Source organism: Novosphingobium sp. 63-713 (genome assembly GCF_001898925.1).
Lineage (GTDB): Bacteria > Pseudomonadota > Alphaproteobacteria > Sphingomonadales > Sphingomonadaceae > Novosphingobium.
The window spans coordinates 1-49,465 of sequence record NZ_MKVS01000028.1; the positions used below are offsets into that span (position 1 = coordinate 1).

At 61.1% G+C, this 49,465-nt stretch carries 55 protein-coding genes and 1 pseudogene; 39 read left to right on the plus strand and 17 right to left on the minus strand.

What is annotated here, in order from left to right:
• The 5 genes from BGP00_RS15515 to BGP00_RS15535 form a co-directional block, all read left to right on the plus strand.
• Positions 1-331 (plus strand): zincin-like metallopeptidase domain-containing protein (locus BGP00_RS15515; protein ID WP_292925766.1); only part of this gene is annotated, 331 nt, incomplete at its 5' end.
• A complete protein-coding gene (locus BGP00_RS15520; RefSeq protein WP_292690826.1) occupies positions 328-729 on the plus strand; it encodes a DUF2958 domain-containing protein in 402 nt (133 codons plus the stop codon). The genes BGP00_RS15515 and BGP00_RS15520, both read left to right, overlap by 4 nt.
• Positions 730-888: 159 nt before the next feature.
• A complete protein-coding gene (locus BGP00_RS15525; RefSeq protein ID WP_292690828.1) occupies positions 889-2,754 on the plus strand; it encodes a ParB/RepB/Spo0J family partition protein in 1,866 nt (621 codons plus the stop codon).
• Positions 2,755-2,872: 118 nt separating this feature from the next.
• Positions 2,873-3,337, plus strand: a complete 465-nt coding sequence (locus tag BGP00_RS15530; RefSeq protein ID WP_292690829.1) for a hypothetical protein — start codon at positions 2,873-2,875, stop codon at positions 3,335-3,337.
• A 259-nt stretch (positions 3,338-3,596) separates the two neighbouring features.
• Positions 3,597-4,106 (plus strand): MucR family transcriptional regulator, encoded by a 510-nt coding sequence (locus BGP00_RS15535; RefSeq protein WP_292690831.1) that lies wholly within the window; start codon positions 3,597-3,599, stop codon positions 4,104-4,106.
• A gap of 2 nt (positions 4,107-4,108) precedes the next feature.
• On the opposite strand, the gene BGP00_RS15540 is transcribed toward BGP00_RS15535, so the two are convergent.
• The 4 genes from BGP00_RS15540 to BGP00_RS15555 form a co-directional block, all read right to left on the minus strand.
• A complete protein-coding gene (locus tag BGP00_RS15540; RefSeq protein WP_292690834.1) occupies positions 4,109-4,330 on the minus strand; it encodes a hypothetical protein in 222 nt (73 codons plus the stop codon).
• Entirely contained in the window at positions 4,330-5,958 is a 1,629-nt protein-coding gene (locus BGP00_RS15545) for an IS66 family transposase (RefSeq protein ID WP_292690836.1), read from the minus strand. The genes BGP00_RS15540 and BGP00_RS15545 overlap by 1 nt, the downstream gene beginning before the upstream one ends.
• A 98-nt stretch (positions 5,959-6,056) precedes the next feature.
• Positions 6,057-6,404, minus strand: coding sequence for an IS66 family insertion sequence element accessory protein TnpB (tnpB, locus tag BGP00_RS15550; RefSeq protein ID WP_273617544.1), 348 nt, complete (start codon positions 6,402-6,404; stop codon positions 6,057-6,059).
• The gene (locus BGP00_RS15555; RefSeq protein WP_273617543.1) at positions 6,401-6,748 is read right to left on the minus strand and encodes a transposase; all 348 of its coding nucleotides are present in this window, start codon (positions 6,746-6,748) and stop codon (positions 6,401-6,403) included. The genes tnpB and BGP00_RS15555 overlap by 4 nt, the downstream gene beginning before the upstream one ends.
• A 239-nt stretch (positions 6,749-6,987) precedes the next feature.
• Here BGP00_RS15555 and BGP00_RS15560 point away from each other — a divergent pair, with 239 nt between their 5' ends.
• The 6 genes from BGP00_RS15560 to rlxS all read left to right on the plus strand — a co-directional run bounded on the left by BGP00_RS15560 (position 6,988) and on the right by rlxS (position 12,683).
• Positions 6,988-7,458, plus strand: a complete 471-nt coding sequence (locus BGP00_RS15560) for a hypothetical protein (RefSeq protein WP_292690841.1) — start codon at positions 6,988-6,990, stop codon at positions 7,456-7,458.
• A 786-nt stretch (positions 7,459-8,244) separates the two neighbouring features.
• The gene (locus BGP00_RS15565) at positions 8,245-8,565 is read left to right on the plus strand and encodes a DUF736 family protein (RefSeq protein ID WP_292690843.1); all 321 of its coding nucleotides are present in this window, start codon (positions 8,245-8,247) and stop codon (positions 8,563-8,565) included.
• A 197-nt stretch (positions 8,566-8,762) separates the two neighbouring features.
• A complete protein-coding gene (locus tag BGP00_RS15570) occupies positions 8,763-9,032 on the plus strand; it encodes a helix-turn-helix domain-containing protein (protein WP_292690845.1) in 270 nt (89 codons plus the stop codon).
• Positions 9,025-9,645, plus strand: coding sequence for a S26 family signal peptidase (locus tag BGP00_RS15575; RefSeq protein WP_292690847.1), 621 nt, complete (start codon positions 9,025-9,027; stop codon positions 9,643-9,645). Before BGP00_RS15570 ends, BGP00_RS15575 begins: the two co-directional genes overlap by 8 nt.
• 125 nt (positions 9,646-9,770) lie before the next feature.
• Positions 9,771-10,331, plus strand: a complete 561-nt coding sequence (locus BGP00_RS15580) for a lytic transglycosylase domain-containing protein (RefSeq protein ID WP_292691266.1) — start codon at positions 9,771-9,773, stop codon at positions 10,329-10,331.
• 342 nt (positions 10,332-10,673) lie between these two features.
• A complete protein-coding gene (gene rlxS, locus BGP00_RS15585) occupies positions 10,674-12,683 on the plus strand; it encodes a relaxase/mobilization nuclease RlxS (protein WP_292690849.1) in 2,010 nt (669 codons plus the stop codon).
• A 346-nt stretch (positions 12,684-13,029) separates the two neighbouring features.
• On the opposite strand, the gene BGP00_RS15590 is transcribed toward rlxS, so the two are convergent.
• From BGP00_RS15590 to BGP00_RS15600, 3 genes are all read right to left on the minus strand, one after another.
• Entirely contained in the window at positions 13,030-14,304 is a 1,275-nt protein-coding gene (locus BGP00_RS15590) for a glycosyltransferase (protein WP_292690851.1), read from the minus strand.
• A gap of 1 nt (position 14,305) precedes the next feature.
• A complete protein-coding gene (locus BGP00_RS15595) occupies positions 14,306-14,827 on the minus strand; it encodes a DUF2141 domain-containing protein (RefSeq protein WP_292691268.1) in 522 nt (173 codons plus the stop codon).
• Positions 14,828-15,070: 243 nt separating this feature from the next.
• On the minus strand, positions 15,071-15,418 hold the full coding sequence (locus BGP00_RS15600; RefSeq protein ID WP_292925767.1) for a hypothetical protein: 348 nt from the start codon (positions 15,416-15,418) through the stop codon (positions 15,071-15,073).
• On the opposite strand from BGP00_RS15600, the gene BGP00_RS15605 reads away from it, so the two are divergent.
• Together BGP00_RS15605 and BGP00_RS15610 are read left to right on the plus strand one after the other, a co-directional pair.
• Positions 15,401-15,838 (plus strand): hypothetical protein, encoded by a 438-nt coding sequence (locus BGP00_RS15605; RefSeq protein WP_292690853.1) that lies wholly within the window; start codon positions 15,401-15,403, stop codon positions 15,836-15,838. The genes BGP00_RS15600 and BGP00_RS15605 overlap by 18 nt on opposite strands.
• Before the next feature lie 145 nt (positions 15,839-15,983).
• Positions 15,984-17,918, plus strand: coding sequence for a hypothetical protein (locus BGP00_RS15610; protein ID WP_292690854.1), 1,935 nt, complete (start codon positions 15,984-15,986; stop codon positions 17,916-17,918).
• Between the two features lie 29 nt (positions 17,919-17,947).
• Here the strand turns inward: BGP00_RS15610 and BGP00_RS15615 are convergent, their stop codons facing one another.
• Positions 17,948-18,832, minus strand: coding sequence for a 3'-5' exonuclease (locus BGP00_RS15615; RefSeq protein WP_292925768.1), 885 nt, complete (start codon positions 18,830-18,832; stop codon positions 17,948-17,950).
• The gene (locus BGP00_RS15620; protein WP_292924382.1) at positions 18,832-18,987 is read right to left on the minus strand and encodes a hypothetical protein; all 156 of its coding nucleotides are present in this window, start codon (positions 18,985-18,987) and stop codon (positions 18,832-18,834) included. Before BGP00_RS15620 ends, BGP00_RS15615 begins: the two co-directional genes overlap by 1 nt.
• 23 nt (positions 18,988-19,010) lie before the next feature.
• Between BGP00_RS15620 and BGP00_RS15625 the strand changes: the two genes are divergently transcribed.
• From BGP00_RS15625 to BGP00_RS15685, 13 genes are all read left to right on the plus strand, one after another.
• Positions 19,011-19,928: a HEPN domain-containing protein gene (locus BGP00_RS15625; protein WP_292690856.1), complete on the plus strand. Its 918-nt coding sequence runs from the start codon at positions 19,011-19,013 to the stop codon at positions 19,926-19,928.
• A 164-nt stretch (positions 19,929-20,092) separates the two neighbouring features.
• Positions 20,093-22,114 (plus strand): conjugal transfer protein TraG, encoded by a 2,022-nt coding sequence (locus tag BGP00_RS15630; protein ID WP_292690858.1) that lies wholly within the window; start codon positions 20,093-20,095, stop codon positions 22,112-22,114.
• Positions 22,111-22,542: a CopG family transcriptional regulator gene (locus BGP00_RS15635; protein ID WP_292690860.1), complete on the plus strand. Its 432-nt coding sequence runs from the start codon at positions 22,111-22,113 to the stop codon at positions 22,540-22,542. Before BGP00_RS15630 ends, BGP00_RS15635 begins: the two co-directional genes overlap by 4 nt.
• The gene (trbB, locus tag BGP00_RS15640; protein ID WP_292690862.1) at positions 22,539-23,579 is read left to right on the plus strand and encodes a P-type conjugative transfer ATPase TrbB; all 1,041 of its coding nucleotides are present in this window, start codon (positions 22,539-22,541) and stop codon (positions 23,577-23,579) included. The genes BGP00_RS15635 and trbB overlap by 4 nt, the downstream gene beginning before the upstream one ends.
• Positions 23,576-23,911 carry a TrbC/VirB2 family protein gene (locus BGP00_RS15645; protein WP_292690864.1) on the plus strand — a complete coding sequence of 112 codons (336 nt, stop codon included), beginning with the start codon at positions 23,576-23,578 and terminating at the stop codon, positions 23,909-23,911. Before trbB ends, BGP00_RS15645 begins: the two co-directional genes overlap by 4 nt.
• Positions 23,908-24,180: a VirB3 family type IV secretion system protein gene (locus tag BGP00_RS15650; RefSeq protein ID WP_292690866.1), complete on the plus strand. Its 273-nt coding sequence runs from the start codon at positions 23,908-23,910 to the stop codon at positions 24,178-24,180. Before BGP00_RS15645 ends, BGP00_RS15650 begins: the two co-directional genes overlap by 4 nt.
• The gene (trbE, locus tag BGP00_RS15655) at positions 24,174-26,618 is read left to right on the plus strand and encodes a conjugal transfer protein TrbE (RefSeq protein WP_292690868.1); all 2,445 of its coding nucleotides are present in this window, start codon (positions 24,174-24,176) and stop codon (positions 26,616-26,618) included. Before BGP00_RS15650 ends, trbE begins: the two co-directional genes overlap by 7 nt.
• A 41-nt stretch (positions 26,619-26,659) precedes the next feature.
• Complete coding sequence (trbJ, locus tag BGP00_RS15660) at positions 26,660-27,436, plus strand: P-type conjugative transfer protein TrbJ (protein WP_366522365.1); 777 nt, start codon at positions 26,660-26,662, stop codon at positions 27,434-27,436.
• Between the two features lie 182 nt (positions 27,437-27,618).
• Positions 27,619-28,941 (plus strand): P-type conjugative transfer protein TrbL, encoded by a 1,323-nt coding sequence (trbL, locus tag BGP00_RS15665; protein WP_292690870.1) that lies wholly within the window; start codon positions 27,619-27,621, stop codon positions 28,939-28,941.
• A gap of 4 nt (positions 28,942-28,945) precedes the next feature.
• Complete coding sequence (gene trbF / locus BGP00_RS15670; RefSeq protein WP_292691273.1) at positions 28,946-29,758, plus strand: conjugal transfer protein TrbF; 813 nt, start codon at positions 28,946-28,948, stop codon at positions 29,756-29,758.
• Positions 29,759-29,952: 194 nt separating this feature from the next.
• Positions 29,953-30,783, plus strand: coding sequence for a P-type conjugative transfer protein TrbG (trbG, locus tag BGP00_RS15675; RefSeq protein WP_366522366.1), 831 nt, complete (start codon positions 29,953-29,955; stop codon positions 30,781-30,783).
• A complete protein-coding gene (locus BGP00_RS15680) occupies positions 30,780-32,069 on the plus strand; it encodes a TrbI/VirB10 family protein (protein WP_292690874.1) in 1,290 nt (429 codons plus the stop codon). The genes trbG and BGP00_RS15680 overlap by 4 nt, the downstream gene beginning before the upstream one ends.
• Positions 32,070-32,071: 2 nt before the next feature.
• A complete protein-coding gene (locus BGP00_RS15685; RefSeq protein ID WP_292690876.1) occupies positions 32,072-32,284 on the plus strand; it encodes a DUF2274 domain-containing protein in 213 nt (70 codons plus the stop codon).
• A gap of 315 nt (positions 32,285-32,599) precedes the next feature.
• Here BGP00_RS15685 and BGP00_RS15690 read toward each other — a convergent pair.
• Positions 32,600-32,764: pseudogene (locus BGP00_RS15690) on the minus strand (integrase core domain-containing protein); the annotation flags it as partial.
• Between the two features lie 93 nt (positions 32,765-32,857).
• Here BGP00_RS15690 and BGP00_RS15695 point away from each other — a divergent pair.
• The 3 genes from BGP00_RS15695 to BGP00_RS15705 are packed head-to-tail and all read left to right on the plus strand — an operon-like array spanning position 32,858 to position 37,022.
• Positions 32,858-33,148, plus strand: coding sequence for an XRE family transcriptional regulator (locus tag BGP00_RS15695; RefSeq protein WP_292690878.1), 291 nt, complete (start codon positions 32,858-32,860; stop codon positions 33,146-33,148).
• Positions 33,145-36,336: an N-6 DNA methylase gene (locus BGP00_RS15700; protein ID WP_292690879.1), complete on the plus strand. Its 3,192-nt coding sequence runs from the start codon at positions 33,145-33,147 to the stop codon at positions 36,334-36,336. Before BGP00_RS15695 ends, BGP00_RS15700 begins: the two co-directional genes overlap by 4 nt.
• Positions 36,333-37,022, plus strand: coding sequence for a hypothetical protein (locus BGP00_RS15705; RefSeq protein ID WP_292690880.1), 690 nt, complete (start codon positions 36,333-36,335; stop codon positions 37,020-37,022). The genes BGP00_RS15700 and BGP00_RS15705 overlap by 4 nt, the downstream gene beginning before the upstream one ends.
• A 247-nt stretch (positions 37,023-37,269) precedes the next feature.
• Here BGP00_RS15705 and BGP00_RS15710 read toward each other — a convergent pair whose 3' ends face one another.
• Both BGP00_RS15710 and BGP00_RS15715 read right to left on the minus strand, forming a co-directional pair.
• Positions 37,270-37,590, minus strand: a complete 321-nt coding sequence (locus tag BGP00_RS15710; RefSeq protein WP_292690882.1) for a hypothetical protein — start codon at positions 37,588-37,590, stop codon at positions 37,270-37,272.
• Positions 37,591-37,786: 196 nt separating this feature from the next.
• Positions 37,787-37,945: a hypothetical protein gene (locus tag BGP00_RS15715; RefSeq protein WP_292690883.1), complete on the minus strand. Its 159-nt coding sequence runs from the start codon at positions 37,943-37,945 to the stop codon at positions 37,787-37,789.
• A gap of 108 nt (positions 37,946-38,053) precedes the next feature.
• Here BGP00_RS15715 and BGP00_RS15720 point away from each other — a divergent pair, with 108 nt between their 5' ends.
• The 3 genes from BGP00_RS15720 (at position 38,054) to BGP00_RS15730 (ending at position 40,870) form a co-directional block, all read left to right on the plus strand.
• Positions 38,054-38,350, plus strand: coding sequence for a hypothetical protein (locus BGP00_RS15720; protein ID WP_292691275.1), 297 nt, complete (start codon positions 38,054-38,056; stop codon positions 38,348-38,350).
• A gap of 5 nt (positions 38,351-38,355) precedes the next feature.
• Entirely contained in the window at positions 38,356-39,381 is a 1,026-nt protein-coding gene (locus tag BGP00_RS15725) for a TonB-dependent receptor (protein WP_292690884.1), read from the plus strand.
• Positions 39,382-39,448: 67 nt separating this feature from the next.
• On the plus strand, positions 39,449-40,870 hold the full coding sequence (locus BGP00_RS15730) for a sulfatase-like hydrolase/transferase (protein WP_292690885.1): 1,422 nt from the start codon (positions 39,449-39,451) through the stop codon (positions 40,868-40,870).
• Positions 40,871-41,117: 247 nt separating this feature from the next.
• On the opposite strand, the gene BGP00_RS15735 is transcribed toward BGP00_RS15730, so the two are convergent.
• Positions 41,118-42,008 carry a LysR family transcriptional regulator gene (locus BGP00_RS15735; RefSeq protein ID WP_168604100.1) on the minus strand — a complete coding sequence of 297 codons (891 nt, stop codon included), beginning with the start codon at positions 42,006-42,008 and terminating at the stop codon, positions 41,118-41,120.
• A 97-nt stretch (positions 42,009-42,105) separates the two neighbouring features.
• On the opposite strand from BGP00_RS15735, the gene bla reads away from it, so the two are divergent.
• The 3 genes from bla to BGP00_RS15750 all read left to right on the plus strand — a co-directional run bounded on the left by bla (position 42,106) and on the right by BGP00_RS15750 (position 44,426).
• Complete coding sequence (bla, locus tag BGP00_RS15740) at positions 42,106-42,987, plus strand: subclass B3 metallo-beta-lactamase (RefSeq protein ID WP_292690886.1); 882 nt, start codon at positions 42,106-42,108, stop codon at positions 42,985-42,987.
• 163 nt (positions 42,988-43,150) lie between these two features.
• Positions 43,151-43,885 (plus strand): hypothetical protein, encoded by a 735-nt coding sequence (locus BGP00_RS15745; RefSeq protein WP_292690887.1) that lies wholly within the window; start codon positions 43,151-43,153, stop codon positions 43,883-43,885.
• 148 nt (positions 43,886-44,033) lie between these two features.
• The gene (locus tag BGP00_RS15750; RefSeq protein ID WP_292690888.1) at positions 44,034-44,426 is read left to right on the plus strand and encodes a hypothetical protein; all 393 of its coding nucleotides are present in this window, start codon (positions 44,034-44,036) and stop codon (positions 44,424-44,426) included.
• 70 nt (positions 44,427-44,496) lie between these two features.
• Here BGP00_RS15750 and BGP00_RS15755 read toward each other — a convergent pair whose 3' ends face one another.
• Both BGP00_RS15755 and BGP00_RS15760 read right to left on the minus strand, forming a co-directional pair.
• The gene (locus tag BGP00_RS15755; protein WP_292690889.1) at positions 44,497-44,706 is read right to left on the minus strand and encodes a hypothetical protein; all 210 of its coding nucleotides are present in this window, start codon (positions 44,704-44,706) and stop codon (positions 44,497-44,499) included.
• Between the two features lie 2 nt (positions 44,707-44,708).
• A complete protein-coding gene (locus tag BGP00_RS15760; protein ID WP_292690891.1) occupies positions 44,709-45,491 on the minus strand; it encodes an NAD(P)H-dependent oxidoreductase in 783 nt (260 codons plus the stop codon).
• Between the two features lie 35 nt (positions 45,492-45,526).
• Between BGP00_RS15760 and BGP00_RS15765 the strand changes: the two genes are divergently transcribed.
• The 4 genes from BGP00_RS15765 to BGP00_RS15780 all read left to right on the plus strand — a co-directional run bounded on the left by BGP00_RS15765 (position 45,527) and on the right by BGP00_RS15780 (position 47,881).
• Positions 45,527-45,778, plus strand: a complete 252-nt coding sequence (locus BGP00_RS15765; protein ID WP_292690893.1) for a hypothetical protein — start codon at positions 45,527-45,529, stop codon at positions 45,776-45,778.
• A gap of 56 nt (positions 45,779-45,834) precedes the next feature.
• Positions 45,835-46,065, plus strand: coding sequence for a hypothetical protein (locus tag BGP00_RS15770; RefSeq protein ID WP_292690895.1), 231 nt, complete (start codon positions 45,835-45,837; stop codon positions 46,063-46,065).
• A 20-nt stretch (positions 46,066-46,085) separates the two neighbouring features.
• A complete protein-coding gene (locus BGP00_RS15775) occupies positions 46,086-46,925 on the plus strand; it encodes an alpha/beta fold hydrolase (RefSeq protein ID WP_292925769.1) in 840 nt (279 codons plus the stop codon).
• 302 nt (positions 46,926-47,227) lie between these two features.
• Positions 47,228-47,881, plus strand: coding sequence for a glutathione S-transferase family protein (locus BGP00_RS15780; protein ID WP_292690898.1), 654 nt, complete (start codon positions 47,228-47,230; stop codon positions 47,879-47,881).
• A 191-nt stretch (positions 47,882-48,072) separates the two neighbouring features.
• Here BGP00_RS15780 and BGP00_RS15785 read toward each other — a convergent pair whose 3' ends face one another.
• Both BGP00_RS15785 and BGP00_RS15790 read right to left on the minus strand, forming a co-directional pair.
• Positions 48,073-48,780, minus strand: a complete 708-nt coding sequence (locus BGP00_RS15785) for an MnmC family methyltransferase (protein ID WP_292690899.1) — start codon at positions 48,778-48,780, stop codon at positions 48,073-48,075.
• 294 nt (positions 48,781-49,074) lie between these two features.
• Positions 49,075-49,465, minus strand: a 391-nt coding sequence (locus tag BGP00_RS15790; RefSeq protein WP_292925770.1) for a LysR substrate-binding domain-containing protein, incomplete at its 5' end; no start/stop codon positions are given.

The following is a 49,465-nucleotide window of genomic DNA, read 5'->3' on the forward strand; positions in this document are numbered from 1 at the left end:
CGCCTCGGGGGAGCCTTGGGGTTTTGGGTGGGGCTGGAGGCTACCGATGATTTTGATCCCCCAACCGCCGTTTTTCGCTGGACTGTCAGGATATGTGGCCGAAATGGGTTCGGCCTTTCTTTGCGCCGCCTTGGGCATCGTGCCGACGGTGCGCCATGCCGATTATCTCGGCTCATGGCTGGAGGTGCTGCGCGAGGACAATCGGGCGATTTTTCGCGCCGCCAGTCAGGCCAGCAAGGCCGCCGAATGGCTGCTGACGCGGCATGCCGAATATAAGGCGGGCAAGAATGCGGGCGAAAACGCGACGGGCGAGGGGAGGGCGGCGGCATGAACCTCCTGCCCGAGAAAATCCGCGTGGCGCTGGCGGTCAATGCCGCCCGCCATATTATGGCGCGCCATCGCATCGAACAGGGCGAGGATCAGTCCGAACCTGACCCGGTGCCCCTGCTCAAACTGTTCAACCCTTGCGGCGCGGCGACATGGCTGGCCAGTGAACTGGCCGAGGATGGCGATACTTTGTTCGGGCTGGCCGATCTTGGCTTCGGATGCCCGGAACTGGGCTATTTCTCCTTGCGGGAAATTGCCGCCGTGCGCCTGCCTTTCGGGCTGCGGATCGAGCGCGACGAGACCTTTGCCAGCCGCCATCCGCTTTCGCTCTGGGCGCAGACCGCCCGTCATCTGGGTTCGATCACGCAGGCCGAAATCGCGCTGCATCTCATCGGGTTTTGACCTGAATTCATGCCGCCCGGCGCGGCGGCAATGAGCTTGTCGTGATCCCGATTGGAAGCGGGCACGACCGGACGCGGGCGGGCGTTTCCCGCTTCATCAAAACCGGTCCGCCACTCTTGGAAGGAACAGGCGGACCGGTACTCGCTTGGAGTAAAAGTCATGAAACTCGACTTTATCGAACTTGGCAAGCTTTGTGTCAGCAGGACCAATATGCGCTTTTCAAAGAAAGCGCCTGATGTGACCGACATCCTGCCGACCATGCGCCGCCATGGCGTCATCGTGCCGGTGCTGGTGCGCCAAAATGGTAGCCCCGAAACCTTCGAGATCGTCGCGGGCGCGCGGCGGTTCCATGCGGCCAGCCTGCTGGCCGAGGAACGCCGCGCGGCGGGGCAGGAGGTCGATGCCATGCCCTGCGCCATCCTCGAAAGCGGCGACAATGCCGATGCCATCGAGGCCTCGCTGATCGAGAACAGCGCGCGGCTCGATCCCGATGAAGTGACCCGCTGGGAATGCTTCACCCGTCTGGTGCGCGAGGGGCGCTGCGTGGAGGAACTTTCCACCACGTTCGGTCTGCCTGACCTTGCCGTACGGCGCATTCTCGCGCTGGGAAATCTGCTCCCGCGCATCCGCGAGGCCTATCGCCGCAAGGAGGTGGATGCGACCACCATTCGCCATCTGACCATGGCCAGCAAGAGCCAACAGAAGGCTTGGCTGGCGCTCTATGACGATCCCGAGGCCTATTGCCCGACCGGTTATCAGTTGAAGCAATGGCTGTTCGGCGGGCAGTCGATCCCGGTCACCCATGCCCTGTTCGACACGGCGGATATGAAGGGCATCGTCTCCGATCTCTTCGGCGAAGACAGCTATTTTGCCGATGCCGAAACCTTCTGGACCGCGCAGAATGCGGCCATCGCGGATCGCCGCGCGGCCTATCTGGACGAAGGCTGGTCTGATGTGGTGATCGTCCCGCCCGCCGAACATTTCCACACATGGGAGCATGAAAAAGCGCCCAAGCGCAAGGGCGGGCGCGTCTATATCGATGTACGCGCCAATGGCGAGGTGACGTTCCATGAAGGCTATGTCACGGCCAAGGAAGCCCGCCGCATCGAGCGCGGCGAGACGGTCAGTCCGGTGGCCAAAGCCCCGAGGCCGGAAATGACCGGGCCGATGCAAGCCTATATCGACCTGCACCGCCATGCCGCCTTGCGCGCGGCGCTGATCGATCATGGCGCGCTGGCTTTGCGCCTGATGGTCGCTCATGCCATCGCCGGTTCCTCGCTCTGGCATGTCAGCATCGAAAAGCAGGCGACCCGCAATGACGCGATTGCCCAGAGCGTCGAGAACAGCCGGGGCGAGGCGGATTTCGATGCGGCGCGGCGCAAGGTGCTGGCCCTGCTGGCGCTCGATCCTGACGAACCGACTGTTGCCGATTTGGGCAATGGTATGGGAAGTGATCTGGTCGTCATTTTCCTGCGCCTGATGGAACTGGACGATGCCGATCTGCTTTCCGTCATCGCCGTGGTGATGGGCGAAACGCTGGCCTCTGGAAGCGCTATTATCGAGGTGATCGGCCAGCATATCGCGATGGATATGGCGCCTTACTGGCAGGCCGATGATGCCTTTTTCGAGCTTTCCCGCGACCGCGAAGTGCTCACCGCGATGATGGCAGAGGTGGCGGGCGCGACCATCGCTGCTGCCAATGCAGGGGAAAAGACCAAGGTGGTCAAGACGATCATCCGGGGCCATCTCGAAGGCGCGGATGGGCGCGAAAAGCGTGAGGGCTGGGTGCCGCGCTGGATGGCTTTCCCGCCCGCCGCCTATACCGCGCGCGGTGGTGTCGGCACGGTCGATCAGGCCGCGCTGGCCGCTGATGCCAGCGCCCGGCGCACCCTGTCGGGGGATGGGCCTGACGATGAACTGCCCGATGATTTGGCCGATGATCTCAAAGAAGATGAAGGCCTTGATGGTCCTGAAAACCCCGATGGCCCGGATGCGCCGGATGACGGCGTGACGCTGGCCGCGTGAGGCGCGGCGGGGATGGGGCCGCGTGGCGTCATCCCCCCGCTTTACCACCAAACCGGACCGGGCCGCGCGCTCCCTTCGGTCCCGCGCGGCCCGGTCGTTTCCTTAAAAGGATAGTCCGATGGTTGATTGTGTTTCAGCCTCCATCACCATCGGCGGCATTGTGCCGCCCGCCGATCTGGATGATTTCATCGAGCGCATCATCGATCAGGAACTCTCGCTTGAATGGGACGGCGAGCCCTTTACCGCCGCCGATTGCATCACCGGTCAGCCGCTGTCGCTCATGACTCATGACGTGCCATGGGGCCGGTTCGACGCGCTCGAAGCCTTCTGCGTCGAGCGGGGATTGATCTTCACCCGCTGGTGCGATGGTTGCCGCCTGTGGGGGCCTCAGCTTGCGGTCTTCCATGGTCAGGGCAAGGTCATGAACTACCTTGCCGGTGACAAGGGGCAGGTGCTGCTCGACCGGGCGACGGCGGGCGGGCTGGGCAGTTTCGATGCCGTCATGGCATGGTTCGCCCATGCCGAACGCGCCGTTCCGCCGCTGGTGATCGCGGGGCCGGATGGGGAGCGGGGCCATGGCTGAGAATTGGGTGCAGGGCAGTTTTGCCTTTCGCTGCTCGTCTGCCGAGGCGGACACCACCGGCAGCGCCTTGTCGCGCATCCTGGAAATGTCGATCAGGGAAGAATGATCGCTGTATTTCTATGCCCGGTTTAATTTCTATACCCGATCTATACGCGCCGCCCGATCCCCATAGGGACCGGGCGGCGTTTTTGTGACGAATATTTGACCTGATCGCGCAAGCGGTCTAACCCTCGCGTCCCTCATCTGCATGAGGACGATCATGGCCGAGAACAATTCCGAAGGTGCGCCCAATTTCATCGAACTGGCGGGTGATATTACCATCGCCTGGCTCCAGAACCCCAATGTCAATCCTGCTGCCGAGGATGTTCCGGCTTTCCTCAAGTCCATGCATCTGGCGATTGCCGGGCTGGACGAAGCGCCCGCAGCCGAGCCTGTGTCCGAAGTCGTTGCTTACGAACCGGCAGTACCGGTACGCTCATCAATCAAACCCGACTATCTTGTCAGTCTGATCGATGGGCGCAAATACAAGACCTTGAAACGGCATCTTGCGACCCACGGACTGACGCCTGATACCTATCGCGCGCGTTATGGTTTGAAGCTCGATTACCCGATGGTCGCGGCGAATTTTGCTGCGCTCCGCCGCGGGATTGCCGAAAAGATCGGGCTTGGCCGCAAGAGCCTTGCTCGTCCTGATGCTGCTGGTGAAGCAATTGCCGTTCCCGCAGAGACGCAGGAAGCAGCGTACGCCTCCGATAGCGGCCGCCCGTGAGATCAGAATTGGCTCCGGCGGTTCTCGGCGATGATGTCCTGGAGACAGTCGACGCCATCGCTGGAGAGAGCAAGAACAGGCTCATCGCCCGTGCCGTAAACCCAGATCAGTCCGTCTTCGGTGTCCATCTGGTCGGTGAGGTCAAAGAGGAAGTCTTCATCTTCGCCCAGGTCCAGTGCGACCCTGGTGAGGGTCGTGACGGCATAGACCTTGTTTCTCTGCATTAGGCGGCCAATTCTGCAATTTGAGCCTGCTGGGTCGCTTTCCAGTTCCACGGAAGCAACTCATGCAACTGGCCTTGGGGTATGTCAGCGATGCGGGCGAGCACGTCGGTAAACCAGGCCAGCGGATCTATGCCGTTAAGTCGGGCCGAGCCAAAGAAACTGTACATCATCGCTGCCCGCTCACCGCCGCGATCGGAGCCGACGAACAGCCATGCTTTTCTGCCTCGAGCCACACCGCGCAGCTGCCGCTCGGCCGCATTGTTTGTGAGACAGATCCTGCCATCGCCAAGGAAGGCGGTGAAACCCTCCCAGTCGTTGAGCATGTATGCGATGGCCTTGGCAACAGCATCGTGACGCGAGAGCAAGCCAAGATGCGTGCGCATCCAGACTTCGAGATCGCGCACAAGCGGGGCAACGCTGTCCTGCCGAACCTGCAGGCGCTGGGCGACGGATTGGCCATTGATGGTGTGCTCAATGGCAAAGATCCGGTCGATTTGCTCCAGCGCCTCCATGGCAAGAGGTGAGACGATAGGCGGCTTGCCCTTTTTGCGTTTGAGTTGGCGCGCGACATCGACCAGTTCGAAGAACTGGCGACGTGAATGGGCCCAACAATTGGCGCGGGTCATGGTGCTTTGCCGGAACATTTCATTGAAACCGGCAAAGCGATCAACCTGAAGGATGCCGCCATATCCGGCCAGATGACCACGGGGATGTTCTCCCTTGCGATTGCGGGAGTAATAGCAGACCACGCCGGGCGGCGAGAGCCCGCCAAAGGGGCTGTCATCGCGCACGTAATCCCAGATTCTGGCGATATCGGTCTTGTATCTGGCCAGCAGCGGCAGAGTGGTGTCATCGGCATGGAGCCGATCACCGCCAAGAACATGGGCTTCAAGGAGAAGGAACAAGGGCCTTGTCACGACACTGATGGCACCGATCTGGTCCGCCAGTGTCGAGAGACTGATCGGAATGCCTTCGGCTTCAAGCCGGTCGCGCTGAGAATTGAGCGGTTGGTGCAGACCATATTTCTGGAAGGCGAGGTTGGCGAGAAAGTGCGGCCCGAACATGCCGCGCGGCGTCACATGGAATGGCGCCGGGGGCTGGCTGATTTTCTCGCAACGACGACAGGAGACCTTCTCGCGGATCGTGCGGATAACCTTGTGGCGCGCAGGCACCTTCTCAAGCGTTTCGGTGATGTCGGCGGGTAAGCGGCTGAGACTGCCCGAACCACAACAGGGACATTGTTCAGGCGCCGGGATCACGATGTCTTCGCGCGGCAGATCGGCTGGAAAGTCGCGGCGCGTGGCGCGCTTGCGGGTGAATGGGGCAACGCTTGTAGTCCTGGCCGCAGCGATCTGGCCTTCCATCTCAGCCGCACTGGCATCGGCCTCTGCTTCTTCAAAGGCGATCTCGAACTGATCAAGCACCCGCCGACGTTCGGAACTCGCGCCATATTTATCGCGGCGCATCTTCTCGTTCATCAGCTCAAGATGTGCGTTACGAGCCTGCAGATCGGCATTGACGGCCCGAACTCTGGCCAGTTCCGCTTCCGTCTCGAGAGCATGAGCCTGCGCACAGGACAACTCGGCGCGCAGGCGTGACAGCTCCTGGGAAGGCTCAATTGCGGACATGCGCCCGCATAGCAGAAATTCGTCAAAACCCCAGCATTTTCGCCATTTTCAGCGCCATTCCACCTTTCAGGAAAGCGCCCGAATGCGGGCTGAGTGCATCAACCAACCTGTGCCGGGCGCCAGGTTTCCTGCGGCGCGCGCCAGTCGATCCCTTCGAGCAGACATGCCAGTGCCGAGGCCGGGATCGCCACTGTTCCTTCCTTTGTTGCCGGCCAGACGAACCGCCCCCGCTCCAGGCGGCGGATGTATAAGGACATAGCAATCCCGTCATGCCACAGGATCTTGCACAAAGATCCGCTTCGTCCCCGGAAGACAAACAGGTCGCCGGTATGCACGTCCTTCCTGAGTGCCTGTTGCACCTGCAATGCCAGTGAGCGCATGCCTCGCCGCATATCGGTATGTCCCAGCGCCAGCCAGATCCGCGCATTGCCTGAAACGGGGATCATCGCGACAGCGCCTGCAGGACAGCGGTTGCCAATGGCAATGGCGCATGTTCGCCGATTTCCACTTCCGCTCCGTTCAGGCACACCCTGATGGCGCAAGCCCGGCGGGCAACTTCAGGTGGATCGGGCTGCACGACGACTTGCGCAAAACCTTGCGTTCCACCGTCCGGCGTAAAGCCAAACTCCTTGCGCCACCGGTAAAGCTGGCTTGGATGCACATCGGCCGCCCGCGCAACATGGGCCAGAACCGCACCAGGGGCAAAAGCCCGCGCCAATAGCGCCAGCTTCTCTGCATCATCCCAAATCCGACGGCGCTCCGAGCCTGCAAAAACCGTTACTTGTCCCACCACTGATCCTTCGCACCAGTGCTAACACCAGAGCTAGCACCGGGGCCTAAATCCACACCGGATGGGCATCCACAAGGCGGCCGCTATCGGAGGCGTACGAAGCAGCGCCTGCGGCGGCGAAAGAATATGCCGCTCCGGTCGCTTCGAGTGTGACGGCAAAGAGCGTTGCCCGTAAGTCAAAGGCCCGAACGGACAAGAGTTCTGTAGCCGCGACTACGGCCTCACCGCCGGCTGCCGAGGTGCAGCCTGCCGTCGAGACGACACTCGCCGCCGAGGCAAAGAGCAAACCCGCGCGCGCCTCTCGCAAGGTTAAGCAAGAAGCGGCATTGCTTGTCGATACGACTGTGCCCGCCGAACCGGTAAAGCCAGTGGCGACCAGAAAGCGGCGGATGGCGCGTGAACCCGAAGCCGCCGCAAGCGTCGTTGTCGCTTCCGATGCGCATGTCGCTGAACCCGTGGCGGATGGCACGAGCCCGCGCAAGCGCAGCGCTACAAAGGCGAAATCCACTTCGCCTGCCGAAGCTGAGGCCACCGAAAGCAAAGCCGTCAAGCCGGTCAAAGTGAAGGCTGCCGCCGCGAAAACGGGTAAGGCTAAGGTCGCAGATCCGAAACCGGCAGCTACGCCCGGGGCCGTTCTCGCCCCCGCCGGTCGCAGCAAAGGGAAAAAATCGGCTGCGAAAGCCGTGGCACCTGCCGCTCAGGAAGCGTGACGCACGGCATGATCAGATCGCGGCGGCGCCCGCCCCTTAAGGGACGGGCGCCGCTTTGTCTGGAGCGTGGAAAAAGACAGGGACGCTGCTTGAACGCCGCTTCTTCGAGCTCTTTGATGATCTTTGGAGGGAATCGCTGAGCTTGCAATCTCTCTCGTGAAATGGGTTCAGGCCTCTAGGGTCCTGCCCCCAAGCCAGTTGCGGCATGGGATTTTGAGCCTTGCGCAGCGGTTCCCGATGATGGTGAAAGGGTCGTCGCTCCCTGATCCGGTCCTTGCCCGATGTGGGTGATTGTCAGCGTTGCATAGCTCCCGAAGCGGGGTGCAAGCGAGGTGGAAACCATGCCGCACCTGTCACAGCGCCGGAGCAGGTTTGCTATGTTTCGTTCCTGTGCCGATGCCCGACAGCCGAGGCAAAGCAGGGCTGATCCGTGCTGTTTTGGGGATGGATCTCGCGGCTGAAAGCATCGCCGGGTAGCGCAAAACCTCACGCTTTTTGCATCTGACGGATGACCTTTTCTCGCAATTTGCCGCGCGGCCTTTCCTTCTTTTTACCCCGCACCATTCCGGCTCACGGGCCAAGACCTGGACCGGTCGCGGGGCGCGCGAAACCATCGCAGGGAACTTATTTCCCCGCCCCTGACAGGGCTCCTCGCGAGGCAAATAAGCCCCCCGCTCAGGTCCTCCGATTCACTGCGGCCATTCGGTTCACGACCCCGCTATGCCCGGTCCTTTGGTCGGCCCATCGCCCGGAAATGGTTCGGGGCGAAACATCAGGAGAAGACCAATGGCTGCTATCGGATATGTCACCCGTCAGGGCAAAGGCTTCAAGGGCCAGTTGCGCACCCTTTCGATCCGCGCCGATATCGAGATCATTCCCAACCAGCGTAAGGCCGGCGACACCCAGCCCGATTATCGGGTCTCGGCGGGCGGGATCGAGGTCGGCGCAGGCTGGATCCGGCGCGGCGAAATGAGCGGCAAGGACTATGTTTCGCTCTCGCTGGCCGCCCCGGAGTTCGGGCCGCGACGCCTCTATGCCAATCTCGGTCGGGCCGCCGGGCAGGATGATGACGATACTTTCGCCATCATCTGGAACCCCAATGACTGAATGAAAAGCCCCGCGCCGCAACCGGCGCGGGGCATCGCTTTTCGGCATAAAGGATCGTTGCAGACAGATGTCATGAGAGGGTCGCAATCGGCCCCCCCGCTTTGCGACCCTCCCGCAAAACTCGCCCGTGATCCATCCGCGTTTGAAGCGCGGCGAGATTCTCGCCGCCTCAGGCAGCAAGATGATGGAGCAGGATCATGGAGCATGACGAGCCCTCGACATCCCTTCCCGATGATGATGCCGATGACGATGCCGGGCAGCGCGCGGGGATCGCGCGCAGGACCTGTCCCTATCTCACCGCCAAACAGGCCGCCTATCATCTGGGTCTTGCCAGAATGACCCTCAAACGCATGCGGCAGAACGGCACCGGGCCGCGCTCCCGCCTGCATGGCCGGGCCCTGCGCTATCACATCGACGATCTGGAGGCATGGTCGCTTGGCCAAAAGCGCGGTGAAGGCGATGACTGAGCGCCAGGAAAAAGCGGGGCTTGCAGTCTCGCCGCGCAAGCCCGCCATGCAGCTTTCCATCTGGATGGAGGGCAGTCGGCAACGCGCTGCCCGTCGTCGCCGGTTGCGACGCCGGGCCTGCCTGATGATAGCGGGACTGGTCGCTGGATTGATAGGGCTCGGGGGCACGATCCTGCTGCCTCCCGCCCCGCGTCTGCTCTGGAATGCCAGCGCCAGCGCCCCGGTCGGGCTCTACCTTGTCGAGCCCGTAAGCCTGCCTGCGCGCGGCGATCTGGTGATTGCCTGGCCGCCCGAAGCTGTCCGGCGCCTTGCTGCCGGGCGGAACTATCTGCCCGCCAATGTGCCGCTGGTGAAGCGTGTGGCAGCGGTGCAAGGCGACCTTGTCTGCGCGCGCGGGGCAAGGATTGTGATCAATGGTGCAACGGTTGCAACGAGGCGCGCGGTCGATGGATCGGGCCGCGCATTGCCGCACTGGCAGGGCTGCTTTCGTCTCGGGCAAGGCACCTATTTCCTGCTGATGAGTGAGCATGCCGACTCATTCGACGGGCGCTATTTCGGGCCGGTCGGCGCGGGCAATATTGTCGGTAGGGCGCGCTTGCTATGGGCGCGCTGAGTATGGCGATGCGCGTTTTCATCGTCCCCGGCATGATCGGCGCGGCGATGACGATAGCTTCGCCTGTCGACGTGAAAGCCGAATCCGCTGTGCCCGACAGGCGCGCGCCGGATGCGCCGGAAGCCATGGGAGAAGGCATGGGGCGATGGTATCGGGAAATGGCCGAAGCCTCGCACCGTTTTGGCCTGCCTGTTGCGTGGATCGAACAGGTCATGCTCGCCGAAAGCCGGGGCATGACGCTCTGGCAGGGCAGGCCGATCACCAGCAGGGCAGGCGCGATGGGGCTGATGCAATTGATGCCCGCGACCTGGGCGGCGATGCGCGAGGCGCTTGGATTGGGCGAGGATCCCTATGATCCGCGCGACAATATTCTGGCCGGGACCGCCTATCTGCGGGCGATGTATGATCGCTTTGGCTATCCCGGCCTCTTTGCCGCCTATAATGCCGGGCCGGGACGCTATCAGGCAAGCCTGATGGGCCGAAGGGCGCTTCCGGTCGAGACGCGCGACTATCTGCTCAAGGTCAGCCGAGGCACTTCTCTCGCGGTTTCCCGGCCGGTGGAGGCAGTGCGTCCGGCGATTTTCGTGGTTTTGGGCAAGACGATCGAGAGCGGGGTGACCGGTGCCGATCGTGACGGTGGTGAGGGGCGCGAAGAAGCGCTGTTCGTCGTGAGGAAGAGGCTGTGAAGGCGGGCAAGGACAGGCTTTGTTCGGTCTTTGGCATGCGCGCCGTGAGCGATGATGGCCCGGTGGTGTACGGGGGCATGGCGCCGGGATTGGAAAGGGCCGGAAGGCGGCAGGACAACAGGCCAGGGGGAGGCGGCGTAAGGCAAGATAAAGCTGTGGCACTGCGTTGCCATAAGGTCTTGTCTGCACATCGTTTTTTTGAGGGTTTCCTGGCACTGCCGCTTTCGCTGGGGTGCTATGGTTTCAAGAATTCCCGCTTTTTCAGATGTTTGAATGGTGCTTTGGCCGCTGGCTGGCCACGCCCGTCGATTTGCGGGTTGAAGCCCCGCCGGAAGGCCGGTCATGGCCGGGGATGACGAATTCAAGCCCAGGCTCGGCTCTATAGGCGATGCGGGCAAGGCCTCGACCCCGCGCTATCTCGGGCGGGTGCTGGCGGCGGTCAATCTTGCTCGCGGCGGAGCGGCGCGCAAGGGCGGCAAGGGCGCCTTCTCCGGGAGCCGGACCGGGCGCGGCCATGGGGTGGGCCGGGTGCTGGCGAGCCGGAGCGGGCAAGGAGGGCTTCATGCCCGCCGGGTGATCGTCAAGGCGAGCATCATCATGATGACAGGCAGGGGGGCTGCCGCAGCAGCAGCGCATATGCGCTATCTCCAGCGTGACGGGACCACGCGCGAGGGGGAGCGCGGCACGCTGTACGGGCGCGACGAGGAGGCCTTGGACGGCAAGGCGTTCGGCGAGCGATGCGCCGGGGATCGGCATCAGTTCCGCTTCATCGTCTCGCCTGAGGATGGCGATCAATATGAGGATCTCAAACCCCTGACCCGCAGGCTGATGGCGCGCATGGAACAGGATCTGGGCACGAAGCTCGACTGGGTGGCGGTCGATCATTTCAACACCGGCCATCCGCACAGCCATATTCTGGTGCGGGGAAAGGACGAGCGGGGCGAGGATCTGGTGATTGCGCGCGATTATATGACCAGGGGGCTGCGCGAGCGAGCATGTGAACTGGTCGATCTCGATCTGGGGCCGCGCACGATGCGTGAGGTCGAGACAGTGCTCAAAGCCGAGGTCGAGCAGGAGCGCCTGACCTCGCTCGACAGGGCTTTGCTCAGGAGCGCGGGGCCGGAGCGCGAGGTGGCGGTTTCAGGCGGCAGTGCCTTCGATCAGACCTTGCGCGCAGGGAGGCTGGCCAAGCTCGCGCGAATGGGGCTTGCCGAGTCCGCAGGCGAGGGGCGATTCAGGCTGGCGCCGGATCTGGCCGAGACGCTGAAGCGCATGGGTGAGCGCGGCGATATCATCCGCACCATGCAGCGCGAGTTTTCGCGCGCCGGTGTGGAGCGTTCGGCCATGGATCAGGTTATCCATGATCCGGCGCGGGTCGATGCGCAGGCGCTGGTCGGACGGGTCATGGCGCATGGCCTGTCCGATGAGCATGCGGATCGCCATTATCTGATCGTCGATGCGCTCGACGGGCGCAGCCATTATGTCGATGCCGGGCAGGGCAAGGATCTCGCGCTTGCCGGCGATCATCTGAGGGCAGGGGCGATTGTCCGGATCGAGGGTGCGAGAGCCGGGATCAGGCCATCGGACCGGGTGATTGCCGAGGTCTCGGCGGCGCATGGCGGGCGCTATGATGTCGAACTCCATCTGCGCCATGATCCCACCGCGACCGAAAATTTTGCCCGGACTCATGTCCGGCGGCTTGAGGTGATGCGGCGCGGCGGCGGAGCGGTGACGCGCGAGCCGTCGGGCCAATGGATCATCGCCCCCGATCATCTCGAGCGGGTGCTGGCCTGGGAGGAAAAGCAGGTGCAGGGCAGGCCGGTTACGATAACCAGCCTCTCCACGCAGTCGCTGGAGCGCATGGTCGATGTGGAAGCCGCGACCTGGATCGATCGGGCGCTGGTGGAGAAGGGACCGGGGCCGCTATCCGGTGATCTATCAGCAGTCCGCGATGCCGGCTTTGGGCACGACCTGCGCGATGCCATCGACCGGCGCCGCCAGTGGCTGGTCGCGCAGGGTTTTGCCGAGGAAGGCGCGACCGGTTTCGCCAAAGGCATGCTTGAGGCGCTGCAGCGGCGGGAATTGCTCAAGGTCGCAGGTCAGTTGTCAGGTGAGCTTGGTTTGTCTTTCGAGGAGGCCAGGCAGGGGCAGCGGATCGAGGGCATTTATCGCCGACCCGTCGAGCTTTTGAGCGGGCGTTTCGCGGTGATCGAAAGGGCGAAGGATTTCACGCTGGTGCCCTGGAAGCCGGTGCTCGAGCGGCGGGCTGGGCAGGGAGTATCGGGTCTTATGCGCGGGGATGAGGTCAACTGGTCGGTTGGCAGGGGACGAAATGGGCCCGATATTTCGTGACCGGATAGGCCGGGATGAGGGGAGAGCCATGTGCGAGGACGCGATGACCATCATCCCGCCGCATAGCTGGCGGAAGGTCAAGGCCGATAGGGGGCAAGGGCGGCAGCCTGTTTTTCGTGTGCTTGCTGGCAATCATCATGCGCCTGCTTTGCTCTCCCCGCACTCCTGAACGAAGTGCGGGGAAAATGTCTCACATGGAAGCCCGATTGGGCCAGGCAGCTCTGCCGGTCCAGGCGAGATGGTCTGTTTCATGCCGAAAGCCGGCAGGACGTTAAGAGCGGCAAGCGGGGCCTTTCGATTTGTCCAGATTGCGTCTGTGCCGTTTGTGAGGCTGCACAGATCTCGTTCAGACCGCCTGAGAAAAGCATGGCGGTTCTTCACTCATGACCGACGAGTTCGCGGCATGCGGGTGATACATCGATCTTGGGAGAATCTGACCTGATCGGCCATATGCCAAATCCGCAGTGCCCCTTCCTTCCCCATACAGTCGGAACAGATCCTCGAAATGAGCATCCATCGTGCGTGTTCCGCGAGCCGCGCTGCGGGCGGTCAATTGATGGCCCGCCCGTCCTTCTTTGGCGAATTGCCGAATGGTTTGGGCAAGGCTGGCGGCATTGGCGGAGGCATAGTGATGGCCGGCACCCTCCACCAGATGTTCGCGCGCAGCTCCGCTGTCGGGGAGCAGCATGGGCACCCCGCTTGCACGCGCTTCGGCTGCGATCATGCAAAAAGTCTCCGATTCGCTGCCGTGTACGAGGGCATCGCCGCTTGCCAGAAAGGTGGCGAATTTCCGGCGATCAAGGATGGGCGGGATGAGCCTTATATGAGGGTTGCCCGACACGGCCTTCTGGACGGCTGCCGTGGATCGCCCGTCCCCGGCAATCATGAGCGCGATGGGCCATTCATAGCCGCAGGCCGTGACGGCTTCGACGATCATGGGCCAGCGCTTTTCAGGGGCATGCCTTCCCGCGCCGATCAGGAGGATTGCATCCTCGTCGAGATGGCATTGCGACAGGAGATGCCGTCGAAGGTTCGGATCGCGATTGGCAGCGGAGAATAGGCCCGGCTGGACGCCCATGGGGTTGAAAACGGTATTCCGCAAGCCGCCTTCACGCAGCCTTTGTGCAAGATCCGTACTGGCGCACACGACATGGTCGAAACAATCGTCCAGTCTGCGCAGCCTTTGCCAGAACCAGTCGAACCCGCGGTCGATGACCCGCCGGCTCGCCACTCTGCGGAACCAGCGGTAGGCGTAATTGCCCAGTGGATCGGCATGCATGATCAGGCTGCGCGGCACATTCGCCCGCCAGTTGGCGACCATCGTTGCACTGCTCCAGGGGGTGGAGGCTTCGACGAAATCGGGTTTCAGTTCATTGAGTTTCGCGTGCAGGGCGGCTTCGTCATCGAAATAGTGATAGCGCCCATCGAGTGGAAATCGCTTGCCCGCGACATATTCAATTCGGGCTCGAGGGCCGATCACTTCAACCCCGGGCCTCGTGGAGGGCACCAGGATCACAATCTCATGACCCAGTCGAGGCCCGGCGAGCAACTTGTGACGAATATAGGTTTTTACGCCGCCGCCGAGGGGAGAGTAAAAGGCACATACATCGACGATCCGCATGTCAGCGCTCTCCGACCGGGCCAAAGGACAGGAATTTCTGGCTGTAATTGAGAACGATGCGGGATCGCTTCGGCTGCGGGCCCGCAAGCAGAAGGGCTTCGTCTGCTTTGGGTTTGCGCCAGCCGATCTTTGGATTCTGGCCAAACCCGATACCATCGATCAGGACGCCGAACTTTCGGTTGGAGTCGCGGTCATGAAGCAGGCTGACCGCATAGGGGCCCGGCGCCGGAACCCGGATGCACATCTGGATCGGTGCATCGCCGGTTATGGCAAGTTCGAGACGGCGAAAGGCCTTGCCCTGTGAAACGAGGATGTTGTCGTCCTGCAGAAAGTCATCATCATTGGCGGGATAGACTTCCAGCTTCAGCAAGCCGCTACGGTCTTTCAGACCTACGACGTCGATAATGAACGCGGGACCATTCTCGTCGGGGCGACATGGGGCCTCCGCTTTCCCGAGTTCACGCGAAGAGGGAATGGCGACGCTCGCTGCTGCAAAGACCGCGAGCCATGCATTAAAAATCATCATGGATAAGGATGGCTTTCAGCATATGCTGATCGCTCAGGGCATTTCAGCCGTGGCACCAGCAACATCATCCGGAGTGAAGCCGCACTTGCCTCCTGCCTCCAAAGCAGGAGGTAGGCCAGACCGGTGCGATCATGCGAAACTCGTATCGACGACAAGACGCGACCATGCAGGTCATGCGTATCGGGTGCATCAAGGAGATGACTGTGTCGATGATACGATCACGGCCGAAAGCCGTGCCTGTCAGACGATCGCAGGTGGGCGGATTAACTCGCTGTGATGATCCTGAGCCGTGAATGTAGTCGTATGCGGGCCCATAGCGGTCAGGCTGACATGTGGGGTCATTGCAACCAAAGCGGGATAGGTCGTCCTGTCTGCGGCCGGATCGCCGTGCTGATGGCGGTCGGGCGACATGCCATGGTTGCGGACACTGTCCTCGCTGGCGCTGAGGACAGTGAGGGTGGCCCGAGCATGATGCTCTTGCATATGATGGCGGTAGAAAGTCGGAGCGCCGTGGGATGCCAGAAGGGCAGCGCAAAGCATGGCAAGCAAAAGCCGCGCTGAGAATCGGTAATGCTGGGCGATAGTCATCGCGAAGGCTTTGCTCCTTTGCACGTACCGCATACAATCATTGGCAGGGGCTTCCAAACGGCAAATTGTTTCAAATTATATCGCGAGCGGCTCGCAATTGCCTGTGCGGGAGGCGGTGCATCCTGGACGTGTTCTGATCCAACTCATGCCGATGCTGAAGCGCGATCACTTGCGCTTGAAAAGCGACTATTGTTCCTGAGCAACGGAAGCGAGAAGAAAATGACCGACTATGACGACTACCGGCCGACCCTTTCAGTCATCCAAGATGCCATCGATAAAGCTCAGAAAAACCCTAATTTAGATAAACCTGCGCCCAGTGATGATTACATCGCTTGGGTGGTCCTTCAGGAACTCCGTCGAGCAGGATGGATGGTCAGCCGAAATCCTGACGCTGATCGCTCACCAATCCAGCCCCGTTGATGAGTTTATGAGCTGATCGATGCGGCTTTCACGCCAGCGTTGGGAAAGTGTTACAAACGCAGTCAAGTTTGTCAGGTCGAATTGATGCCCCCGCCCAACTAGGTATTAATATGGCTGAGCTTGGCAAGGGAGCTTTGGCTGGCACATGTCTGATGACAATCCGTTCGGTTACAAGGACCACGCCCCTTTTTCAGGATTTTCCGACGAACTGGTCTATGGGCTCACGCCCGATGGCAATTCGGTCCACATTTCACGGGCCGAACGTGGTCTGAGCTGTGGTTGCCGGTGCCCCGCCTGCCACCAGACTTTGATCGCAAGGAAGGGCAAAAAGAAGATTCACCATTTTGCACATTATGCCAGGGGAGGCACCTGTTCACATGTGGTGGAAACCAATGCTCACGCCTGGGCCAAGGAAGTACTGGATCGGGTGAAGTGGATCACTTTGCCAGAGGTCATTGCCGAGCATGATGGCAAGAAGGTGATCAGGCATCCCTCGCAGCGATATGAATTTGCAGGAGCTCGGCTGGAGAAGCAGCTCGACAACATCATCCCGGACGTCGTTCTGGTTCTCAAGAATGGTATTGAGCTTATCGTTGAAGTCCGCGTCACCCATGCCTGTGATGAGCGTAAGATCGATAAGCTTCGCCAGAGTAATCTTTCCGCCATCGAAATCGATTTGAGGCATTATCGAACCTCGCAGGATCGTTTGGCAGTCGAGCAGGCACTTTTAGTCAGAGCAGGACGCGCATGGCTCAATAACGCAAAAAAGATGCAATATGATGCCCAATTGCGTGAACGCTTGGAGGCCCAGCGCGCAAAGGAAGAGGCTGACGCGAAAGCCGCAGCGGAATTCGAGCGGAAGCGGGAAATTGCCCAGCTTGAACGGGATCGGCGCCGGGTCGAACGCGAAATTGCCCCCCTGCTGAAGACTTCCCGGACCACTCCGGCCTTGAATGTGCAAGAAACCGAAGAGCTCAATAAATGTCTGGAAGAGTTTAGTTTCGTACCGTTTGCAAAGGTGGGTTCGATCGGCTTTACTGTTCCGGATAAGTTTTGGCAGGTTGAGCTCGCAAGAGAAATTTTCACCTATCCCGCAGCCTTGCATTACCATCGAGAGGCTATTTCAGTTTCGAATATGCTGGAAATGGTTGATCAGTGGATACTACCCGAATTTCGTAAAGTTATTAGTCCGGCAGGTGATCGGCGACTGAAAGAGATTTTCCCCGGTCGGCGCTTACCTCTCAAGGCTATTGAGGCCTTTGCCGCTCGGCTGACAGCCAACGGCCTTCTCGAAATCGTTGGCCACAACCTCTTTCAGGTCAGTCAGATTTTCGCGGAAGAAATGCAGGAGAGTATTGAGCGCCGGATCGCCTACGAAAATCGGAAAACGGATATTTCCTCAAAGGTCCAGTCACTGCTTGATGCTTTGCCAAAACAGGAGGCAGCAGATTTCAGCATCCACAACTGGTTCGAGAAAACTATCGATCGACTGCAGGCTTCCCCCGAGCATTTGTGTCGTGATGAGCGCTGGTCTGCTTTGCATGAACTCAAATCTGCGCTGCACAAAATCAAGGTGATGTGCGATGGTGGGGAAATTGTTGATGATCTTTTAGGGCTTCCTTTCCAGGGTGAATTGCTGCGCGCCAAACGACGTGTGCAGGAGGAGAGCCTCCAGGCATCCCAAAGGCGAAGGCTACGCTTGCGAGCCGCCGCATCTTCGACACTGGGCGATGAGGCGAACGGCTGGCTTTCAGCTCCGTCTGAGGATGATGAAGAAATTAGTCGGATTGACTTTGCGGGACTGGATGAGTCGAGCCTGTGCAACATGCTCAATATGTTGCATGGCGCTGATCTCGACAGGCGGTTGAGGTTAGCGGCCGAAGCAGAAGTGCTTGCCTGCAAGGGCGACCTGACCGCTCGTGCCGCGCAGGTATTGAGGGCAGACAAAGTGCCAGTGTTTCTCAATGCCCAACACTCGAAGCTCGGCATTTCTCCACTTCAGCATTGCATCGATCGACGTACGCTGGCTGAATGCGTTGCTCTGCTTCCGCGTCCAAGGCGTAAGCGGTCCGGGAGATAGATCGCCTTTCTGTATTTGACGGGATTTTACTACGAGGTTCCGGAATACCGCTCCCGCGCCGATTGCAGGAAGATCGCCGGGGAAGCCCGTCCGGCATAAACATCCTGCCGTAACCATTCCTGCTCGCCTTCGAGTTCTTCTTCCGAGACGATCCTCCACCAGAACCGGAGTGTTGCGTCCCAGCGATAGGTCTTGGCCTTGAGAATATCCTTGGCCTCGAAGGGAGCATCAATGGCGTTGATGCGATAGCTCGGCTTTTCTGATGCCGCCATAAGCTTGGCAAGGATGGTTTCGCCATCCGGTGCGGCATGGGCAAGGAGATAGATAAGCGCCAGAATGTCATTTTCAGCGCGATGGCCTTCGTAGAACCAACCGCATTGCGCAACGAGATGGCTTAGCGCCCGCCCATCAAAACCAAGCTCCAGCCAGTCGAGTTCCGCCATCGTACAGGCCCATGGCTTTCCTGCTATAGCGGGCAGGCGGCGATCCACGAAGGGGCGGTCGAAACCGGCATTATGGGCGATGATGATATCGGCGGACGCCAGAATATCGACGGCTGCCAGTTCATCGATTGTCTTGCCGACAAGGTCTTCTGACGTAAGCCCGGTCAGTTTCGTGATGCGCGGATCGATGGGCATGCCGGGATCTTCGCGCCACACTCTCGGCGTACCGACCTGAGTGATGCGTCCCAGAGCATCGAAGCGAAAGCGTTGAACCGCAAGTTCGATAATACGATCGCTTTCCTGATCGAGCCCTGTTGTCTCGACATCGATGGCAACGCCAACGCGCATCTGGCCTTGCGGCGGCTCTGCATAGAATCGATCTACGGCGCACAGGCGACGAAGCACTCGAAAATCCGGATGGGCGCTCAGGAGTTGTTCTGCGCGATCAAGGACGTCTGAAGGAAATGTCATCAAAAGCGGCTGATAAACAGGCGGCCACGGTCGGGAAAGCTTAATGCGGTGTTTGTCGGCGATATTTCCGCAGTGGTCCACCAACTGGTGGCGAAGACGACTGTCGGCTGATTATAAAAAGAACCCATCTGTGTCGCCGGGCTTGCCAATTGCATGAATTAGAGCAAGAATCTGTCGCATGCGTAGCGACGTCGATCATCTGCCTCAGATCCAGCAAACCGAACTGGAACTGGTAAAGCAAATCCTGATGGAGGAATTTGCGAAGGCCGTTGATGGCGGCAGCCAGCCATGGCGCAAAAACGGACGCATCCTCAAGATCATTCTTTTCGGCAGCTATGCGCGCAATGATTGGGTGGATGAGCCGGAGAACGGCTACCAGTCCGATTTTGACCTGCTGATCATCGTCAGCCATCCCAACCTGACGGATATCGCCGATTATTGGTATATCGCCGAGGACAGGATCCTTCGAGAGCAAGCTATTGGCCGACCGGTCAACATCATCGTTCACAGCCTGCAGGAAGTGAATCAGGCGCTTGGGCGAGGGGAGTATTTTTGGGTCGATATCGCCCGGGACGGGATCGAGCTTTACGATCTTCCCGGCCATTCGCTGGCAACTCCGAAGCCGCTGACGCCTGCTGATGCTTACGAGATGGCTGCTGGGTACCTTCAGAAAAATCTAATATCGGTACAAAATTGGCTTCGGATGTCGGAGTTGGCTTTGGCCGAAGGAACCGACAGAGATTGGCTTAACAAGGCGGCGTTCAATCTGCATCAGGCCGCCGAGACGGCCTATGCCTGTTTTCTCCTTGTCCGAACGCTCTATTTCCCTCGGTCTCACAATATCAAATTCCTGCGCTCGCTTTCCGAAGACAATGAGCCACGCCTGATTGAAGCATGGCCCCGAGTCCAACGGATTGACCGCCGCCGCTTCGAGTTGCTCAAGCGGGCCTATGTCGAGGCGCGCTATTCGGAAAGCTTCGAGATCGGCCTCGACGATCTGGAAGCCCTGACCGCAAGCGTCCACAGATTGCGCGACGTGGTCGAAGCCATTTCCCGGGAAAGACTCGAGACGCTCAGGGAAACCGCCGGGATCTGATAATCCTGAGCGTGGTGTTGATATGCGCCCCGGAATGACAATTTCAGCCCGCAACTGATCCCGAACGACCCCGAGAGACCCCGAGAGCGCCATTCCCGATCAGGCGAATGTCGCGGAGTCTAGGCCTGTCCCCGCCGAACCCCTTCGGCGGGCGGGAGGCTCACATGACCCCGACCAAGCTGCTGATCGGCCAGATCCTTATTGTCTTCGCGATCGTGATCGCGGGCGTCTGGGCGTCAACCCAATGGGCGGCTGCCATGTTGGCCTATCAGCCGGAACTGGGCCTGCCATGGTTCGTGCTGCGGCATTGGCCGGTTTATTACCCATGGGCTCTGTTCGACTGGTGGTATCATTTCGATGCCTATGCGCCGCATGTTTTCGCCAGGGCGGGCATGCTGGCAGGCACCAGCGGATTTCTCGGCTTCCTGACCGCCGTCTTCGGATCGCTCTGGCGCGCTCGCCAGTCCAATAAGGTCACCACCTATGGTTCGGCCCGTTGGGCAAGTCGCCGCGATATTCGGCGGGCAGGCCTGTTCGGCGATCAGGGCATCATGCTGGGCACGATGGGCGAGCAATATCTCCGTCACGATGGCCCTGAGCATGTCATGGCCTTCGCGCCGACGCGATCGGGCAAAGGTGTGGGCCTCGTCGTGCCGACGCTGCTGTCATGGACCGGCTCGACGGTCGTGCATGACATCAAGGGTGAGAACTGGACGATAACGGCCGGATGGCGGGGGCAATTCTCGCACTGCCTGCAATTCAACCCGACCGATATGGCTTCGGCCCATTACAATCCGCTGCTCGAGGTACGGCGCGGCATTGACGAGGTGCGTGATGTTCAGAACATCGCGGACATCCTGGTCGATCCCGAAGGCGCGCTGGAACGCCGCAACCATTGGGAGAAGACCAGCCATTCGCTGCTGGTCGGCGCTATCCTCCATGTCCTTTATGCCGAAGAGGAGAAGACGCTCGCTCGCGTCGCAACTTTCCTCTCCGACCCTCAGCGCAGCTTTGTCGCGACGCTGCGTCGGATGATGACGACCAACCATCTGGGCGATGAGGCCAATCCGCAGGTCCATCCCGTTGTTGCCTCTGCAGCGCGCGAGTTGCTCAACAAAAGTCCGAATGAGCGTTCCGGTGTTCTTTCGACTGCCATGTCGTTCCTCGGCCTCTACCGCGATCCCACTATCGCCGAGGTCACTTCTCGCTGCGACTGGCGGATCGCTGATCTGGTCGAGGGCAACCGGCCGCTGTCGGTCTATCTGGTGATCCCGCCTTCGGACATCAGCCGCACCAAGCCGCTGATCCGCCTGATCCTCAACCAGATCGGTCGCCGACTGACCGAGAACCTCGATCAGTCGGGGGCAGGAGAGCGTAGGCACAAGCTGCTCATGATGCTCGACGAGTTCCCGGCGCTGGGCCGCCTTGATTTCTTCGAGACCAGTCTCGCTTTCATGGCGGGATATGGCATCCGTGCCTTCCTGATTGCTCAGAGCCTCAACCAGATCGAGAAGGCTTACGGCGAGCACAACGCTATCCTCGACAATTGCCATGTCCGGGTCGCCTTTGCCACCAATGACGAACGCACCGCAAAGCGACTGTCCGATGCATTGGGTACGGCGACCGAGCAGCGCGCCATGCGCAATTACGCCGGTCACCGGCTCGCGCCCTGGCTGGCTCATGTCATGGTCAGCCGTCAGGAAACCGCCCGCCAGCTTTTGACGCCGGGCGAGGTGATGCAGCTTCCGCAGCGCGACGAACTGGTCCTGATTTCCGGTCTGGCACCGATCCGGGCGACCAAGCTCCGCTACTTCCTTGATCCCAATTTCACCGAACGGCTCTTGGCGGCGCCTGAACAGAAGCCGGGGCTGTATGTGGACCGCCCGCCTCTTCGGGCGAATGATTGGGCTGGCCAGATCCGGGGCACGGATGTTCGCCTTCACCCGGTTGAGGAAGAAGAAAGCACTGGCGAAGATGGCGGTGTTGAGCAGGCTCAGCAACCTGGCCTGCCTCAGCAGCCCGTGCGTGAGTCTGCCGCTGCCGATCCTCGTGAGGCCGAGCTTCAGACGGATGATGAAAATGCTCCGGCCGACAAGCAGGCGATGGATCAGGCCCAGAGCCTGACGGCTTCCCGTAGCTATGGCTTCGATGAGAGCAACCCTCATACGCAGGTTCTCGGGCTGTGAAGCGCCCCCTCAACATCCGCCACAACCTCTATTTCGACCGGGAGGTCAGCGAGGCGATGAAGGCAATCGCGGCTGGTCCCGGCGGCAATATGAGCCGTCTGGTCAATGACGCGCTGCGTGACTGGCTGGCCCGCAAGGCGACGCGTGAGATTGATGACCTTCTCAAGCCCCGGCTCGACCGCATGTCGCGCGAGATTGCGGGCGCCCGGCGTGACATTGATGTGCTTCTTGAAAGCCTTGCACTTTTCATCCGCTACCAATTGACCGTGACAGCACCCCTGCCGGAAGCCGATATCGCGGGCAGGGCGGTTGGCCGCGACCGCTTCGAGGCCTTCGTAGCGCAGGTCGGGCGGCAAATGGCCGGCAATGCCCGCACACTCGCACCTAACGCCAAAGACGGCGACCGCTGTGAGGACAAACGGTCATGACCGGCGCAGGCATTGATCATGCCACTGGCACCGTCACCGATATCGCCGCCCGGCGCCGCCGCGCCATGCTGCGCAGCGCGATGGGCCCCGCCATCGCCGATGCTCTGACCGATCCTCTGGTGGTCGAGATCATGGTCAACCCCGATGGCCGCCTCTGGCTCGACCGGCTGGGGCAGGGGCGCGTCGATACCGGCATCCTGTGCGATCCGGGTCAAACTGAACGTATCATCCGCCTGGTCGGCAGCCACGCGCGCGGTGAAGTCCATGCCGACGCCCCCATCGTCTCGGCCGAACTGCCGCCCCATGGCGAAGGCGCGGGCGAGCGCTTTGAAGGCCTGCTCCCTCCGGTGACGCAGGCGCCCTGCTTTGCAATCCGCAAACCGGCGGCAAGGATCCATCGCCTCGCCGACTATGCCCGCGACGGCATCATGGATGAGGCCATGGCCCGGACAATGGCCCATGCCGTGGCCGAGCGCCGCAACATCCTGGTCGTGGGCGGAACGAGTTCGGGCAAGACCACGCTTGTCAATGCGTTGCTCGCCGAGATGGCCCATCTTGAGGAACGGGTGATCCTCATTGAGGACACGCGCGAGCTGCAATGCGCAGCCGCCGACACGGTCGCGCTGCGCACCCGCGCGGGTCATGTCACGATGGCCGATCTGGTGCGCTCGACGCTGCGCCTGCGCCCCGACCGGATCATCGTGGGCGAGATCAGGGGCGCCGAAGCGCTCGATATGCTCAAGGCCTGGAACACCGGGCACCCCGGCGGCATCGCCACGGTCCATGCCAATAGCGCGGCATCGGCGCTCAACCGCATCGAGCAACTGGTGCAGGAAAGCGTCGCCACGGTGCCGCGCGCGCTCATTGCCGAGGCGATCGACCTCATCATCTTCATTTCAGGGCGCGGCCATGCTCGCCGCGTCGAAACCGTCCTGCGCGTCCATGGGCTGCGGCCCGACGGCGCCTACGACCTCGCCGCACTCGCGCGAGACCTTCCACCCCAGCCTGCCATCCCAAACCAAGGAGATAAGTCATGACCTCATCGCATGCCTTCAACCTGCGCGCTGCCTTCCTGCCCGGCGCGGCGCTTGCTGTCTCGCTGCTGCTCGCCGATCCCGCTCTGGCCTCGGGCACCGGCATGCCCTGGGAGACCCCGCTCAACAATATTCTCGAATCCGTGCAGGGCCCGGTCGCCAAGATCATCGCAGTGATGATCATCATCACCACCGGTCTGACGCTGGCCTTTGGCGAGACGGCGGGCGGTTTCCGGCGGTTGATCCAGATCGTCTTTGGCCTGTCCATTGCCTTTGCCGCTTCCAGCTTCTTCCTCTCCTTCTTCAGCTTCGGCGGCGGAGCGCTGGTCGGGTGAGCGATGCCGACACCCATCCCGAAGGGTTCGAGGCGCCGATCCATCGGTCGCTGACGCAGCCTATATTGCTGGGCGGGGCTCCGCGCGGGCTGGCCATCGTCAATGGGACGCTGGCTGCCGCGCTGGGCCTCGGCCTCCAGCAATGGATCGCGGGACTGGTCGCATGGGCTCTGGGCCACACGCTCGCGGTCTTTGCCGCGCGGCACGATCCCGATTTTGCCGCCGTGCTGATGCGCCACCTTCGCCAGCGAGGATATTTCTCATGCTGAATCTGCGCGAATATCGCAGCCGGGCTGACCGGCTCGCCGATCACCTGCCGTGGGCCGCGCTGGTCGCGCCGGGGGTGTTGCTCAACAAGGATGGCAGCTTCCAGAAGACCCTGCGCTTTCGCGGGCCGGATCTGGAATCAGCAACACCGGCCGAACTGGTCTCGATCTCGGCACGGGCCAACAATGTGCTGCGCCGCTTCGGCTCGGGCTGGGCGCTTCATATCGAGGCGCAGCGCCGCGAGGCCCTGTCCTATCCGCAGGGCAGCTTCCCCGATGCCGCCTCATGGCTGGTCGATGAGGAAAGGCGTGCCGGTTTCGAGGCTGAAGGCAGCCATTTCGAGAGCCGGACCTATCTGACCCTGACCTTCCTGCCTGCGCCCGATCAGATCGACCGGGCAGGGCAGGTGCTGCTCGAACGCCCCGAGGAGAGTGCCGGGCGTGACTGGCGCCAGGGCCTTGCCCGGTTCGAGGCCGAAGTGTCGCGCGTGCTCGATCTGCTGGCCGGCTTTATGCCCGAGATTGCCGCGCTCGATGATGCCGAGACGCTGACCTATCTCCATGGCACGATATCGCCCCGGCAGCACCTGGTCGCGGTCCCCGAAGTGCCGATCTATCTCGACGGATTGCTCGCCGATACGCCGCTCACCGGCGGGCTCGAACCAATGCTGGGCGAGACGCATCTGCGCGTGGTCACCATCCTCGGTTTTCCCGGCAGCAGCCAGCCTGGCATGCTCGATGCGCTCAACCACCAGGACTTTGCCTATCGCTGGGTCACCCGCTTTATCGCCCTCGACAAGACCGAGGCGACCAAGGCGCTGACAAAGCTGCGGCGACAATGGTTCAACAAGCGCAAGTCGGTCACCGCCATGCTGCGCGAGGTGATGTACAACCAGCCCGCGCAATTGATGGACAGCGACGCTGACAACAAGATGGTCGATGCCGATCTCGCGCTTCAGGCGCTGGGCGGCGATCATGTCGCCTTCGGCTATCTCACCACCACGATCACCGTGATGGACAGTGACCGCAAACGCGTCGAGGACAAGCTCCGCACGGTCGAACGCATCGTCAACGGTCTGGGCTTTACCTGCATCCGCGAGGGCATGAATGCCGTCGAGGCGTGGCTCTCCAGCCTGCCGGGACAGGTCTATGCCAATGTCCGGCAGCCGTTGGTCCATACGCTCAACCTTGCTCATCTGATGCCGCTTTCCTCAGTCTGGGCAGGACCGGCGCGCAATGAACATCTGGCGGGGCCACCTTTGCTGCAGGCCCGCACCAGCGGATCGACGCCGTTCCGCCTGTCCACCCATGTCGGCGATCTGGGCCATATGATGATTGCCGGACCGAGCGGGGCGGGCAAATCGGTGCTGCTCGGCCTCATCGCCCTGCAATTCCGCCGCTATCCCGACAGTCAGATCTATATGTTCGACAAGGGCCTGTCCGCGCGCGCCGCCGTGCTGGCCTGCGGCGGATCGCATCATGCGCTGGGGCTGGGCGTTGTCGATGAGAGCAACGAAAGCGGGGAGGGCACCATCGCCTTCCAGCCGCTGCGCCATATCACCCGTTCGGACGAACGGGTATGGGCGGCGCAATGGATCGGCGCGCTGCTGGCTCACGAGAAAGTGCTGGTGACGCCCGAGATCAAGGACATGGTCTGGTCGGCGCTCACCAGCCTTGCCGGCGCGCCTGCATCCGAGCGCACCATGACCGGGCTTACCATGTTGCTCCAGTCATCCATGCTGCGTTCGGCCCTCTCGCCCTATACGCTGGAGGGGCCTTTCGGCGGCCTGCTCGATGCCGCGCGCGACGATCTCGCGCTCAGCGATCTGCAATGTTTCGAGACCGAGGCGCTGATGGGGCAGGCAGGCGCCATCGCGCCGGTGCTGACCTATCTCTTCCACCGGCTCGAGGCCCGTTTCACCGGGCGGCCGACGCTGCTGATCCTCGATGAGGCATGGGTCTTTCTCGACCACCCGCTGTTTGCCGCGCGGATCCGCGAATGGCTCAAGGTGCTGCGCAAAAAGAATGTCTCAGTCATCTTTGCGACCCAGAGCCTGGCCGATATCGCGCAAAGCACCATCGCGCCTGCCATCATCGAAAGCTGTCCTCAGCGCATCCTGCTGCCTAATGACCGCGCCATCGAGCCGCAGAGCCGGGCCAGCTACGAACGCTTCGGTCTTAACAGCCGCCAGATCGAGCTGATCAGCCGGGCCACGCCCAAACGGCATTATTACCTGCAATCCTCGCGCGGCAATCGCCTGTTCGAACTGGGGCTGGGGCCGGTTGCGCTGGCGCTGGTCGGTTCCGCCGATCCCGTCACCCAGCGGCTGATCGATCGCCTGCTGGCCGAGCATCCCCGATCCGACTTTGCCGCCCGTTTTCTGGCCGAACGGGGCCTGCCCTGGGCCGCTGACCTGCTCAAGGAGCACGCCGCCTCCTGACCATCATTCCCCAACACGCACCAACGCAAAGGAGAAGTCCCATGTCTTCTGTTTCGCCCCGGCCTCGCGTCAAACTCCACTTCAGGAGCTACCTCAAACCCCGCCTCAAACCCTGGCTCATCACCGCGACCACCATGCTGGCGAGCGCCGCTATGCTGATGACCCGGCCGGTTCAGGCGCAATGGACGGTCTTTGACCCCAGCAATTACAGCCAGAACATCCTGACCGCTGCGCGCACGCTTCAGCAGATCAACAACCAGATCACCATGCTGCAAAATCAGGCGCAGAGCCTGATCAATCAGGCCAAAAACCTCTCGACCGTCTCTTTCCCCGAGCTCTCGGCCATTGGCCAGACCCTGACTCAGGTGAACCAGCTGATGGCGCAGGCCCAGAGCATCGAGTTCAGGGTCGCCAACCTCGACAGTCAGTTCAAGGCGATGTTCCCAACAAGTTTCAATCAGGCCCTGACCAACAGCCAGCAGGTGACGGCGGCGCGCGCCCGGCTCAGCAGCTCGATGGCGGCCTTCCAGCAGACGATGACCGTGCAGGCGCAGATCACCGAGAACATCGCTTCAGACACGGTCAATCTCTCGGCCCTTTCGAGCCGCAGCCAGAGCGCGCAGGGCGCCTTGCAAGCAACGCAGGCGACCAACCAACTGCTCGCGCTCATCGCCAAACAGCAGCTCCAGCTCCAGGCGATGATGGCCGCGCAGTTCCGTGCCGAGGCCATCGACCGGGCCAATCGCACCCAGTCGCAATCCGATGCGCAGGGCGCGACCGCCAAATTCCTCGGATCCGGCACAGCCTACACGCCATGAGGGCAGCATCTATGAAGTCGGCCCCAAAGAGGCCGACCGCAGGGCGGCGGGCTTAGCCTCCCCCCACCGTCCGCCTTGTCGCGGGGTCTGTTCCCGATGCTCCCCGGACCCCGCGGCCTCTTTGCCAGCCACGCTTCTCCCTCCCGTCAGGACACATCAGGACAAATCAGGACATAAGCGCCATGAACAATCTCAACATCATCGACGATTTTCTGAGCGGCTTCTCGACCTATCTCGACAGCGGCTTTGGTCTGCTGGGCGGAGATGTCCATGCGCTGAGCACGGTGCTGATCGGTATCGATGTTACGCTGGCCGGGCTGTTCTGGGCGCTGGGCGGTGAGGATGATGTGCTCGCGCGCTTCCTGCGCAAGATCCTCTATGTCGGCGCCTTTGCCTATATTATCGGCCACTTCTCCGCGCTCTCGACCATCATCTTCAAGAGCTTTGCTCAGGCCGGGATCACCGCCGGGGGCGGCACCATGGCAGCGAGCGACCTGCTCAAGCCCGGCAAGCTGGCGGGCACCGGTTTCTCGGCGGCCTGGCCTTTGCTCAATCAGGCCAGCGAGATGCTGGGCTTCACCAGCTTCTTCGACAATTTCCTGACCATCGTCGTGCTGCTGATCGCCTGGGCCATCGTGATCCTCGCCTTCTTCATTCTGGCGGTGCAGCTCTTCATCACCATCCTCGAATTCAAACTCACAGGGCTGGCGGGTTTCATCCTTGTGCCCTTTGCCCTGTGGAACCGCACCAATTTCCTCGCCGAGCGCGTGCTGGGCAATGTGGTCACCTCGGGGATCAAGGTTATGGTGCTCGCCGTCATCGTCGGCATCGGCTCGACCTATTTCGGGCAGTTCACCAATGCGCTTCAGGGGCAGGAGCCCGATATAGCGCAGGCGATGAGCCTTGTGCTCGCCAGCCTTGCTTTGCTGGGCCTTGGCATCTTCGGTCCCACCATTGCGAGCGGTCTCGTCGCCGGGGCGCCGCAGCTTGGCGCCGGATCGGCGATGGCCACCGGCGCGCTGGCGGCGGGTGGCCTTGCTGCGACCGCAGGTACCGGTATCGGCGCGGCGCGGGGGCTGGCGGGAGCTGGTCTGGGCGCGGTCCGCGCGGGCACGTCGATGGGGTCGGCCACCGCCTCAGCCTACCGCACCGGCCAGCAGGAAACGGGTGCCGGCACCGTCGGCGCCGGGCTGCGCGGCATCTACAATGCCGCGCGCAGCAGGATGGCCGGAGGGGCTACGGGGCAGGGCGAGGGCGCCTCGGGCACCAATAGGGACGGCGAGGCTGCATCAGGCCCTTCGGTCACCCCTGCTCAAGGCCAATCCGGCGGCGTGCCGGGCGACGCCGCTGCCCAGGGCAACAATGATGCCACGCCCGTTTGGGCGCGCAAGCTGCAATCCCGCCAGAACGCTCGTCATCGCCGGCAGATGATCACCCATGCGCTGCAATCGGGCGACCGCGGCGGTGCGGGCGCCCATCCCGACATCAAGGAAAAGGAGGACTGACATGATGCCGTTCAAACGCGCGGTCCAGCGTTACGGACAGACACCGCAAGCCGAAACTCCCTATCACAAGGCCGGCCAGCTCTGGGATGAGCGGATCGGCAATGCCCGCGTGCAGGCGGCCAACTGGCGCCTTATGGCCTTTGGCACGCTGACTTTGGCCGGCGGCCTTGCCATAGCACTGGTCTGGCAATCGCTGCAAAGCCGGGTCGTGCCCTATGTGGTCGAGGTCGATCGCCTGGGCGAGGCGCGCGCGGTTACGCTGGCGCAGAGCGCCTATCAGCCCAGTGATCCGCAGATCGCATGGTTCCTTGCCCGCTTCATCAAGGATGTCCGTTCGCGCTCGCTCGATCCGGTGCTGATGCGGGGCGACTGGCTTCAGGCCTATGATTTTGTCTCGCCGCGCGGCGCGCTGTTCCTTGGCGACTATGCCCGCGCCGATGATCCCTTCGCCAGGGCGGGCGAGAAGACCGTATCGGTCGAGGTGACCAGCGTGGTTAGGGCCTCGGATCGCTCGTTTCAGGTCAAATGGACCGAAACCACCTATGAGCGCGGCAGCCTTGTGGGCAGCACGCGCTGGACCGCGATGGTTTCAGTGGCGCTCAAACCCCCCAAGCAGGCCGACATTCTGCGCAAGAACCCGCTCGGCCTCTATGTCGATGCCATCGACTGGAGCCGCGAACTCGACAGCGCGGCGGATCGTCCGGCCCCCGGCAATCCTGCCGCGCCTGCTGCCAATCCTCGCTTCCCGGCCCCGACCGCGCAGCCCGATGCGACCACCCCGGCCACCACGCCCTCTCAAACGGAGAACCGTCCATGAAGACCTTGTTCCTTGTGGCAAGCCTGCTTGCCGGTGCCGCTGCGGCCATGGCGGCCTCTCCTAATCCCGCTGCTCCGCCAAAGCCCACTCCAACGCAGGCGGCCACCGCGGCGACGCAGGCGACAGGGGCTCCAAAGCCTGCTCTCAAGCCAGCGGCTACTAAAGCCGCACCTGCTCCATTGGCTGCGCCAGCCATGCCCGCCAAGCCTACTATCACCCGGCCTCATCGCCGCGCGAAGCCACGTCTCACGCCTGCCGAATGGCGGGTGCAGGCCGCGAACCAGAATGCGATGCAGGAACCGCAGGTTCAGGGCTTCATGAATGCCCTGCAGGTCTATGCCTGGAGCGATGGTGTGCTCTATCATCTGCTCACATCCCCGGGCCGGGTGAGCGACATCATCCTGCAACCGGGCGAGACCATCACCTCGATCGCGGCGGGCGATACGGCGCGCTGGACCGTTGGGGATACCAGCAGCGGAGCAGGTGAGGGCAAACGGGTTCATATTCTTGTCAAACCCTTCTCGGCGGGGCTGGCGACCAATCTTGTCATCGCGACCGATCGGCGGACCTATCATCTGCAACTCACCAGCACGCCGGGCACGGCGATGGCGGGTCTGTCCTGGACCTATCCTGCCGATGAATTGCTGGCGATCAGGCGCAAGGAGGCCGAGGATAAGGCCATCGCGCCGGTGGCGACGGGGCTGGATATTCAGCGCCTGAGTTTTGCCTATGTGATGACCGGCGATGCGCCAGCATGGCGTCCCTTGCGTGCCTTTGACGATGGGCGGCAGACCTTTATCGAATTTCCGGCCGGCATCGGTACGGGTGAGGCGCCGCCGCTCTTCGTGATCGGCGAGAAGGGCGAGGCCGAACTTGTCAATTACCGGATGATGGGCCGCTTCTATGTCGTGGACCGGCTGTTTGGCGCCGCCGAATTGCGGCTGGGCGGCAAGCAGCAGGCAGTGGTGCGGATCACGCGCGGTGCGCCCGAGGCAGGGCGCCACGGTGGCGGGAGGGTGTCATGAGCGAGACGCCAAACGGCGAGCCGCAGGCCGAAGCGGTTCAGGAGACGTCTCAGGCCGAAGCACCGCGCAAGCTCGATCCGGAAAGTCTGGTTCTGCGCGGGCGGCCACGCGGTGTGGTGCGTTTCAGGAAGGAACTGATCATCGGTATCGCTGCGGTCGCGATGATCGGCATCGGCGCGGTGGCCTGGATCGGGTTGCAGCCGAGCATGCCGCATATGATCGTCGGGGGCGATGATAATACGAGTCCGGCGAGCGCGCCCAGGCCGAGCGGTGAATTGCTGGCCAATGCGCCCAAAACCTATGGGGAAGTGCCGAAGCTTGGGCCGCCATTGCCGGGCGATCTGGGCAAGCCGATCCTGGATCAGCAGCGGGCGGCAGTCGCGGTTTCGGTGGCGGGCGCGCCCTCGCCCTCGCAGAGGGATCAGGCTTTGGCTGCCGAGCGTCAGCGTCGCGGTGAGGAGGTGAGGGCCGCGCGGGAATCCGGTGTCATGATGCAGATGGCGGGCGGCACGCAGGCAGGGCAGGGGACAGGAATCCCTGCTGCCATGCCCGTATCAGTCGCCGGGGCTGGCGACGCCGCGCAGGATGCTCGGCCCGGGCGTATGGTGCTCGATCCCGAACACGACCCCGGGCAGCAGCAGCGCAAGGCCGATTTTGTCGCAGCCACCAATGACAAGAGCGATCTCAATCCGCATGCGGTGGTGGCACTGCCATCACCCTATACGCTGATGGCGGGCACGGTGATCGCCGCCAGTCTGATCACCGGCGTCAATTCTGATCTGCCGGGGCTGGTGAGCGCGCAGGTCACCCAGAATGTCTATGATACGGCCACCGGGCGCTATCTGCTTCTGCCGCAAGGTGCGCGGCTGATCGGCAGCTATGACAGCGTCGTGGCCTATGGGCAGAAGCGGGCCTTGCTGGTGTGGCAGCGGATCATCCTGCCCGATGGTTCTTCGGTCAAGATCGACAATGTGCCAGCCACGGACACGGCGGGCTATGCGGGCCTTGCCGACAAAGTCGATCTGCATAGCTGGCAGCTTATCAAGGGTGTGGTGCTCTCCAGCCTGCTGGGCGTTGGAACCCAGCTGAGCTTCGGCAATGACGAGAGCGATCTGCTGCGTGCCATCCGCCAGTCCACCCAGCAAAGCGCCTCGCGGGCGGGCGATCAGATCGTGCGTCAGGCGCTCAATATTCAACCCACCATCACCGTTCGGCCGGGTTGGCCGCTGCGCGTGGTGGTGCACAAGGACATCGTCATGCGCCCTTGGGGCCGGGAAGGGAGGTAATCATGGTCGATCTCAAACTTGGCAAACTACCTGATCGCACGCCTGTGAAGCTGACGATTAGCATCATGCCTGATCTTCATCGGCGGTTGCTGGATTATGCGGCGGCCTATGCTGAGGCCTATGGGCAGGAGGACGCTGTGGTCGATCTTCTTCCTGCGATGCTCACGGCGTTTCTTGAAAGTGACAAGGGTTTCTCGCGACGCGGGAGGACATGACATGGGAAAATCTGGTCGGGATATACCAATGGAACCATTGATAACCGCAGATGAATTTGCTGCTCTTGCGGGCGTTTCGCGGAGAACGTTGGACCGGTTTCGCCGCGTCCGGCCCTCGGGCTTTCCAATAGAATATGATCTTTCGCGTGGGTGCGTGCCTCGCCCAAGGTTTAAAATCGCGGAGGTGCGCAGATGGATCGATACTCGAGCGCTCTGGTAGAAATCGGGGCGTCGTACGCCGCCAAACACGCCGTTCGAGGCGCGAGCGCGAACAGACGCATGGTCGGCGAAGTTAGCTGAAGCCCTGCCGAATTAGGTATCAGCAGGCGTCACGTTATTCAGGCTCTCATGACAGCGCTGGTGGTTGTAGTGCTCGATAAAAGCTTCGATCTGGTTTTCGAGGTCACCGGGCAGGAAGTAATTTTCCAGCAGGATGCGATTTTTCAAGGTCTGATGCCAGCGCTCGATCTTGCCCTGTGTCACCTTGCCTTCAAGCTGAAAGATCGCACCACTTTACAACACAGCATTTAATGTGCATCTACACAGAAATTTGTGTGTTCCGGGGAGGCGGTCGTGACATACACCGATTTTATCGCGGAACTTGACAAGGCTGCCCTGACGATCCGCGCATTTGCGGGGCTCGTAGGTATGCGCCCCAATTCCATCTCCAATTACGCAAGCCATGGCGAGGTGCCCACGCACCTTGGCCTTATCGCTGCTCTGCTGGCTGAACTGAAAAAGCATGAAATTCCCAACGAAGCCGCGCTCGCCAGAGCAGTGCCATTGGCAAAACGGTCACGAGGCCGGGCCAAACCGGGCAGGTTTGGAGGCGATCCCCAGGAACAATTGGACCTTGGCCGATGACGTTGGCTGAGCCCTTAAACCTGCAAAGCGTGGCCAGCGCACTTGGCTGGCCCGATAGACCGGAGGTACTGTCTCCTCCGGGCGCAGGCCCTGCCACTTTTGCAGACTTGGCTCAAAACAAGATCGGCAGTGCCCTTGCTCGTTTCGCACCGGACATGGAATGCAGGATCGGAGTGCTTGCGGCCAATCCGAGTGACGATGCGACGGAAGCTCCAATGGCTCTGGTCGTCGAAATCGGTGGTAAGGCAGCCGACGGTTTCCTGACCGAGTTGCATCGGCTTGCCTGGAATTTTTCGCACTGCCCCGTGCTCATTACGGTTGAGCCCGATATCGTGCGGGTTTGGAGTTGCTGCGAGGCGCCGGTTGACGATGCCTCCGTCGAGCGAAGGCTGGTTCATGCTGTCGGTGCATCTGATCTCCAGGTTTCAGCAACCGGGACACTCGAAGCGAGCGCTGCGCGCGCGCTCCATTGGCTGAACCTCGTCTCAGGGCAGTTTTTGGCGATGTATGCGCCACGCTTCCGTCGCGATGGTCGCGCGGACCAAATGCTGTTACAAAACCTCGGGGAAATCCGAGACCAGTTGCGCAAGACCGGCCTGACAGACGATGATGTCAGTCACGATCTGCTTGCGCGCGTGATTTTCGTTCAGTTTCTGCTCGACAGGCGAGATGCCGATGGCGCTGCTGCCCTAGACGCAACGAAACTGGCCGAGTTGCACAAGCAGGGGATCATGTCGCGTGAATACGCTTCATTGCCAGAGATCCTCGAGAATTACGACGACACCTATAGCCTTTTTGATTGGTTGAACCTCCGCTTCAATGGCGACCTGTTTCCCGGCAAGGGCGCGACCGCAGAGCAACGCGCAGCGGGATGGGAAACCGAGCGCGCCCGGGTTTCTTCCAACCATCTTCAATTGCTCGCCAACTTTCTGCGCGGTGATATGGTACTGGTGTCGGGGCAGCGATGCCTTTGGCCGCTCTATGCCTTCGATGTGATCCCACTCGAATTTATCAGCAGTATCTACGAAACCTTCGTGACGGAACGTGCCTCGGAACAGGGTATATTCTACACACCGTCATACCTTGTCGATTTCGTACTCGATCAGGTTCTTCCGTGGAGCGGCGATGCCTGGGACTTGCGCATTCTCGATCCTGCGTGCGGCTCGGGCATTTTTCTCGTCAAAGCATTTCAGCGCCTTGTACACCGCTGGAAGCGGGCCCATCCTCGCGCTGCCATTTCAGCCGACCTCATGCGGCGGTTGCTGACAGAGAATTTGCTCGGAGTGGACAAGGACCCCCATGCAGTCAGGGTCGCCTGCTTCAGCCTCTACTTGGCTATGTGTGACGAGATCGAGCCGCGCCGCTATTGGACTGAGATTCACTTCCCGGCAATGCGGGGCGTGAGGCTGATCTGTTCTGACTTCTTCGAAGAGCGGCCGGGTTTCACAACACTCACGCAAAACACCGACATGTTTGAGGAGGCGTACGACCTCATCATCGGCAATGCTCCTTGGGGAAAAAACTTGCTGACGGATCACGCTCTGGCGTGGAGCGAGAACGAAGACCACCCGTGGTCGGTCGCGAACAAGGACATCGGCTGCCTGTTTCTTGCCAAAGGGGCGCTGCTTCTGAAGCCCACTGGAAGATTGGCGCTGATACAGTCTGCGGCTTCGCTCCTCTTCAACCTTGGCAAGCCTGCAAAGGAGTTTCGCCAGAAGCTGTTTTCGTCGCACAGCGTCGAGGCGGTCTTCAATCTTTCGGCGCTGCGTTTCCAGACGTTCGCGCGCAAGGGTCACACGCGCAAAGTGTCGGTGTCGCCCTCGTGTATCGTGGTGCTGAGGTCTCAAGCGCCCGCGCTGGAGGCCAGTATCGCTTATGTGAGCCCCAAGGCTCCGCCAGAAACCGTGCAGGAACTATCGGTCCCCGTAGCGCCGGGGGATTATCGGTGGATTAGCGCGGAAGTTGCGGCTTCTGAGCCATTGGTATGGACAGCTCTCATGTGGGGCACACCACGCGACCTCGAGCTTCTGCGCAAATTGCGTCGATGGCCCACCCTCGCCACGCATATCGCGCAGCGTCGCGCCAGTTCTCGTGAGGGCGTTATCTTCGGTAATCGCATGAAAGTATTTGATAATTTTAGTGATCGCCGAATGTTTAGCGCTGGCAGCTTCCCTCTCGACTCTCCGGTTTACCTCGATGCACGCAGGGTTCCGTTTGTTAGAGAGAGCGAGGAGGGCGGAATTTTGAGAGCCGATGGGAGAGCATCGACTGACTTCTCTGCCTTTTCATCACCGCAGCTACTCATCAAGCAGGGTTGGCAGATAGAGACCAGCCGTTTCCAAGCCCGCCTTGTGCGCTCTTCGGAGGACAGCGGCATTCTATGCTCTCAGAGCTATGTCACCGTCACAGGCGAGCAAGATGTTTTGTCTGCCGCATGTCTCACTTACAACAGCAAACTGGCAACGTATTTCTTGCAACTGACAAGCGGCCGTATGGCGAGCTATCGACCCGAGACTACGAAGGCGGACCTATTGGAGGTTCCGTTGCCGCGCGAAGCTGGTGAGCTCAATGTTGTCCGGAATCCAGCCGACTTTGATACGATGGTTTTTGATGCCTTCGCATTGAAGGATGCCGAGCGTGTCCTGATTGACGATATGGTAGACATCCACATCGCGGACTTCCGAAATAAAAAGGAGCGGCCCGGGCAGCGTTCCACCAGATCAGGGGCCGGCCCCTTGTTCACCAATGACCGAACAGAAGAGCCGGTTCTCAGCGCCTATGCAGAATACTTCATAAGAGTCATCAAGGCAGGCTTCGGGGCCGACAAGAGCATTCGGACGAAGATTTTCTGCCCGAGAAGCAGTGAGCCCCTTCCCTTCCGATTGATATCGTTTGAGCTGACGGACGAGGACTGTCCCGTTCCTGAACTTGTCGAGACAGACGCGCCGGTGCTGCTGGCCGAAATGCAAAAGGCAGCGCAGCGTTACCGAGCGGAATCCGGCAGCCGCCAAGCCGCCGGACTTGTCGCGCGGGTCTATGCTGGCAGTGCCGAGGTGCCGACGATCTTCATTCTCAAGCCCGATGCGGTTCGTTATTGGACGCGCTCTGCGGCACTCAACGATGCAGACGAAGTATCGTCTGACCTGTTCTCCATGTTGGGAGGGGCAGAAAGGCCTGGGGCCCTGTGATACAGTTGCCTGCATGGAACCGCACTCAGCCTGCCGCTGATGCTGCTTTCGTCACTGGCGCTGCACGGTGGTTGCAAAACAGCGAAGGAACAATGTTGAGGCGGGTCTGGGAAGGCTCCGACCTGCTTGAACAAACGCGCCTGGTCTTCGATGGCGGTGACCTTGAACGCAGCATCACCGAGCGGCTGGAAAGCTGTATTCAGGAAAGCATGTCAGGGGATGAACCCTTCACAGTCCAACACGGGCCATATGAGCGTGAAACCAAACTGCCCGCACCAGCACAGCCGCCTCAATACGACATCGCGTTCGTTTTCCGCGCAGACCCCCGGGTGATGTGGCCATTAGAAGCAAAGGTTCTGGAAACACCGAGAGCTGTGGCCGCCTATGTCCATGATGTAAACGAACAGTATTTGACTTGCCGCTATGCTCCTTTTTCTGCATCCGGAGCGATGGTTGGATATTTACTGACCGGCAATGCCGCAGATGTGTTTACCACTCTGTCAGGGCGCCTTGCCTGCTCGCTCGAGCCATCTGTACATCATGTCGAACGTATGGAGCGCTACTCGGACCACGTTCGGGCAGTGCCACATGGCAAGCCCTACCCCTCACCGTTCAGGTGCCATCATGTTATACTTTCGTTCGAAGGCGTATCGCGAACAAAGACTTTAGCCCCGAACGTAGTGTAGAAGGTGCTGATGACGGTGCTCTCGAGAAATTCGATCTTCTGCTTTGCGATGAGGGTGGCAACCATCAGATACATACCAAGACCTATTTTAAGCGTTTTTGAATATGCGTTAACCGATGCTCACATCGGTAGGAGGAGAGAATGTAATGAGAGGTGCAAACAATACTTGGGACCTCTGTGTCTAGATTTGTGTCATTGACGACTTTCGATAATTGATTTAGGTAAAGAAAATCATCTAATTCAGGTGATTAGTCGCAACGCTTGAGTGCGGTGTAAGTCATCATAATCCGCGTGTCGGGGGTTCGAGTCCCTCCTCCGCTACCACAACCCTCCCTGACGGGAGTGGTGATGAGGCGATCAGTCGCCGTGCTCAACAGAGCATCCAGTCCATCGACGATCTCGACCTTCATCGCCCTTCGTTCGAAAGGCGATTTCGGCTTTTCGTCGGCTGGCGACACGATCGCGCGATCAACCACCCAACGGATCAGCTTGGTGGCGAGCACCACCTTCTCGGCTTTCTGCGGCGCGTCGTCCGCGCCGAACTGATCGAGTTCGATCACGCCAGCCATATAGGCGTCCTTGAACCGAGCTGACAGCGTCGCCGAAAAACGGGCAAGGGGCTTGGCTGTCGGTCTCCATCCCATTGCCCTCAGCTCGCAGGCTGGCTGGTTCCGCGCCCGGCATAACGGCTCTCGTGGTCGTCGTATTCCGGGCCGCAGTTGGGTGAAGGCTAAGCGCGAAAAAAGAATGCCGCTTCTGACGGCATCAATAAAAGTGAGAGGAGAAAGCATGAGAAACCTTGCGCAAAAGCCATTGCTGCTGGCTGGCGTTGCATTGGTTCAGGTGATGGCGTGCGAAGCCGCCTTCGCGCAGGCCGCAAAACAACAGGAATACCTCCGCCCAGGACGCGGTCATCGTGGTCACCGGCTTGCGGATTGCCAAGGGAGGGTTTCAGGCTCCCACGCCAACCACCGTTGTTGACGAAAAGGCGCTCCAGGCCGCGCCGCAGGCGAGTATTGCCGCTTTCTCAACCTGTTGCCAACCGCCTTGTTGAAGCGCGTGGACATCGTGACGGGCGGTGCTTCGGCCGCGTGGGGTTCTGATGCTGTGGCCGGCGTCGTCAACCTTGTTCTCGATACTGACTATACCGGCATCAAGGGCCAGGCTCAGGCGGGCATCTCGGCCTATGGCGATGCACCCGAATACAAGGCCGAACTTTCAGGCGGGCCAAGTTCGCCGACGGGCGCGGGCATATCGTCGTCAGCGGATCCTACTCCAGCATCGGGAGTGTCGACCGCGTGGATTCGCGCCCTTAGTATAATGGCCTGAAGTTCATGCAGAACCCCGCCTATGTGCCGGGCGGAACCCAGCCCGCGAACATCATTGCGGTCGGCAATTACAAGCCGTCGTCGGGCGGGTATGACGTGAAGGAAGGGTTCGCCGAAGTGGCCGTTCCCATCTTCAAGGACTCACCGATCGGCCGCTCGCTCAATTTCAACGCCGCGATCCGCGCCACCGATTACAGCACCAGCGGATGGGTCACGACCTGGAAGGCCGGCCTTGTCTATGACGTTATCGACGGCATCAAGCTGCGCGGAACTTTCTCGCGCGACATTCGCGCGCCCAACCTGAACGAGTATTTCCTGGGCGGCCAGTCGACGAGCCAGCAGGTTCGCGATCCGGCGAACAACAATGTCAATGTTCAGGTGTTGCGCATCCAGTCCAGCAATACGGGGCTTCAACCCGAACGCTCGGACACGCGAACCTTCGGCATTGTTTTCCAGCCTGATTACATGCGCGGTCTAAGCCTGTCGCTGGACTATTACCGGATCAAGATCGATGGTTCCATCGGTACGCTGACCAATCAGCAACTGGTTGATCGTTGCTATGCCGGCAATACCGCGCTTTGCGGCTTCATCATTCGCGACAGCGCCAACCAGATCCAGCAGTTGATCATAAAACCCGTGAATTTCCGTCAGGAAGTCATGGAAGGGGTCGATTTCGAAGGCAGCTACCGCTTCTGTCTCGGCAATGGACAGGTTACGCTTCGCGGCCTCTGGAACTATACGGGCAAGCATTACATCAATGGCAACGGTCTGATTGACGATCTCATAGGCGAAGTCGGCCAGGGTAACGGGCCGACGCGTTGGCGGGGCTTCCACTCGGCCAACTTCGACAATGAGCACTTCGGCCTCTCGCTCCGTCATCGCTATATCGGAGCCGGGGTGATTGATGCGGCCTATACCTCGGCCGACATTGCCAACAACAATGTTCCGGCCGTAAGCTACTTCGATGCGTCGGCAACCACTTATGACCTGGTGGACCGCTTCTTCCGCGTGGGGCTTCGCTTCGACATGTGATCAGCTCGGGGGCGGCTAGCGGCCGCCCCTGACCAATCAAGGCAGATTTTGGGAGTAGATGATGGGTATGACCACGACGCGCCGCAGGGCTATAGCGGGCTTGGGCGCTTTGTCCGCTGTTTCAACCGCCAGCTTTGGGGCGACCGCCCGCAAGAGCCGTCGCCCGAACATCGTGTTCATTCTCGCCGACGACATGGGCTATGCGGATGTCGGTTGCTACGGCAGGCCCGATGTCCGAACCCCTGCTATCGACAGTCTGGCCAAGCGGGGCGTCAGGCAGTTGCAGGCCTATGCCAATTCCGCAGTGTGTTCGGCGACTCGCACCGCGCTGATCACCGGGCGCTATCAATACCGCCTGCGCGTTGGGCTGGAAGAGCCCATTGCCGGTGACAGTGCCGGTATTGGAATGCCGCCCGAACACCCGACGCTCCCTTCCATGTTGAAAGCGTCCGGCTATCGCACGGCGCTGATGGGGAAGTGGCATCTTGGGAGCCTGCCGGATTTCGGTCCGTTGAAAAGCGGTTACGAGGAATTCTTCGGCTTCCGGGGCGGCGCCCTCGATTATTTTTCGCACAAGGGCTCACGCGACAACGACGATCTTTGGCGCAATGATGAGCCTGTCAAGATCCCCGGTTATCTGACCAACCAGTTGGGCGAACATGCTGCGGACTTCATTGAGCGCAGTGCGGCTTTGGACAAGCCCTTCTTCCTGAGCGTTCATTTCAACGCTCCCCATTGGCCGTGGGAAGGCCCCGGCGATCAGGCGGAATCAGAGCGCATCGGCGGGACCGGCCTTCGTGATCTGGACGGCGGAAGCAACGCAACCTATGCCAAAATGATCGAGGCGATGGATGCCGAGGTGGGCCGGATCCTGTCGGCGCTTGATGCGCACAAGCTGAGGGAAGACACTATCGTCGTGTTCACCAGCGACAATGGTGGCGAGCGTTTTGCCGATACCTGGCCGTTCAGCGGGCAAAAGACCGAGCTGCTCGAAGGGGGCCTGCGTGTGCCTTCGATCATTTCCTGGCCCAACGGCCTGCCTCAGGGCACGACGAACAATCAGGTCAGCATCACGATGGACTGGGTGGCAACCTTGCTGTCCGCCGCCGGGGTCAGGCCGGACGAAAAATATCCGCTGGACGGCATGGACCTCCTCCCGTCCTTGCGAGGCGGCACAGACGTCAAGCGGACGCTTTATTGGCGCTATAAGGCCAATCATCAGCGCGCCGTTCGTGATGGCGACCTCAAGTTTCTGAAGATCGCGGACAATACCTATCTCTTCGATGTCGTGAATGATCCTCTGGAGCGAGCCAACCTCAAGCAGCGCAGGCCTGAAGACTTCGCTCGACTGGCGGGGATGTGGCAGGACTGGAACAAGACCATGCTGCCAGAGCTCGACAGCACCTTTACCGAGGGTGTCCAGGCCAAAGATCAGGCCGATCACATTGGAGCTGGCCCGGCGATAAAGACCGCTGATCCCGGCAACTGAAGGGTTTGTGGGCATTTCGTTGCGTTCTGCGCCGCTGGTCTCTTGGAGCAGCGCTGTGAATTGATGAGATGCCCCCTTTTTTCCGCTTCCCATATGCTGAGCAGTGGCGGCTTGGCGCTCTCGTGTGACCGATAGATCTTCTTGCGGTCCCGTTCGGTCTTGAGGGAAGAGAAGGAACTCTCCATCGCCGCTTTATCCAAATTCAGGTACACCAAGCGCAGGTGAACCAACTACCGCTTGGAATGTATCAATTGGAAGCTACTGGCGCTTCTGCGGCAGCTTCGTGCAGCAGCCAATGGCGGAAGGACCGCATGGCGTCGCTTTCCTTGCGGGAGAGGAGCCGCGTCAGCCAGTAGCGTCCGGCATCGACCGTAATGTCGAAGGGCTGAACCAGACGTTCGGCAATCAATTCGCGGGTGAACATGGCGGCGGGCGCCAGCGCCACACCCAAGCCATTGGCCGCCGCCGCGACCATCAAGGCGGAACTGTCGAACACCGGGCCGCGCAACACGGGTTGCGGGCTGCCCGCCGCCTCGAACCAGCGGCGCCATTCATCGGGCCGATACGAACGCAGCAGCGCCTCCTGCGCGAGGTCGCGCGGACTGCTCAGGCGGGCGGCGATGGATGGCGCACACAGCGGGGTCAGGCTGGCCTCGAACAGGGGTTCGGCAAAGGTGCCATGCCAGGCGCCGTCTCCGAACCGGATTGCGAAATCGAGTGCTTCGGCTGCGATGTCGACGCGATTGTTGTTGGTCGAAACCCGCAGGTCGATGTGAGGGCAGGCGCGCGTGAACCCATCCAGCCGGTGGAGCAGCCAGCCGGTTGCAAAGGTGCCGACCACGCCGATGTTGAGCACGGCGCGAAACCGTCCGTCCGCATATTGGTCGAGAACCGCGCCCACCCGATCAAACATGTCGGCCAGCACCGGCACCAGCGCCTGTCCATCATCGGTCAGCGCAAGGCCACGCGGCAGGCGATGGAACAGACGCGTGCCAAGCCGCCGCTCCAATTGCGCGACCTGATGGCTGACGGCTCCCTGGCTGACGCATAGTTCAATCGCGGCGCGGGTAAAGTTGAGATGGCGCGCCGCCGCCTCGAAAGCGCGCAGGGCGTTGAGGGGGAGCTGGGCGCGGTGCATCGCCAAGGTATGAAGCAAGCTCATGGCTCTGTCGAGAAATGATGCTTTGTTTCGGCACCTCCCCTGTCGCAGTTTTTGCCGCGAAGGAGACCTGCGAATGTCGAGAACACCATGGATAGCGGGCGCGCTGGCGGCGCTGCTGGCCCCGATCAGCGTATCGGCGCAACCGGCTCAAGATCCGCTGACAAAGCCGATCATCGGCTCCCATACTGCCGAATGGCTGGCCCCGGCGCCGCCGGAGAAGATCTTTGGCAATAGTTACCTTGTTGGCTTTGGCGGCCTGAGTGTTGCCTTGGTTGATACAGGCGCAGGCCTGATCCTGATCGACGGCGCCCTGCCTCAGGCCGCGCCTGCCATCCTCAACAACGTCAGGCGGCTTGGCTTTCGCCCGCGTGACATCAAATATATTCTGAGCACCGAACCCCATTTCGACCATGCGGGCGGGATCGCAGCATTGGCGCGCGATACCGGCGCCACCGTCCTTGCCAGTCCGCGCGGCGCGCAAGGGCTGATGGCCGGTCGCATGGCGCCGGATGATCCGCAGCGTGGCTATAATTCCTCCTGGCCGGCGGTTGCAAAGGTGCAGGTGATCCGTGGCGGCCAGACTTTGCGGCTGGGCAACACAACCATCACCGCACTGGCGACGCCGGGGCATACGATGGGCAGCATGAGCTGGCGCTGGCAATCTTGCGAAGGGCGGGCGTGCCGGATGATCGTTTTCGCTTCCAGCCTGAATCCGGTCTCGACGGACGATTATCGTTATACGGCACCGCGCGCCCGCCCGATCATCGCCGGCTTCCGCAGCAGCTATGCCGCGATGAGCGCGACGCCCTGCGATATCCTGATTTCGGCCCATCCCGACAATGCGGGCAAAGGCCGATACAACAACCAGCCCGGCGCCTGCCGCGCCTATGTCGAGCGTTCACGCAAGGCGCTGGATCAACGCATAAAGTCGGAGCGGGGCCAAGCGCCTCTATAGCCTGGGGCACTGATCGCCGGTGGGTTGGGCGCGCCGTGCGTGCAGGGGCTCCGGCATGCACCTGTTGGCGCCTTGTGATGAAAGCAGCAGCTTCATGCTCATCGGGTGTTCATTTGCGGTCTGAATACCCACACAGTGCAAAGTCCAATGGTGGAGAAGTCGCGTGCCCGTTGTCAGCTATCGATCCTATGGCGATCGTTCCGATCCGCAGCAGATCCGCATCACCGTGCCCGGGTGGGCGGGCGCCTCCGAACAACGCGTCGACGGCAGTCACGAGCAGCCCTGGCACTGTATCCCCTTTTCGGAGAGCGCGCGCTACGGCGTGGAACTGCTCTATCCCTTCGACCCGGAACTTCGCGTGCGCTCGGTCGATGGCAAAGTCGTGCTGGAGGCGGATTGGGGGGCTCCGCCCGAGGAAGGGGCGATGTGGCCGCCGTTCCGCGCCTTTGGCGAGGACTATTATTCCTATCAGCTCTCGCTTGATCTGGCCGCGCCGCCGGGATGGGCGATCCGTTGTGAACCGCACCCCCGCTTCTTCACCGACGCGACCAACTCGACCCCACTTGCGGTTCCGGCGCTGATCCGGAGCGAGTGGTGGCCGATGATCAATTTCTGCATCTTCAAGGCCCCGCCGCCCGGCACCACGCATGTCTTTCGCAAGGGCGAGCCTTTCATCAGCTTCATCTGCATTCCCTCCGAACCGGACCTTGAGCTGCAGGCAATGGGACGGGAAGACGCCGCACAACGGGAAATGCGGTCGCGTCGGCTTTCGGCAAGCCGCGATGCTCTGGCCGAGGGGACACGCTGGCTTTCCTCGACGAACACCGTGTTCGACGGGACATATCGCAACATGGCGAGGGCGGCCCGCGCCCACGCCAGGCAGAAAAGCGGTGAGTAGCCGCCACGGCGCGGCGGGCAGCGCTTGCTGAACTTCGGATGTCGGGCGGGTTCAGCGATGGGTCAAGCCCGCCCCATTATGTCTGCGTTTGTTGCCAGTGAAGCGGGAGCCCCTTGGCCTTCCGCGTCGTGACGCAAGGAGCAAGCGTATGACCGGTAAGAAACATATTCTCTCAGGCGCAGCGGTCTTGGCCATTGCCGCCTCTGCCTTTGCCGCCCCGCCCGCCCTCGCGGCCCCTGTGCCGGAGGCGACGTCCTATGCCGATTTGTTTGAGCCGGTGCCCGATGCCGCTGCCCGTCTGAACGCTGCGGATGCCGCTGCGGCGGCCCAGCCGCGCCTGATCGAAGCCCAGTATTGGGGCGGCGACGGCCGCTACTACCACCATCATCATCACCACCATCACCACCATCACCACAGTGCGCGTTGGTTCTATGATAACGGCTATGTTTGGAATGGGTGGGGCTGGGTCCCGCGGCCGGTATACCATCATCACCACCATCATCATCACCATCACCATCATCACCACTATTATCGCTGGTGATGTCGAAGGGCCCTTCAGGACTTTCGCCACCTTGAGGCCAAGGAACCATGGCCAGTGTATGATGATACAATCATCGCAGCTGGGTGATATTGCCGGGAAGCTGGTCGATAGCCTTGGCCTTCACAACGACGTCATGGCATTCCTGCGGTGCGGTTTCCTCTGCGGGTTCGGCAGCCGATGTTGCGGACAAAAACATCGGCTTGGTCGGCTGCCCGCCATTCGTCTGGCCCGGCGCCGTAATGGCGGCAACCCGACGGGGTATGCCGCCATTACGGGTCATTGCTATTGGACTTCGGTCACAAAAGCATTGCGATCACGGCGGACCTTCTTGAGATTGACGAGCCAGTCGCCCTCGGCCTGCCGATAGCCGAGCGGAAGCAGGATCACGCTGCGCAGATGACGTGCTTTAAGGCCCAGTATTTCGTCAACAGCCTCTGGATCGAAGCCTTCCATCGGCGTGGCATCGACTTCTTCGAAAGCGGCCGCCGCCAATGCCGATCCCAGACCGATATAGGCTTGGCGCGCCGCTGCCTGATAATTTGCCTCGGTGCCCCTTGCGCCAACGATGCCCAGCAACTGCTGACGGTAATTTTCCCAGCCTTCATTGACAAAGCCGCGCACTTCATTGGTCAGGTCGAACATCATGTTGACCCGCTCGGGCGTGATGTCGTCCCACGCGGCAAACACCAGCAAATGCGAACAATCGGTGATCTGCGCCTGATTCCACGATACCGCGCGGATCTTCTGGCGAACTTCCGGGTTCGTTACCAGCAGCAGTTCGAAGGGCTGGAGACCGCTCGAGGTTGCGGTCAGGCGAACAGCCTCGATGATCCGTTCGACGCTTTCGGTCGGGACGGTTTTGGCGGGGTCGAATTTTTTGGTCGCATAGCGCCAGGACAGCTTTTCGATCAGGGGGTTCATATCAAAATCCTTGGGGACTATTCGGATCGCGCAGAAAGAACGCGCAACCGCAGGCGGTAACGTATTAACGCCAAGGTCGGCAAACAAGGTTTGAAGGAAAAGATTGCCGAGCTTTATCCGAAACGGTTTTGCCTGAAGGATCAACCCTTTCGTTTTGGATGAACGCAGGGGCGCTTTGCATGATCCCGTTCGAGCCCTCGGATAGCGTTTTGGCGGCGGCAATCCCCCTTCCGACGCACCACGCGCTGATTGGCGGCTATCGGTCTCGCCGCGAGGGAAAAGACCGCCGCGACCGCGCCTTGTTCGACCTTCCCATCGCCAGCAATTTGCGCGGACGTGATCTTGTAAAGCTGTGCATTGGCGTTCTGGTCAGCGGTCGCACCCTGTTCATCGTCAAATATCTTGACGTCAAGATATATATCTCTATGTAGAGACATATTGGGAATGAGCTCAAGCGCAAGCGCGGCCATCCTATCGGAGTGTCATCATGCCAAAATCTTCCGGCTGGCTGCTGCTTGCGGCCGTGATCCTGCGCGCCGGCATCGATCTGCGCCCCAGGCCGGCCTCGATCGGGCCGTTGCTCGGCCTGACGCAGAGCGAGGCAGGGCTGGACGATATGCTGACCAGTTTGCCGGTGCTGCTCATGGGATTGTGCCTGCCCGGTTCCAAGCGGATGCAGGCGGCATTGGGCCTGCGGACCGGCGAGCAATCTGACTGAACCATCGAAAGGAAACAATCATGGCCTTTTTCACAGTGCAGGGTCGCACCAATTATTATGTCGACATGGGGCAAGGGCGACCGGTTCTCCTGCTCCATGGCATTAGCAATTCGGGCCGGGCCTGGGCGCCGCAGGTGCCCGCGCTGATGGCCGCCGGTTATCGGGCCATCGTGCCGGACCACGCGGGGCATGGCGTCTCGGGCAGCGTGTCGGCCCCGTTTGGTGTGAAGGACATTGCCGATGATAGCGAGGCGTTGATGGACCATTTGGGTCTTGACCGGCTCGATGTTGTCGGCCTCTCGTTGGGCGGGATGGTGGCGCTGGAACTGGGGCTTCGCCATCCGCAGCGTATCGGCCGCATGATTGTTGCGAACAGTTTTGACCGGACCGCAACACCGGAATTCAAATCCATGGCCGAAGGGTGGGCCCGGACGTTCGAGTTGCCCCATGGTCCGGTGCTGCGATTGGAGCAGAACTGGCCATCGCTGGTATCGCCGGGCTTTCAGAAAACGGCGGAGGGGTTGTGTACCTGGCAGGTCTGGCATGGCATTGCCGCAGGTGCTGATGGCCCATCGCTGGCGCATGTTGCACGCGGAATCACCGATTCTGACTTCTCGGATCGCATTCGGAATCTGGCCATGCCGGTCCTCTTTGTGGCAGGCGAACTTGATCGCATGTCGCCGCAGGAACTCAGCCGCACCATGGCAGAGCGAGCGCCACTGGGGCAGTATCATTTAATTCAAGGAGCAGCCCATATCTCCAATGTGGACAGCCCCGATGCCTTTACACGGACCATGCTTCAATTTTTAGAGGCTGCGCAGCCTTGCGACACGACTGCCTCACTTGCATCGCGGGAATGAGGGGACGATTGGGATGCCTAATTCTGTGGTAAGCCGCTCATCGTGCTACTGACCGGGGCAGGCAGCTTTGAGTCCGCATATCAGAGCGTGGAATGTCAGTTCCGTCCGGATCAGCCCTTGGCGCGAGCGGGTGAGACGGCTGCCCGACCGGCAGGCCGCCAGAAAACTGCGGCAATGATCCCATTGCGGCATAGAGTTCCCTGCCATTTTGCGTACAATGGATTGACAAGGTCGACCACTCGGCGGCGCGCTTGCCGCGCCGCTAGACCTGTATTGCCGGCCAATGTTCAGGATCGCAGAGCGTGACATTCCATTTGATTATCGGCAACCGCAACTATTCTTCCTGGTCGATGCGCGCCTGGTTGCTGCTGCGCCTGAGCGGGGCGCCGTTTGAGGAAACCGTGGTGCCGCTTTACGAGCAGGGGTCACGCGCAAGGGTCGAAGCTCTGGGCGGCGAAACAGGGTTGGTTCCGGTGTTGAACGTGGGTGGCATGCCGGTCTGGGATACGCTGGCGATTGCTGAAACGCTGTATGAACTCTACCCTGCCGTGTGGCCGGCCAGGCCGTCAGACAGGGCACGCGCGCGCAGCTATGCCGGAGAGGTTCATTCGGGCCTCAATGCTTTGCGAGAGGCCATGCCTGTCAACACGCGGGGCCGCCGTCGACAGGCTGTCGTTACGCCCGCGGTCCAGGCCGACATCGACCGTGTGAACACCATCTGGGCGCGCGCCGGACAATCGGACAGCCCATGGCTGTTGGGTGATTTTTGCGCGATAGATATTTTCTTTGCCCCCGTCGCCACACGCTTCCGCACATATGGCGTGGAGGTGCCTGTTCAAGCGCGGCCCTATTGCGAAGCGCTGCTCGCCCATCCCTGGGTTCAGGAATGGTGTCAAATGGGCTTTGAAGAGCAAGCCCTTATCTCATCTTTGGAAATGCCCGCGCTGCCCGGATAGCAAAGGAAATGATTGCCAAAAGCCGTTGGCCGGACGGAGATGCCCTCAAACCGGAAATAAGGGAGAACTTGAGCCGCTCCGCGAAGGGCGGGTTTAGGCGTAACCCGCATCGCCCTTCCGGATAAATGAACGACCGGTTCCGACGCCCTGATCAGCGTCCGGGCACGTCAGGAATGGCGGCGCAACCGGAGTTAAAGCGTTTTGCCACGCCGCTCGGCGTCGAGTTTTGCGAACCAGATCACGTGCTTGGCGCCTTTGCCGTTGCCTTGCTTGTCATAGCGCGCATAGACCGTAACCTCGTCCACCGCGAAGCCGGCGGCTTTCAGGCGTCGCGTAAAGGCGTCGTCGCGCGCGGCGGACCAGATTGCCAGCACCCCACCGGGGCGCAACGCGCGGGCAGCAGTGCGCAACCCGGCCTTGGCATACAGCCGGTCGTTGCCGGCGCGCACCAATCCATCGGGTCCGTTATCGACATCGAGCAGAATGGCATCAAACCCGCGCGCAGAGCCAGCGATCACGTCGACGACATCGCCTTGCACGAGCCTGACGCGTCGATCATCGAGGCAACCTGCCGCTACCTCCGCCATCGGCCCGCGCGCCCAGGCAATGATCTCGGGCACGATTTCCGCAACGGTGACCTGTGCGTCATCAGGCAGATTGGCCAGCGCGGCGCGCAAAGTGAAGCCCATCCCGTAGCCGCCGATCAGCATGCGCGGCTGCGTCGCTCCGGCGATGCGCGCGCAGGACATCACAGCCAGCGCCTCTTCGGAACCGCGCATCCGCGTGCTCATCAATTCGTTGCGATCCAGCACGATCATGAAATCGCCGCCATGGCGGAACAGGCGCAATTCCTCGCCGTCGGGGACCTGTGCCGTACCAATCAATTCGCGCGCAATCATGCCGGTTCTCCTACCGGCTGCCCGGTCGCTGCTTCACTGGCCAAGGCCGGTTGAAAATGACAATCGCCCGGGCCGCCCATGGAATTCGCCTTTTCGTCAGCCGTGCGTGGCCACGCAAGGCTGCGCGGCGAACGCCCCCATTATCCTAAAGTTGCCGATGTGCCATCCTTAACTTTCCCGGCTTGAAGGCGCTCGTGCCATTGGCCCGCCTAAGCCCTTCTCCAGATATGGATATTTTGCCATTTCCGATGAACGCAATCAGGTCTGTCGATGCCAGCTCTGCGGGCGAACAGCTCACGCATTCACGACATATCGCAGATCGGCGGCAAGGATGTTGAACACTGTCCGGCATCGGGCACTGCTTCGCAGGTCTTCATGCATGACAATCCAGAGCGGTAGGCCGAAGACGAAAGCATCCGGGAGAACCTGCACGAGTGCGCTATCCCGGGCCGCAATGCGTGTTTGACAGATGCCGATGCCAAATCCCGCACGGATGGCGGCCAGATGGACGACTGTGTTGTCCGCCCGCAGCGCGAAATCGCCGTGTTCGATGCCGGGCAGGGCGCCTGTTATCGCGCGGGAAAGGCTGCTGTTTCTGTCCACCCCGATCAGGTCGTGCCCGGGCAGTTCGGCGATGGATTGCGGAAGGCCGCGCCGGTCGAGATAGTCGCGATGGGCATAAAGA

Coding starts and splice junctions, on each gene's coding strand:
- BGP00_RS15750 (WP_292690888.1), top strand. CDS start 44,034: ATGACCGGTAAGAAACATATTCTCTCAGGCGCAGCGGTCTTGGCCATT.
- BGP00_RS15530 (WP_292690829.1), top strand. CDS start 2,873: ATGGTTGATTGTGTTTCAGCCTCCATCACCATCGGCGGCATTGTGCCG.
- BGP00_RS15770 (WP_292690895.1), top strand. CDS start 45,835: ATGCCAAAATCTTCCGGCTGGCTGCTGCTTGCGGCCGTGATCCTGCGC.
- BGP00_RS15765 (WP_292690893.1), top strand. CDS start 45,527: ATGATCCCGTTCGAGCCCTCGGATAGCGTTTTGGCGGCGGCAATCCCC.
- BGP00_RS15600 (WP_292925767.1), bottom strand. CDS start 15,418: ATGACTATCGCCCAGCATTACCGATTCTCAGCGCGGCTTTTGCTTGCC.
- BGP00_RS15645 (WP_292690864.1), top strand. CDS start 23,576: ATGACCTCATCGCATGCCTTCAACCTGCGCGCTGCCTTCCTGCCCGGC.
- BGP00_RS15575 (WP_292690847.1), top strand. CDS start 9,025: ATGACTGAGCGCCAGGAAAAAGCGGGGCTTGCAGTCTCGCCGCGCAAG.
- BGP00_RS15570 (WP_292690845.1), top strand. CDS start 8,763: ATGGAGCATGACGAGCCCTCGACATCCCTTCCCGATGATGATGCCGAT.
- trbB (WP_292690862.1), top strand. CDS start 22,539: ATGACCGGCGCAGGCATTGATCATGCCACTGGCACCGTCACCGATATC.
- BGP00_RS15785 (WP_292690899.1), bottom strand. CDS start 48,780: ATGATTGCGCGCGAATTGATTGGTACGGCACAGGTCCCCGACGGCGAG.
- BGP00_RS15595 (WP_292691268.1), bottom strand. CDS start 14,827: ATGATTTTTAATGCATGGCTCGCGGTCTTTGCAGCAGCGAGCGTCGCC.
- BGP00_RS15525 (WP_292690828.1), top strand. CDS start 889: ATGAAACTCGACTTTATCGAACTTGGCAAGCTTTGTGTCAGCAGGACC.
- BGP00_RS15685 (WP_292690876.1), top strand. CDS start 32,072: ATGGTCGATCTCAAACTTGGCAAACTACCTGATCGCACGCCTGTGAAG.
- BGP00_RS15755 (WP_292690889.1), bottom strand. CDS start 44,706: ATGACCCGTAATGGCGGCATACCCCGTCGGGTTGCCGCCATTACGGCG.
- tnpB (WP_273617544.1), bottom strand. CDS start 6,404: ATGATCCCCGTTTCAGGCAATGCGCGGATCTGGCTGGCGCTGGGACAT.
- bla (WP_292690886.1), top strand. CDS start 42,106: ATGTCGAGAACACCATGGATAGCGGGCGCGCTGGCGGCGCTGCTGGCC.
- BGP00_RS15610 (WP_292690854.1), top strand. CDS start 15,984: ATGTCTGATGACAATCCGTTCGGTTACAAGGACCACGCCCCTTTTTCA.
- BGP00_RS15730 (WP_292690885.1), top strand. CDS start 39,449: ATGACCACGACGCGCCGCAGGGCTATAGCGGGCTTGGGCGCTTTGTCC.
- BGP00_RS15630 (WP_292690858.1), top strand. CDS start 20,093: ATGACCCCGACCAAGCTGCTGATCGGCCAGATCCTTATTGTCTTCGCG.
- BGP00_RS15540 (WP_292690834.1), bottom strand. CDS start 4,330: ATGCAGAGAAACAAGGTCTATGCCGTCACGACCCTCACCAGGGTCGCA.
- BGP00_RS15735 (WP_168604100.1), bottom strand. CDS start 42,008: ATGCACCGCGCCCAGCTCCCCCTCAACGCCCTGCGCGCTTTCGAGGCG.
- BGP00_RS15775 (WP_292925769.1), top strand. CDS start 46,086: ATGGCCTTTTTCACAGTGCAGGGTCGCACCAATTATTATGTCGACATG.
- BGP00_RS15620 (WP_292924382.1), bottom strand. CDS start 18,987: ATGCAATTGGCAAGCCCGGCGACACAGATGGGTTCTTTTTATAATCAG.
- BGP00_RS15700 (WP_292690879.1), top strand. CDS start 33,145: ATGACGTTGGCTGAGCCCTTAAACCTGCAAAGCGTGGCCAGCGCACTT.
- BGP00_RS15535 (WP_292690831.1), top strand. CDS start 3,597: ATGGCCGAGAACAATTCCGAAGGTGCGCCCAATTTCATCGAACTGGCG.
- trbG (WP_366522366.1), top strand. CDS start 29,953: ATGCCCGCCAAGCCTACTATCACCCGGCCTCATCGCCGCGCGAAGCCA.
- BGP00_RS15605 (WP_292690853.1), top strand. CDS start 15,401: ATGCTGGGCGATAGTCATCGCGAAGGCTTTGCTCCTTTGCACGTACCG.
- BGP00_RS15545 (WP_292690836.1), bottom strand. CDS start 5,958: ATGTCCGCAATTGAGCCTTCCCAGGAGCTGTCACGCCTGCGCGCCGAG.
- BGP00_RS15625 (WP_292690856.1), top strand. CDS start 19,011: ATGCGTAGCGACGTCGATCATCTGCCTCAGATCCAGCAAACCGAACTG.
- BGP00_RS15710 (WP_292690882.1), bottom strand. CDS start 37,590: ATGGCTGGCGTGATCGAACTCGATCAGTTCGGCGCGGACGACGCGCCG.
- trbL (WP_292690870.1), top strand. CDS start 27,619: ATGAACAATCTCAACATCATCGACGATTTTCTGAGCGGCTTCTCGACC.
- BGP00_RS15615 (WP_292925768.1), bottom strand. CDS start 18,832: ATGACATTTCCTTCAGACGTCCTTGATCGCGCAGAACAACTCCTGAGC.
- trbF (WP_292691273.1), top strand. CDS start 28,946: ATGCCGTTCAAACGCGCGGTCCAGCGTTACGGACAGACACCGCAAGCC.
- BGP00_RS15520 (WP_292690826.1), top strand. CDS start 328: ATGAACCTCCTGCCCGAGAAAATCCGCGTGGCGCTGGCGGTCAATGCC.
- BGP00_RS15725 (WP_292690884.1), top strand. CDS start 38,356: ATGCAGAACCCCGCCTATGTGCCGGGCGGAACCCAGCCCGCGAACATC.
- BGP00_RS15680 (WP_292690874.1), top strand. CDS start 30,780: ATGAGCGAGACGCCAAACGGCGAGCCGCAGGCCGAAGCGGTTCAGGAG.
- BGP00_RS15590 (WP_292690851.1), bottom strand. CDS start 14,304: ATGCGGATCGTCGATGTATGTGCCTTTTACTCTCCCCTCGGCGGCGGC.
- trbE (WP_292690868.1), top strand. CDS start 24,174: ATGCTGAATCTGCGCGAATATCGCAGCCGGGCTGACCGGCTCGCCGAT.
- rlxS (WP_292690849.1), top strand. CDS start 10,674: ATGGCCGGGGATGACGAATTCAAGCCCAGGCTCGGCTCTATAGGCGAT.
- BGP00_RS15580 (WP_292691266.1), top strand. CDS start 9,771: ATGGGAGAAGGCATGGGGCGATGGTATCGGGAAATGGCCGAAGCCTCG.
- trbJ (WP_366522365.1), top strand. CDS start 26,660: ATGTCTTCTGTTTCGCCCCGGCCTCGCGTCAAACTCCACTTCAGGAGC.
- BGP00_RS15565 (WP_292690843.1), top strand. CDS start 8,245: ATGGCTGCTATCGGATATGTCACCCGTCAGGGCAAAGGCTTCAAGGGC.